Origin of the sequence: Rhodanobacter sp. A1T4 (genome assembly GCF_014207185.1) — a bacterium.
In the GTDB taxonomy this organism is placed as follows: domain Bacteria; phylum Pseudomonadota; class Gammaproteobacteria; order Xanthomonadales; family Rhodanobacteraceae; genus Rhodanobacter.
In genome coordinates this window covers 56,783-114,453 of record NZ_JACHCP010000007.1, presented here as the reverse complement: position 1 = coordinate 114,453, position 57,671 = coordinate 56,783, and the positions used below count along the sequence as shown (strand labels likewise).

Sequence of the window (57,671 nt, the reverse complement as noted above, 5' to 3'; positions counted from 1 at the left end):
TCGATTTCGCCTACAGTCTGGACACGGTGGGACGCTATTACGTGCGTTACATTCAGCTGATGCAACATTGGCACCGCGTACTGCCGACGGGCACGGTACTGGACGTCCGCTACGAGGATATGGTGACGGATACCGAGGGCCAGGCGCGACGTTTGCTTGACCACCTCGGCCTGCCGTGGGACGAGCGCTGCCTCGACTTCCACCGGAACAAGCGCGTCGTCAAAACCGCCAGCATCGCCCAGGTACGCAAACCGATCTACCGATCATCCATAGCGCGCTGGAAACACTTCGAGACGCATCTGAGCCCGCTGCTGGATATCGTTAAAGACTATCGGTGATCTGATTTTCGCCTTCCGGCGGTAGCCGCTTTGCCAGGTTCACTAAAAGAAGAGCCCAGCCTTGCGACTGGGCTCTTCACGTTGGATTACCGTAACAGCCACTTGTTCCAGCGGCTGTTCGGCTTGCTTGGTTTACTGCACGGTCAGGGTGACGTCGTCGAGCGTGAAGTCGGTGTTACCCGAAGACGAAGTCTCCTTGCCGGTGAACTTGATGGTGACCGTCTGACCGATGTACGCGGCCAGATTGGCGGTCTCCACCGCATAACCGGTGTTGGTATTGAGGCTGGTGAAGGTCGACAGGGTCTTCAGCACCGTGCCGGACGAATTCAGCACCTGCACGGTCAAGGTATCGGCCGCTGTACTCTTGGTCGAGTCGATATGCAGGTAGTACTGCAAGGTCGCCGTCGTCTTGCCGCTTGGAATCGCTACCGACTGCGACGCCGTGTCGGTGTGCGAAGCACCATATCCATCAAGCCATGCGAACCAGGTCCCCGCATGCGAGGTCTCGCCGCTACCGCAGTAGCTGGACGACGAGCTGCTGGTGCTGCACAACACACCCGAACTCAAGGTCCATGGCGAGGCAGTACCGGTTTCGAAGCCAGTGTTGACGAGGATCTGGGTCGGGGTGCCGCCGCCACTGCTGCTGACTGTCACCGATGCCGTCTTGGAGCTGGTAGTACCGCTGACGCTGTCGGTCACGGTCTCAGTCACACTGTAGGTGCCGGCGGCCGCATAGGTGTGGCTCGGGCTGGCGACAGCCGAGGTGCTACCGTCACCGAAGGTCCACGCGTGCGTGCTGATGGTACCGCCCGAATCGGTGGACGAATCAGTGAACGTAGCAGTCAAGCCACTGGTGGTGTCGCTGAAGTTGGCTACTGGCGTGCCGCCAGTGCTGCCGCCACCACCGCTGATGTTGCTCGAAAGGGAACTGACGATGATGCTGCCGAAGCCGGTGGTGTAGTCCCAGCCCACTGCTGCCGTCTCACCATCGTTGTTGCCCGAGGTGATGTCGTGGAAGTCCGCCGCATAGTTGGCAGCTGCTGCCTTGTAGACCAGCGGAGCGGCAAAGCCAAGGGCACCGCCATTCGCGCCCTGGATACGTGCCCATGCGCCGACGAACAGCGGTGAGGCCAGGCTGGTGCCGCCGATCTGCTGGTTTGCCTGGCCGTCCACGATGACTAGCGCACCGGAATCCGGGCTGGCGTCATAGGCGATGTCAGGCACGCCGCGGAACTTGGACGTACCGTTCTGACCCACGCCCACCTGCCAGCTGGGAATCGGCTCGAACGTGCTGGGGCTGCCGCCGGTTGCACCTTCACTCTCGCTGAGATTGTTCCATACCGTCTCGCTGTCCCAGGTGGTGCCGGTGGTATACACCTCGGTACCGCCCGCCGAGATCACGTATTGCGAACTGGCTGGCCAGCTTGGGGTTATGCCGCTGGTGCACTCGTTGGCGCCGGAATCGCCGGCTGACACCGAGAAGGTCTGGCCTTGCGCCACAGCTTGTTCGAAGACCGTATCTTCCGCCGTGGTCGTACCCGCTGATTTGGCGTCGGTTTCGCATTCGCCCAGCGAGACGTTGATCACGACAGCCTTGTCGTCGGTCACGGCCAGGTTGTAGTCGGTGGTGAGTGCCGCGTCGGAAAGGCTTGCTGCATCGTAGAGGATCAGGCTTTTCACGCCACCGGTCATCGCGAGGATGTCCTGGGTGTCCAGATCCCATTCGCCGTCACCGCTTGCCGAGACGCTACCGGTGTTGCCTGTACCCTCGATCGATGGCACGAGAGACGGCAGACCGTTGGTGCTCTCAAAGGACTTGACGTCGCTGAGCACGTCGCTCATCTGGCCCGAAACGATGTTACCGACCGTGACCGTCGATGCGGTAGGGAGGCTGCTGGCACCGTAGATCTTGGGAAAATCGAGTGGGTTGTGACCGGCGGCCGTTCCAGTAGCCAACGGGTGTGCAGCGTTCGTGTGGGCCCTGACGGCGAACGTATGCGACAGATGTACATTATCCAGACCGAGTACGGTCTGCACGGTGTCCTGCAGCGCAGCGGGAATCATCACGGCGCTTGTATTGTGATAAGCGTTGCGGCCGTCGTGGGTACGTACACTCTCGAACGTGGTGTTGAACGTAGCGCGCACAGTGTCCGAGGTCGCGTCGCCTTCAACCAGCAAACGGTTCGGGGCGATGGTGACGTTCTTGTAGCCAGCCTTGGTCAAGTAATCGGCCACGGCCTGCGCCTGCGCCTGGGTCGGCGAGTACTGCGCGGCGAATTGCGCCGGACTCATCGAACGCTGCGCGACCGGTGTACCCGGCTGTTCGGCTTTGGCCACAAAGCTGTCCAATTGATCCTTATTGCGCAGCTTGAGCGAAACCACGATGTGCATTGGCTGCGAGACGGCCAGCGGTCCGGTCGATACGTCACCGTTACGCAGCGCGTTGACTTGTTGGGTTGCCAGCGCGACAAACGCGTTACTGACATTGCTTGCGGGGGTGGCACAGACAGACGCAGTGGCGGCCAGGGCAATGGATGCGACCAGCAGCTTGAGACGGAAATGATTTTGCATTGGAACTCCCGAAGTGTTTTAAGAGGCAAAACGAGCCCGCACGGGGCACGAAGACCTCATGAAATAAATGCCGTGGACAGACACGGCATGGCTGACTTTCTTGGATTGCCTTGCAATCCTGTTGCGTTCCGTACGCCCTCTTTGAATATCTCTACAAGGATCAACACGCACGCTTTGACAGGGCGACGTCAAAATCAAAAAAGAAACGTCGTAACAGGACCGTCTACCAAACTCCCGATTGGCGAACTCTGTGACGTTATGGCGAAGTCTGGAGTATCGTCAATAGGACTTTTTGAAGTATTGGGTGATTGCAATCACACAACGGTCGGATCGTTTTATTTTTATTCCGTCTGAAAAGGTTTTCGCAGGAAATTAAGCTATCTCTGATTTTCTGGCTGACTACTTTTCCTTGATCTCATTCTCGACACACCCAAGAAAATTTGATTGATAAATCATTAAAAACAATAATTTATATTAAATTTCTAGTCGGCGATCAGCGAAAATTCTTCAAGAGAGCGCAGATTTTCGGACGGGAATAGCAATAACTTGCATATTTCGCAAGTAGATGCGTTTAGATCGATATTATTCATATCGCTTCAGATATCACGGTTGGCGGCTGAATATACGAAGATCTTCGTGGATAATAAAAAGACAATGCTGATTATCTATAGCGTCTTAATTATCCAGGGTGATGAATAACAATCAATTTAGTGTCTACGATGAGTTCATCTGAATAATTAATTGGCATGAGTTAATACCAAAAATTTTGGTCCTTACGTGAAAGCAACGCGATGCTTTGCCGGGGTCTGCAGCAATAAGCGCTGAAGCGGCGGTTTCGATCTGTGGAAGCAACGTGCAACCATGCACGAATGACTAAAGCCGCTGTTCCTCAAGTGACAATCATTGGTGGTGGCCCCGCTGGCCTGATGGCGGCCGAGGCCGCGTGCGCTGCCGGCTTCGCCATTGATCTCTACGACGCTATGGGTTCGGTGGGTCGCAAATTTCTCTTGGCAGGGAAGGGCGGCCTCAACCTGACCCACGTCGAGCCCTTTGCTGACTTTGTCGATCGTTTTGGCACGCGCAAGACAGAGATCACTCGCTGGCTGGACGCATTCAATGCGCAGGCCTTGCGCAACTGGGCGAGCGGTTTGGGCGTGGATACGTTCGTCGGTAGTTCGGGGCGCGTATTTCCTGCAGATCTCAAGGCAGCTCCGCTCTTGCGCCGATGGTTGCGCCGGTTGCGCGAATCCGGTGTCGTGTTTCACATGCATCATCGTTGGCTAGGCTGGCAGGACGATGGCGCACTACGCTTCGCCACCGCACAAGGCGAGCACATCGTCAAAGCGAATACGGTGATATTCGCGCTGGGCGGTGCCAGCTGGCCACAGCTCGGCTCCGACGGTGCGTGGGTAGATTCGATGTCGCAACTAGGTGTCGGAATTGCTCCGCTGCAGCCGGCAAACGGCGGCTTTGAAATTCCCTGGAGTGAGCATCTGATCAGCCGATTCGCCGGCGCGCCACTCAAGCCTGTCGTCGCGCACTGGACTGATCGTCAGGGCACCTCGCATGCGCGGCAGGGCGAATTCGTGCTTACCGAGTACGGTATCGAGGGCAGCCTGATTTACGCGATCGGCGCCGAGCTCCGCGAGCAGATTACCGAACGCGGAGAAGCCGTGCTCATGCTGGATCTGGTGCCGGGCTACGCGCAGGCCCTACTAGCTGAGCGTCTTGCGGCGCCGCGCGGCAAGCACAGCATCGGCGACTGGTTGCGCCGCCGGGCCGGGTTGGATCCTTACAAGAGCGCATTGGTATTCGAATTGACCGCCAAGGCAACGTTGGCCGATCCGGTCGCTTTGGCCGCGCAACTCAAGGCGCTTCCACTTCACCTGCGCAAACCGCGCCCGATGGCCGAGACCATCAGCACGGCCGGCGGCATACGGCTTGAGTCGCTGGATGATGCACTGATGCTTCGTGCGCGGCCCGGCGTGTTCTTTGCTGGCGAAATGCTGGATTGGGAGGCGCCAACGGGCGGCTATCTGCTGACCGCCTGCTTCGCCAGTGGGCTGATCGCCGGTCGCGGAGCCGCCGAATGGATTAAAAGTGGCCGGCCTGGAACGCCGTAATCTGCAGTGCATTCAAGGCGCGGGCTGCTTCACGAGCTTGATCTCGAACAGCTTCGGCCAGCGCTTGCCAGTGACGAAAAGCCGATCGTGTTTCGCGTCGTAGGCGATACCGTTGAGCACATCGTTGACCGGTTCGGGTAGTTGGCTGATATCAAGCAGGCTGGCCAGGTCGAGCCAGCCGGTAACATGGCCGGTTGCCGGATCGATCAGCGCGATCTTGCTGGTGAGCCAGATGTTGGCGTAGATGGTGCCCTTCACCCATTCCAGTTCGTTGAGGTTGGTTACCGGCACGCCGTCGGCGGTCACGGCAATGCTGCCGGTCTGCGCAAGGGTGTCTGGATTGAGGATGCGCAGGATGGACGAGCCGTCGCTCATGTAGAGCTGCTTGCTGTCGCGCGTGAGTGCCCAGCCCTCGCCAGGGTAGGCAAAGGTGCGCTCCAATTTGAACGTGTTGAGGTCATGGACGAAGCCGATCTGGCTTTTCCAGGTCAGCTGCATCAGCTTGCCCTTCCAGTCCACGATGCCCTCGCCGAAATACTGCGGCGGCACGTCGTAACGTTGCAGTACCTTGCCGGTCTGCAGCTCGACCTTGCGCACGGTGGATTCGCCGGCTTCACCGGTGGCCTCGTAAAGAAACCCATCCTTGTAGAACAGGCCCTCGGTATAGGCAGAAATATCGTGTGGATAAACGTGCATGACCTTGTAGCCATAAACCGGTATCGCTGCCCCGGCTTGTGTGCAGCAGGCGAGCATGGCGAAGGCGAGAAGGTAAGTCAGCCGTCGAATCATCGGAATCATTCCGTCGTTTGGTTGGGTGATGATGGTTGGGTGATGGGTATGCCCGCGCTCAAGCCAGCGGGCGCACGCGGAAATTGCGGCCTTTGATCTTGCCGGCGCGCAACCGGTCCAGTGCCTTGGTCGCCAGCGAGCGGCTGATCGCCACGTAGGCGCGGGTGGCGTAGACGTCGATCTTGCCGATGTCTTTCGCGGCAAGGCCCGCGTCGCCGGTGAGTGCGCCGAGGATGTCGCCAGGACGCAGCTTGTCCTGCCTGCCGGCATCGATCACCAGGGTTTTCATCGGTGCCAGATGCAGGGTCTTGCTGCGCTGTGGCGAGACTTTCAGTGGCTTCCACGGTAGCGGCATGCCGTTCAACTCTTCGATATTGTTCGCCTTGGGCCGCTCGCGCGACGCACATAGCGTAATAGCCAGGCCGGATTGCCCGGCGCGGCCAGTGCGGCCGATGCGATGCGTGTGCGTTTCCGGATCGTGTGCGATGTCGTAGCTGATCACCAAAGGCAGCGCCGCGATGTCCAGTCCGCGTGCGGCGACGTCGGTAGCCACCAGCACACTGCAGCTGTGATTGACGAAGCGCACCAGCACTTCGTCGCGGTCGCGTTGTTCCATGTCGCCGTGCAGGGCCAGCGCGGAGAAGCCGCGGCGATCGAGCTCCTGCGCCACGGCGTCGACTTCGCGGCGCATATTGCAGAACACCAGCGCCTGATTGCCCGAAACCTCCGCGGCACGCTCGCCGCTGAGCAGTTGTGCCAACGCGTCCATCTTCTGTGCCGGCTCGACTTCGTGGAAGCGTTGCTCGATCGCGGGCTTCTCATCAGCCGGCGCATCCACGGTCACCTCGACGGGATCGTTCTGCAGCCGCTGGCTGACGGCGCGGATCTCCTGTGGATACGTGGCGGAGAACAGCAGCGTTTGGTGATGCTTGGCGATGCGTCCGACAATGTCGTCGATGGCATCGCTGAAACCCATGTCGAGCATGCGATCGGCCTCGTCCAGCACCAGCACCTTGATGCCGCCGCCGTGCAGGCTGCCCCGCTTGAGGTGCTCCTGCACGCGGCCGGGCGTACCGACCACGATGTGCGGATCGTGGGTGAGCGAGGCCAGCTGCGGGCCCAGCGGCATGCCACCGCACAGGGTCAGCAGCTTCACGTTGGCGATATTGGCGGCCAGCTTGCGGATCGCCTTGCTCACCTGGTCGGCCAGCTCACGCGTCGGGCACAGCACCAGCACCTGCAGCCGGATCGTGTCGGCGTCAAGCGTCTGCAGCAGGCTGAGGCCGAACGCGGCGGTCTTGCCACTGCCGGTTTGTGCCTGCGCGATCACGTCGCGGCCTTCGAGCATCGGCGGCAGGCTCTGCGTCTGCACCGGGGTCATGCTGGTGTATCCCAGTGTCTCAATGCTGGCGAGCAGGGCGGGTTTGAGGGCAAGTGTGCTGAAGGTGGTCATGCGCGCATGATCGCATGACCGCCGCTGCGGCAATCGGCAGCTTGCATCCGTACGCTGGCTCGCCGACCCTGTAGGGCTACTGACATGCGACGAAACCCATGGATATCGTGTTCATCGAAGACCTGCGCATCGATACCGTCATCGGTATCTACGACTGGGAGCGCCGCGTGCGCCAGACGCTGTCATTCGATATCGAGATGGCGTTCGACAACACGCGCCCGGCGGCCAGTGACAATATCGCCGACACGTTGAATTACAAGGAAGTTTCCAAGCGTCTGATCGGTTACGTCGGCGAATCGAGCTTCGGCCTGGTCGAGACGCTGGCCGAACGCTGTGCGGCGATCGTCCGCGAGGAATTCGGCGTCAGCTGGGTGCGCCTGAAACTGTCCAAACCCGGTGCTGTGCGCGGCGCCAAAGCCGTTGGCGTGCGTATCGAACGCGGAGCCAGGCCGGTCTGATGGCGCGGGTCTATCTCAGCCTGGGCTCCAACATGGAGCCGCAGCATTATCTGCGCGCAGCGGTGAATGAACTGCGTCAGCGCTTCGGTAGCTTAACGGTGTCCCCGGCGTATCGAAACAAGGCAGTGGGTTTCAACGGGCCGGAGTTCGTCAATCTGGCGGTGGCGCTGGATACCGATCTGTCACCCACCGATTTGAACGAATGGCTGCATGCGCTGGAAGATCGTCATGGCCGCCGCCGCGACGTGCCGCGCTACGCCGATCGCACGCTTGATCTGGATATCGTCTTCTACGATGACCTGGTCATTGAGGGGCCTGGCCACCTGCAGATACCGCGTAACGAGCTGCAGTTCGCCTTCGTGCTGCGCCCGATCGCGGATATCGCGCCGGATTTTCGGCATCCGGTCAGCGGCCAGCGCATGGCCGATTTGTGGGAAGCGTTTCCAGCCGAGCGCGAGCCGATGAGCGTGGATTCCCTTATGGATATGACGGTGGGTTGAGCAAATCGCTGGATTACCTGGCGGTAAGAAGATCCGTTGTTACTTGCAGAGCCGGGTGCTTGAGGATCTTTTTCGCTCCATTCTTCCGTCACTGTTGACGCATCATGGTGAGGCGCAGCTGCTCGTTCATATTGATAGCATGCGTCCGCCATCCACGTGGATAACCTGCCCGGTCACATAGTGCGCATCGCGTAGCAGCCACAGAGCCGCATTCGCCACATCCTCTGGCGTGCCTGTGCGCTTGAGCGGAGTGCGGGCGAGCAGCGTCTGCTGTTCCTCATCGCTTTTGCCCTCGGCGGGCCACATCACCGCCCCCGGCGCAATACCGTTGACGCGGATATCAGGCCCCAATTCCAGAGCCAGTGAGCGCGTCATCGCCGATAGCGACGCTTTGGCCATGCAATACAAGGTATATCCCGCCAACGGGCGTTCCGCGTAGATGTCCAGCAGGTTGACGATGCCACCTTTCGCTGCCCGCAGCGCCGGTATCGCGGCCTGAGTGAGGAAGAACGGTGCCTGCGCATTGGAGGCGAACAGCTCGTTCCATTGCGCCGGCGTAGCGTTGTCGAGCGGCGTGGCATAAAACGCGGAGGCATTGTTGACCAGCGCATCGAGCCGGCCAAAATGCGCCAGCAGTTTTTCGATCAGCGTTGGCAGCGAGCTAAGATCCGCCAGTTCAGCCGGCAGCAACAGCGTGCTGCCGGCTCGCTGTTGTTCCAGCTCTTTGGCCAGTGCCTGCGCCTCGTTGCTGGAATGGCGATAGTGCAAAGCCAGGTCGTAGCCCGCTGCGTGCAGCATTCGCGCTATCACTGCGCCTAAACGCCGGCTGGAGCCGGTGATCAATGCGACGGGTCGAGGATGTGCTGTCGTCATCTGTTGAACGCCACGCTGGCTGGAAAGGTTCTGGCGCTCATTCTGACGTCGGCTTGCGCGACTTGCCCGCGGCTTTTTTGCTGGCGACCTTGCTGACTTTGTCGGCAGCTTTCGCGATCTTGCGAGCGGCGCCAGCCAGCGCCTTGTCCGTCGCTTTCCTGGCCACCTTTTTTACGGCCTTTTTAACGGCAGTCTTCGCTGCGCTGGTCACGGTCCCAGTCTTCGCCTCGGGCTTCAGCGCAACCGCGTCGATAGCCACGGCAGCGGCGACTTCCGCCTCGTCGGCGATCTCGATGTCGCCGCTGAACAGCGCGATGGCCGTGCTGGCGACTTGCCCGGTGTCGTAATACGCATAGGCGCCAACGCCGAGCGCGCCTACCACCGGCAGCCAGCGCGAAATCCCTTCGCCGATCGTGCGTTGAGTTAGTTTGACGCCGATTTGTTTGGCGACGCGTTGCACGAGGCTGTGCGACATGCGGCGAAATACCAGTCGATCGCCCATGCGCACGACGAGATCACGAAATGCCTGTGCGGCCGTATGCCGGAACAGGCACCACAGCATCTGTTCGCGGCCGAGCGAGGCATGGCGTCCGTAGGCAGCGGCAATATCACTGACCATCTGACCCTGGATTTTCCAGATCAGCGTCAGCTCCGGCAGCAGCGTCAGCCAGCCCAGCGGGCCGGGCGGCAGTGCCAGCGAACCGGCGGTGAGCGCCGCCCGCTGTGCCGCACGATTGCCGATGCGACGCGCCTCCGCTTCGGGATTCGTACTGCTGTCGACCTTGCTGTTTGGTACCCGACTGACGAAGTCGAGGATGGCCTGCGTCACCTTGTTGTGTTCCACCGGTGCGATGACGGCGGGGACGTTTTTGCTGCTCTTGGTCATGCATGGCTCCCGAGCGACTGATTTATCAGCTTACGCAATGAATGCGTCGGCCGATCTGCGGATATGCAACACCAGTCTAGGCAAATGAAGTGAAGCTCGACTCAATGGCCAGCATGCACCATCCGCATGGGGTGCATCAGTGTCGAATGCGTGCTGATGAATTTCTCGAGGGCATGACTTATGGGGCATACGTCGTGCACGGGCAAGTAGTAATGTTATAACATTACATGCACGCTGCTTTCCCACATCCCCGATGGACGTCCTGATGAAACTCTCCCTGCTTGCTCTGAGCCTTGCCGTTGCCCTGGGCACCGTGCCCGTCCATGCAACCGATACCGCTTCCGCAACGACAGATGCCGCCACTAGCGACACCACGGCATCGGACGGTACGGCAGCCGACCGCGTGACCCGCAATAAGCAGCTGAAAGACGCGAAAAATCTGGGCACCATCGACGTGACGGCCGCACTGGATCAGGCGCGCAATTCGCTGTCGCCGGATACCGGCAGCAGCCAATATGTGATCGACCAGAAGACGATCCAGGCGTTGCCGCTGGGTGATTCCACGCCGATGAACCAAGTGCTGCTGCAGGCACCCGGCGTGGTTCAGGATTCCTATGGTCAGCTGCATGTTCGTGGTGACCACGCCAACCTGCAATACCGCATCAATGGCGTGATGATTCCCGAGTCGATCTCCGGTTTTGGCCAGACTCTGGACACACAGACCGTTCAGAGCGTGAAGCTGCTCGATGGTGCGTTGCCGGCGCAGTACGGCGAACGCACTGCCGCCGTCGTGGATATCACGACCAAGAGCGGTAGCGATCTCGGCAACGGCGGCAGTGTGGGTATCACCGGTGGTTCCTATGGCACGGTCAATCCCAACGCGTCGCTGTGGGGCAATAGCGGCAACTGGAGCTATTTCTTCACCGGCAACTATCTCAAGAACAACGTCGGCATCGAAAACCCGACGGCGAGCAAAACACCGATTCACGATCACACCAACCAGGTGAAGGCGTTTGGCGATGTCACCTATCTGATCAATAACGATACGCGTCTGAGCTTCCTGTTCGGCGTCTCCAACAACCGCTTCCAGATTCCCAACAACCCGGGCCAGACGCCGCAGTTCGGCTATCTGGATACGGTCAATTTCAACTCCGCCAACTTGAACGAACAGCAGGACGAACAGACCCGCTTCGGCGTGCTGGCGTTGCAGGGCAAGTTGGGCGATACCGCCTATCAGATCTCAGCGGGTGTGCGTTACAGCGGTCTGCAATATTATCCGGATGACATTGGCGATCTGATGTTCAATGGCGTTGCCGGACAGATCAACCAGGGCGATCATGCGAAGACGCTGCAGGCCGATTTCGCCATGCCGTGGGGCGATAACCACACGCTGCGCTACGGCCTCTACGGTGAGTTCGACCAGGCCTATACCAATACCAATTCGCTGGTGTTTCCGGCCAATCCGGATGGCTCACAGGCCAGCACGGTACCGTTCAACATCTTCACCGGCAGCAACATCACCGCCAAAACCTGGGCGGCCTATGTGCAGGATGAATGGAGTATCGGCGACAACTGGACGCTGAACTACGGTCTGCGCGGCGACCAATACGAGGCGTTCCGCACCGAGAGCCAATTGAGCCCGCGCCTGGGTATGGTCTGGCAGGCCACCGGCAGCACCACCGTGCATGCCGGCTACTCCCGTTATTTCACGCCGCCGCAAACCGAGCTGATCTCGTCCTCGAATATTGATGCATTTGCCAACACCACCAATGCGGTCAAGAACTACGGCAATAACACTCCGCTGGCGGAGCGCTCAGACTACTTCGATCTAGGTGTCTCGCAGACCATCGGTTCAGCCTGGACCGTGGGTCTGGATGCATACGACCGCAAGGTCAAACGGCTGCAGGACGAAGGCCAGTTCGGTACCGCGCTGATCTATTCCACCTTCAACTACGCGCAGGGTCGCGTGCGTGGCACCGAATTCAGCCTCACGTACAACCAGGGGCCGGTGTCGGCGTACTTCAACTTCGCCTACAACCGTGCGATGGGCAAGGACGTGATCACCAGCCAGTACAATTTCTCACCGGTCGATCTGGCCTATATCGCCGATAACTACATCCATCTCGATCACGACCAGAAAGAGACGTCCTCTGGTGGTATCAGTTACGCCATCAGCGATACCACCAAGGTGGGTGCCGACTACCTCTTCGGCAGTGGCTTGCGTGAGGACGGCCTCACGCCGAACGGTCTCTCGCTGCCGTACTACTTTCAGCTAAACGCCAATGTGTCGCACGATTTCAACTTCGCCGGTTTTGGCAAACTGCATACGCAGCTGGCACTGATCAATGCGCTGGATCGCACGTATGAATTGCGCAGTGGTACCGGCGTTGGCGTGGGCGCACCGCAGTACGGTCCGCGTCGTGGTCTGTTCCTGAACCTGCAGAAGAATTTCTGAGCGAGTTCACGGTTCGGGTTTTTCATCCGTCAGGGATGACGAACCCGAATCGATGGTTGTTTGGGAACGGCTGACACGGGTGCATCGGCTATCCTTGCGCCTGGCCAACGACACAACTCCGCATGCATACCCGACTTCCCGAGCCCAACGCGGACGAACGCGCGCATTCCGATCAGTTGCTGCTTCGGCTGCGTGAAGAGATTGCAGCGCACGGTCCGATGCCGTTCTCGCAATACATGCATCGCTGCCTGTATACGCCGGGGCTCGGCTACTACAGCGCGGGCAAGGCCAAGTTCGGTGCAGCGGGTGATTTTGTCACGGCGCCGGAGCTGGGCGGGCTATTTGCACGCTGCGTGGTGAATGCTGTGCAGCCGCTCCTCGCTGCGCTGGGCGACGAGGCCGATTTCCTGGAGCTGGGCGGGGGCAGTGGCGTATTCGCCGAGGTGGCGCTGAAGGGATTGGCGGCGAGTGGAACCATGCCGCGTTATTACCTGATACTCGAACCCAGTGCCGATCTGCGTGAGCGTCAGCGCCTCCATCTCGCCGCTAGTCTCCCAGCCGAACTCAACGCGCGCGTGCAGTGGCTCGATGGGCCACCCGAAGCCGACTGGCGCGGCGTGCTGTTCGCCAATGAGGTGATCGACGCACTGCCGACCACGCGATTCACGGTGCAGGGTGGTGAAATCTACGAGGAGCACATCACGCTTGATGGTAACGGCCATCTGCAACGTACCGACCGTCCGGCGGATGCGCTGGTCTCCGGCGCCGTGCGCCACGTCGAGCGTGATCTGGGCACGACGTTTGCCGATGGTTATCGCTCGGAATTATTGCCGCAGCTGCCGTACTGGATTCAGGCGATTGCCGGTTCGCTCACCGCTGGCGTGATGCTTTTCATCGACTACGGCTACGTGCGCCGCGAGTTCTATCTGCCCGAGCGCGACGATGGCACGCTGATGGCTCACTATCGCCATCGCGCGCACAACGATCCGTTGCATTTGCCCGGCCTCAACGACCTCACCGCCTCGGTCGATTTTACCGCGCTGGCCGAGGCCGGCAAAAGCGCGGGTTTTGATCTGGCCGTCTATCTGCCGCAGGCGCAGTTCCTGATCGGTGCCGGTCTGCAGGATGTCTTCCAGTCCATGCAGGCCGAGGTCATGGATGAGCACGGCGGCTATCAACTGGCGCAGCAGGTAAAGCGACTCATGCTGCCGGATCAGATGGGCGAACGCTTTCAGGCGATGCTGTTCGCCCGTGGCATCGACGCACTATCGCTGCCCGATGACTTGCTCACTGCCGATCAGCGCGGGCGACTCTAGGCTGCGGTTTCATCTCAGTACGCGTGTTGTTCAGTACGCCTGTTGTCGCCAGACATCGGCGACCATCATCCAGGGATGAAAGACAAAACGCAGCGTATGATTGCCGGCCGGAACGCAGACGGCGCGGAACATGTCGTTGACGCAATGGATAGGCAGAGGCGCACCGTCGGCATCTGCCACCCACCCGGGGAATCCAGTTCACTTGTCGCAGGGTACTTCGTAGCGTTTACGTGCCGGGCGAAACCTTGCCGGCGCTGGTCGCTGGTGCTGGCGCATCAGTCGGTTTGGCGGGCACGGGCGGCGGAACCGGCAGCGGCGTTACCGGTGTCGAATCCGATGGACGATGCACCAGCTGGCCGCGGCGGAACTGTTCGCTGGCCACCTGGTAATACGACACCGCTTGGTCAATCAGCGTCTGGTTCTGCGGGTTGATCGGCGTGGCGTCACCGGTGGCGTAGTCCGGCTTGAACTGCTCCAGCTTGCGCTGCGGCTCCAGCACGGTGAGCGCATCGTCACGCAGATAGCCGAGTTTTTCGTAGGTACCCGGTAGCGCGTGGCCCTGTTTCGGCGGCAACTGGAACACGTCCTGGCCGAAGAAGCGTGTGCGGTAGCTGAAGTTGAGCATGCCCAGCAGGGTCGGCGGAATATCCAGCTGGCCCATCACCTGTTCCACGCGCTGCGGCGGGAAATTTTTCGGTGAATAGATCCACAGTGGGATGTGATAGTGGTTGATCGGCAGCGTGGTCTTGCCGGCGCTGGAGGCGCAGTGGTCGGCGGTGATCACGAACACGGTGTTGTCGAAGTACGGCTTGCTTCGCGCGCGCTCGATGAAGTCCTTGATCGACCAGTCGGTGTACGCCACCGAACCTGGGCGGGACGGTGCGATCTGCTTCACCCGGCCGGCCGGGTAGGTGTAAGGCCGGTGGTTGGAGGTGGTCATGATGTGCAGGAAAAACGGCTTGCCATCGTTGTGGATGTCGTCCATCTGCTGCAGCGCCAGCGTATAGAGATCTTCATCCGACACGCCCCACACGTTCTGGCTGTGGATCGGCGCATCCTTCGGAATGTCACCGCGGTCGACCGTGCGGTAGCCGTTGTGGCTGAAGAAATAATTCATGTTGTCGAAGTAGCCATAGCCACCGTAGACAAAGTCCGACTGATAACCGCGATCGTTGAAGATGTCGGCCAGCGAGAAGAGATTCTCGTTGTGGTGCTCGCGGATCAACGAATCGCCGGGCGTCGGCGGCACCGATAGCGCCAGCGCTTCCAGCCCGCGCACGGTGCGCGTGCCATTGGCGTAGAGGTTATCGAAGAAAACACTTTGGCCAACCAACGAATCCAGGTATGGCGTGAGGTTTTCCTTGTTCCCGAAGGTGCCCAGGTAATCGCCGGACAGGCTCTCCACGCTGATCAGCACCACGTTGAGATGCTTCTCCGCGCCAATATGGCTGATGGCGCGGGTGAGGTCCTGCGGATCGTCACTGAGGTAGGTGGCGTCCGGCGTCTTCAACTGCTCACGCAGGATGCTGAAGGCCTTGTCATCGGGCAGGGTGCGATAGAACTTGGCGTAATCCAGGTGCGAGCTACGAAACGCTGCAAAGAACTGGTAGATGCCATTGCCGGCCAGCTCGTTGACGTAGCTGTTGGCGGTGCGGTCCTTCATGCTGCCGTTGACCGCGAACAGTGACACGACGGTAAGCACCAGCCACAGCAGCGCCACACTGCCGCGCTGCCAGAAGCGGCTGCCATCGTCGCGGGTGCGCAGGCCACGGCGGCTCAGCGCAAACACCACCAGTGTGCCGATCACCAGCAGCCCGAGCCAGGTGAAGATCGGATATGACTCGCGGATATTGCCGATCACTTCGGTGGTGTAGACCAGATAATCCACCGCGATGAAATTGAAGCGGACGCTGAACTCGTTCCAGAACACCAGCTCGCACGCTGCCACGAAAAACAGCCCGTAGAGCAGGACCAGGCCCATCAGGTACATCGCCCACTGGCCGCTGCGTGCTGAGTAAGCGAGCGCCGGCATCGGCAGGAAAAACAGGAACAGAATCACCAGCGGCCACGACTCGTGCACGTGCACGTGCCAGCACAGGAACACCAGACCTAGGCAGGCGGCATACAGCAGCGCCATGCCGAGCAGATACAGCAGCCACTGCCCCAAACCGGAAATTCGCGCGCGCCGGGCCGGCACCAGCCACAGGAACAGCACCATCGGCCACGCCACGTAGATAAACGTGATCAGGTCATAGCCCAGGCCGACGCCGAAGCTGTAAAGCAGGTTGAGTGGGCTGTGCGAGACATCTGCGCCCGACATCACCAGCAACGCCACACGCGTCACCAGCGCAATCGCGATAAAGGTGATCGCCAGCCAAAGCAGGGGGCGGAAACGCTGCCGCATGGGTGAGACCGTGGTTAAAACTCGCGACACGGGCAACTCCGGGAAAGGATATCAGGGGATATGTCGGTCAACGCTCGATTAACGGCGCTATCTATCCGGACTTTATACAACGTGAGGGCTTTACGAATGTTTAGTTTTCACTAGTGCGATCGCCTCGACGCGAGCGGCATTCATCGCTTCGCCGATGGCCGGGCCGACAAGTCCCTGTTCGACAAACGCCGCGGCATCGACGGATGCGGCGGCAGCACGTGCTTCGCGCAGGTAATCGGCTTGCGGATAGGCATCACTTTCATGGCCTAGCCTGCCGCGTTTGTCCGCTTCGCAGGCCGCAAGAAAAAGCTCCAGCCGCACAGGACGACGCAGTGCATCCAGCGCGCTCAGCAGCTTCAGCACCGTGGCCGGCTTCAGCTCGAACGCACGATGCGCGTTCAAATGCTCGCGGCAGACCTGCTCGGCCAGCGCCGCGTGTTCGGTGGGTACCTTCAAGCGTTCGGCCAGCGCTCGCAGTGGCGCTACACCGCGATGCTCATGGCCGACATGTCGCGGCAGCTCATCCACCGGCGTCAACGCCTTGCCGAGATCGTGCACCAGCGCGCAGAAGCCGACGATGTCGTTACCTGGTGCAAGCCGCGCTGCGGCATCCAGCACCATTTCCAGATGCACGCCGGTATCGATTTCGGGATGGAACTCAGCGCGCTGCGGCACGCCATATAGCGCGTCGATTTCAGGAAACAGCACGGCCAGCGCGCCACAATCGCGCAGCACGCGCACGAAGGCGGAGGGCTGCGGTTCGGTCAGTGCCTTGCGCGTTTCCGCCCATACACGCTCCGGCACCAGATGATCCACCTCGCCATCGCGCACCATCCGCTGCATCAGTGCCATCGTCTCGTCAGCCACGGTGAAACCCAGCGGTGCGAAGCGCGCGGCAAAGCGCGCCACGCGCAGCACGCGTACCGGGTCTTCGACAAAAGCATCGGAAACATGCCGCAGCACGCGTGCCTCGATATCGCGCACGCCGTGGTATGGATCGGTGAGCGTGCCGTGCTCGTCCTGCGCAATGGCATTGATGGTCAGGTCGCGGCGGGCCAGATCCTGCTCCAGGGTCACCGTCGCATCGGCTTGGAACACGAAGCCATGATAACCACGGCCGGTCTTGCGCTCGGTCCGCGCCAGCGCATATTCCTCACCGCTGCGCGGGTGCAGGAACACCGGAAAATCCTTGCCCACCGGTTTGTAACCCAGCGCCAGCAATTCATCCGGCATTGCTCCAACGACGACGTGATCGCGATCGACCACCGGCCGTCCGAGCAGGTCGTCACGGACTGCGCCACCCACTAGATAGATTTGCATGAAAGATTATTTGCCACGCGTGTGTGTCTTGTCCGAAGAGACAGAAGTAGGTTGGGATGAGCGCCAGCGAATCCCAACATCCCGGCCGGTACAACGTTGGGATTCGCTGGCGCTCATCCCAACCTACACGGCTATCTAAAGCTTCGTAGGTAATGGCCCCAGGGCGCAAATGATTCGTAGCTTGATGAATCGAATGCCGAGTTTGGCCGTTTCGTTTGATTGAAGCAGTCTTGAGCAGCGCTGCATGCATTTATCCGAGATGCTCGTGAATGATTTTGCTGAATCTACCGCCGTGCTGCACGCGCCTCATTCAACCGGTTTTGCAGTGGCGAGCCATGAATCAGCCGCGGCAGCCATGGCGTGAACGGTTGCGGCACGATGCCTAATGCCGCATAGCCGTCGGTCTTGCCGACGGAGTCGGTGCGCAGCGAGAGGAAGTTGTCGAGCGAGAAGGGCTTGCCGGGCAGGAGGCCAGCGACCTGGGCCTGCAGGCGGCCGAGGCTGTCGGGTAGCGCGATGATGGTGCGCTTGAGGCCGGCCGCGTCGCTGATCTTGCGCACGATCTCGGCCAACGTGAGTACCTCGGGGCCGTAGAGTTCGAAGCTGCTGCGTTTACCCAGCTTGTCGCTGGCCACGCAGCGAGCGATGGCTTCGGCCACATCACCGACATAGGTCGGCGCCATCCGCGATTTGGCCCGCGCCAGCGGAAATACGGGCAGCTTTTTCAGCAGCGCGGCGAAGCGGCTGACCAACCCATCGCCGGGGCCGAAGATTACGCTGGGCTGGTAGATCGTCCATTCGAGCGACGAGGCCTTGACCAGCGACTCGGCTTCGCCGCGCGTCTTCAGGTATTGCGACAGCCCCTGGCCCGCCTTCAGCGAACTCATCTGATGCAGGCGTTTGACGCCGCTGGCATGGCAAGCGGCGATCACGCGTTTGGTCAGCTCCACATGTGCGCGCTGGAAGCTGTGCGGGCCACTGGCGTTGAGGATGCCGATGAGATTGATCACCGCGTCGGCGTCGGCGAATTCCTTGCGCAATACGTCGTCGCTATAGACATCGGCGCTGCGGATGGTGACCTGCGGCAGGACACCGAGCGCGCGGTTCTGTTCGCGGTTGCGACTGAGCATCACGATGTGATGGCCGTCGGCGGCCAGCCGCGGCACGAGATGACTGCCTACAAATCCGGTGCCGCCAAGGATGACGATTTTCTGTGCGGCCATGGTAATCAATCCTGCTTCGTACAACGGCTGGTGAGTATGGCGCTTCAGGGTGACGAGCCGGGCGTCGATGATGACGTCGCTGGTGTGATGGCAGGCATCGGGGTTGGAATGCTTTCCGGCTTGTTGACCACCGCGCTGGCAGGGCAGTCGATCGTGCGCTTCACGGTCATGGCGTTCGGCAGTTCGTAGGTTTGCCCAATCGGGCGCATGCGTGTGGTCAGGGGCACCGCCTTGCCGTTGAGGCGCCAGTCGTAGATCACGCTGAAAGCCATCACGCGTGCTACGTATTCGCGTGTTTCCTTGTACGGCATGCTGGCGACAAACAGATCCGGCGCCAACGTGCCGCGGGCGGCCAGCCACTGGTCGACCTTGTTGGGTCCGGCGTTGTAAGCGGCACTGCCAAGCCATGGTGAACCGTTGTAACGGCTGGCGAGCTGAGCGAGATAGCGAGTACCCAGTGTGATGTTGACCGCGGGGTCGTACAGCGTGTCGCCACCATCCCAGTTGAGCCCGTTGCTGCGCGCCACGAGAGCGGCAGTGGCGGGCACCAGTTGCATCAGGCCGCGGGCGTCGGCGCCCGAGTGCGCGTCGATCATCCATGCGCTTTCAGCGCGCAGGATGCCGTAGGCCCACGCGGGCTCGATCCCGGCCTGTTGGGCCTGTGTGACCACACCATCCTGATTGGCCAGTGGGAAGCGCAGATCGTACATACGCAGTGCGTCGCCGCTGGTCAGCGTGAATACGGCGCGGTCGTACCAGCCGCGTTGGTTGGCAAGATCGGCAGCCAGTCGCTGCGTGGTCTGGTCGTCGCCCTGCAGCGCGCGGTTCCATTCGCGTCTGGCAAGCTTCGGCAAGTTGACGGCGTAAAGTTCGAACGCGCGTAGCAATCCTGGTCGGTTCAGCAGCTCCTGCTCGCGTTGCGGATCGTCGGCCAGCTGCAGCGGGCAGATCGCATAGGGCTGATCGAGCTTGTCGGCGGCCAGAAAGCCGAAGAAGGTTGCTTCCTTGGCGAGCGTGGCGAAAACTGGCTGCGCCTCGTCACTGCGATTGAGCGCGGTCAGCGCGCGCGCGCGGAAGTAGCGCCACTCGCCGTCCAGTTTCTGAGTGTCGCTCATGGCCGCAATCGCGGCGAGCACCGCGCTCCAGTCCTGCTCGGCCAGCGCAATGCGCGCGCGCCATTCGCGCGTGCTGTCGCTCTGCGCGGCGGCGGGTAGGTCGATCAGGCGCGTCAGCGCGTTCTCGTCGAAATCAGTGGCGTGGAACAGCGCCAGCGTACGGAGGATCTGATCTCGCTGCGATTCGCTGAAGGCGAAATGAGTTTGCAGGTTCTGCCACGCGGTGTCGGCGCTATCGGACTGGCGCCGGGCCAGCCGCGTGAGCGCCAGCGTAGCCGCCTGCCGCGCGCGCGCGGTATCGGGCCAGCTGGCGGCGGCGGCGGCGGCGGACGATGGGTCACGCAAGGCCAATGCCAGCTGTTTCGCGGTGGCTTTGTCTTCCGACGGCAGCCAGCCGGCGAGCTTGCTGATAGTGTTTGCCTGGCCGGCGTCAGCCGCACGGTCGATGCGCGACCACAGTCGTGTACTGGTCAGCAGGCCCTGGTCGCGCGCGGCACTGAATACCGGATCGCAGGCATCGGGCAGGCTGGCCTTGCTCCACAGGTCAGAGAGATCCCGATTGAAATCCAGCGTCGTGCCGCGAGACAGTTTCGCTTGCAGCGCATCGCAGCTCAGTGCATCGCCGAGGTCCGGCTGATAGAGCACGAGGAAACCGTTCCAGTCCTGCCGGCGCGCCAGTTCTAGCAGAAAATCGCGGCGTAGATCGATTGCGGGAATCCAGTCCGGATACTGTTTGATATATGACTGTACCGTAGCGAGGTCGGTCTGCTTGAGGTCGTGCTCAAGTGCGGCAGCCTGCAGATACGGATACAACGGGTAATCGCGCAGGCCGCTGGCCTGCGAACGCCAGCCATCGCCACCTTGCTGCTGGGCGGTGGCATAAGCCTGTTTGAATGCGGCTCGCTGCGCGTCGATCGACTCGTCAGCGTGGACCACGGGTGCGGCAAAGAAGCCGGCGAGGGTCAGCAACAAACCCGGGAGCAAAGCACGCCGTAGCGTTGTGGAGACGAACATGGCAACTCCTGCGATCGTTCGGCCGCCAGTGTAGTGGATGGCCTAACGGTGCATGACGGCGTGGTTCATGAATGTCCATCCACCGAGGTGACGTCGTCAACGGAGGGTTGGCATCGGCCTGCTAAACTGACCCGCTTACGACTTGAACACAAGCAGGATCGGCATGCTTCCAGCGCCATCGCCAACGCATCGCCGACACGCAATCACCTGGCTGTTGCTGGGGCTGTTGGCAATTTCAGGCGCTTGGTGGTGGTGGGCGATAGGTCGGCCGGTCGCGCTGCCTGATGCACCATCGGCACGCATTGCCTGCGTCTCGTATGCGCCGTTTCGTCTGGCGGGTGAATCGCCGCTCGATCCGCATGCTTTCATCAGCCCGCAGCGTATCGATGCCGACCTTCGGGCGTTGTCGCAGCGTTTCGACTGCGTGCGCACGTATTCGCAGGGGCAGGGCCTTAGCGCCGTGCCTGAGATTGCCAAGCGCTATGGTTTGAAGGTGCTGATGGGCATCTGGCTGAGCAGGGATCCCAAGCTGAACGAGCAACAGATCCAGCTTGGCATTCAAGCTGCTCAGGCCAATCCGCAGGTGCTGCGCGGAGTGATTGTCGGCAACGAAGTGCTGTTGCGCGGTGAATTGTCCTCAACGCAAATAGCTGGCTATCTGCGGGAGGTGAAGACGGCGGTGAGCGTGCCGGTGACCTATGCGGACGTGTGGGAATTTTGGCTGCGGCATCCCGAACTGGCCACGTCGGTGGACTACCTCACCATCCACATTTTGCCTTACTGGGAGGATCGGCCGGTGTCCCCGGAGCGCGCAGTACAGCATGTCGCCGACGTCTACGCGAAGGTGCAGCACGCGTTTCCCGGGCGCCGCGTGATGATCGGTGAGACCGGCTGGCCCAGCGAAGGGCGGCCGCGTCAGGCGGCCGATGCCAGCCTGGTCAACGAAGCGCGCTATCTGCGCGAATTTCTGCGCTACGCGGCGACTGTGCAGATGCCATACAACGTCATCGAGGCGTTCGACCAGCCGTGGAAGCGCGCGCAGGAAGGCACCGCTGGCGGTTACTGGGGCATCTTCGACGTACACGCCAAACCAAAGTTTGCGATGCAGGGTCCGCTTGTCGAAGAGCCGCATTGGGCGTTCGGCTGGCTGGCCGGCGTGGCCGGTGCCCTGGTGTTTGCCATCGTCGGCTGCTGGCGCCGATGCTGGAGCGGTATGCGCGGTTGGCTCGCGCTGTTGCTGCTGGGATTCGCCAGCGGCTGCGCGCTAGCCTGGCAGTCGCGGCAGATGTGGTTCGCCTGCCGTGATGTATGGGAGTGGACGCTGTCGATCACAGCCTGTGTGCTGGCGCTGTTGACGGCGCTGGCGTTGGCTCGCTGGGTTGCCGCGCGTTTGGCGGGTATCACTGAGCTGGCCTGGCCATCCGTATGGCTGCGGTTTGGATGGCTATTTGGTTTGGCGTATTTCGGGTTGCTGATGGTGTTTGATGGCCGCTACCGTGATTTTCCGCTAGGCCTGTTCGAGCTACCGTGTATCGGCTACGCGCTGGTGGCGTTGCTGTCCGGCCGATACGAGGTCCGAATGCCGCTGATCGAGGAACGTTTCCTTGCGGCCTGTCTGCCTGCGCTTGCTGCCATGGTGGTGTTGCAGGAAGCGGGGCTGACACCGGTGGCATGGGTGTGGCTTTTGCTCAACGCCGCAATGGGTGCGCCGGTGCTACTCAGCTGGCGACAGGCGCGGCAAGAGCTGCGCCTGAATCCGCAGCAAGCGTAGGCAGCCAATCAGCAACGCCAGCGCGCCGGCTTCAAAGCAGTACATTTCCAGCGCGAACGCACCCAGTGCCGCGGCCAGCCAAGCCGCCCACGGATGTTTCCAGATCAGTGACAGCGCGGCGGCGATCAGTGCGGCGATGCCATAGCCGTTGCCCAGAAAACCCAGCACCACCCATTGCCGTACGTTGCACCATGCCGGGCCTTTGCCGCTCTCGCACAGCTGCACGATGGCGCTGGGTTCGACCAAGCCATAGCGCAGCACCGCCGCGAGCAGTCCGACGGCGATCAGCAGCAGCCAGGGCAATGCTTTTCGCGACCACCCTATCGGGTTCGATTCAGATGTCATGCGTCAAAGCTCATGCGGGTTCTTTCGTGGGTTCGTTGATCGCTGGTCTTGTCAGGCGCTCATTCATCGATGTCGTCCGAGCGCTACATTGCCGACGTGTGACGGTAGTCGAATTTCTGCGGCCAGCGGTAAATGATCGGAGAACGCCTGTGGGAGTGTCCATGTCTTGTCCAGTTGGATCGCTGCCGAGGTGAGGATGTGATCCAGTGCCCGGCGTGGTTTCCAGCTGGGAAACGTGGGTGTCGACTGCGCCGGCGGCTGCAGGCTGCATTTGGAAAACAGGTAATGCATTTCCGCGCTGTGTGGCTCGGTATTCAGATCGCCCATCAGCACCGCATGCGGGAAATCCTGCAGCAGCTCAGCGATGAAGCCGAGCTGTTTTGCCCGCGCCGGTGCGCTCAGCGAGAGATGCGCCACCATCACGGCCAACGCGCTGTCACCTTCGCCGAATTGTGCCAACAGCGCACCGCGGCCGGGGATGCGGCTGGGCAGCGGATAGTCCAGCACCGAATTTGGTTCCATTCGGCTGATCAGGCCATTGGCCGAGTGTGCCAGTCGCGCCATCGGACGGTTTGGCTGATGGCTCCAGAACGGCATGCCGGACGTTTCGGCGAGGTAACGGGTCTGGTTGAGAAAGCCCGAACGCAGGCTGCCGGCGTCGGCTTCCTGCAGGCCAATCACGTCGAACTGCGGGAGCACTTCGGCGAGCCGGTCGAGGTTGTCCATCTTGTTACGCCCAGGCAGCACTGCGGTGAGGCTGCGCGTGACGTATTCGCTGTAGCGCTGGACGCTGGCGCCAGCCAGGATATTGCAGCTGAGCAGGCGCAGGCGGCGCTCGGCAGGTGCGGCTTGAGGATGGGCGGCGCGGTTCATCGCAACACACTACACGGGGAAGAGAGACAGGCGGTTAGCGCAAGCGAAACAGGCGCTCGAGTGAGTCGGTAGAGTCACCAGCTCACTTGAGCAGCATAGCGTGAGCCATGCGATGTGAACGCCGCGCCAGCCTCCCGACCCTCTTCGACGATTGAAGCGGCGAGATTTTACTTGCCGCTCAATTCGCGCTTGGCCAGCCACAGCGCTATGGCGGCCAGCTGTTCCTGATCCGTTGCGCCGGTTACACGGTACTTGCCGTCGATCACCAGGGTCGGCGTGCCGTCCACCTGCCATTTCTGGATCAGGGCCAGGTCGCCCTTCAATTTTGCCGTGACCTCGTCGGAGGTCGCGATCCGCATGAAGTCGGCACGATTGACGCCTTGGCGAGCGTAGAAGTCAGCCAGCTCATCCATGGAGTTGATCGGGTAATTCTGGCCAAACTTGTCTGCAAAGAGTTGCAGATGGGTGCGATCGACGATACCCAGTTGCTTGGCAGCGTAATAGGCTCGCGCAAAAGGCAGCCACTCGGCACTGAATGGCGCGGGCATCAGCTTGAACACCACGCCGGGCGGCAACTCCTTGCGCAGCTTTTCGGCAATCGGTGCGAAATGCGCGCAGTGGATGCAGCCGTAGGAAAACACCTCGACCACTTCCACCTTGCCCTCGGCGCTGTAGCGCTGAGCCGGGCCGGGCAAGGTCACGTACTCGCTGCCCTCGGTGTATGGCGCAGCCGTTGAGCTGGATTGCGCGCTGCAAGCGCTGGTCAGCAGCAGACCGCCAAGCAGGGTGAGCAGACGCAAACGGGCATATCGCTTCAGCATGAGGCTTCTCTTTGGGGATAGCTGTGAAAACTAATGTATCAGGCTGATTCGAACGTCAACATGGAAAAGGACTTACTTGCCGGCGGTTTCCTTGGATACCAGCCATTGCACCAGTTCAATCGTCTGTGGCAGGCCACCGGCGTCTTTTGGCGTCAGCCGGTATTTGCCGTTAACCACGATGGTCGGTGTGCTGTCTACGCCCAGAGCCTTGAGCTCATCATCCGCACGCTTCATTTGGGTATTGATGCTGAAAGAGTTGGCGACGCCAACGAACTGCTTTGGATCGACGCCGTACTTGGCGTAGAACTTGGCGACATCGTCGATAGTCGGCCATGCTTCATGCGGTTTCGGCTTGCCCGCCTGCAGGTCATAAGTAGACAGCTCGCCGGTTTTCCAGGAGGCGTCGAACATTGCATCGTAGGTTTTATCGGCCACGCCGAGCGCCTGCGCGGCATAGAACGCGCGCTGGAACAGCGGCCAGTTTTCGTCCGGACGGAACGAAGCTGGCAGGTAAACCACGACTGCATTCGACGGCAGGCTTTTGACCAGCTCATCCATGGTGGTGTGGAAAGAATTGCAGGCTGGGCAGGCGTATGAGAACACTTCGGTCACTTCGACCTTGCCGGGATGGCTGGTCGGCTGTGCAGGATCGATCAGGAAATAATTTTTGCCTTCGACCCACTTGCCGTCGTCCACGAACGGTGCAGCCGGCTTGGCCGGCCGGGCATCCGCGGTTGCAGGTGTCGATGCGCTGGCAGCGGGTGCGGCGCTGGCGGCAGCAGCTGGTGCGGTGCTTGCCGGCGCCGGAGTCGTGCTGGCAGTTGCCGTGGTGGCAGCCGTGCTCGATGCCGCCGGTGTAGAAGAGCTGGCGGCGCTGTTGTCGCTGTCGTGGCTGCAGGCGGCGAGCGCGAGCAGGGCGACACACAGGATCGGTAAACGCTTCAACATGGGAAACCTCGGAGCGGAGGGGGGGCGCGAAGCCGGGTGAGGCCGTGAACCAGATGGGGTGTGAGACCGTCGGCGCCGACGCGAGTTCAGCGCTGTTATCGATCAGGGCGTGGCGAGGGCTGGCGTCGGCTCGGCGCTGTGCAGGCCCTCGACATAGCTGGCCAGGGCGGCGATGTCGTTGGCGTCGAGCTTTTGTGCAATCGACGGCATGATCTGCGAATGCGTGTCGTCGCCCCATACGGTACCGTCGTGCCATGCCTTCAGCGTGGCCTGGATGTACTGCGCATGCTGAGCAGTGAGCTGCGGATACATCGCGCCCGGATTGCCGCGACCGTCAATGCTGTGGCAGGCCATGCAGGCGGGAATGCCGCGCGTCGGGTCACCCTCGCGGAACAGCGTCTGGCCATGATCGACCAGTGCCTGATCGGCGACGCCGGGTAGCGAGGTTTTGCTGGCAAAATAGGCACCGACGTTCTGCATGTCCTGCGGCGACAGCGGTGTGGCCATGCCCAGCATGATCGGATTCTGTCGCTTGCCGGCCTTGAAGCTGGCCAGTTGATGGGCAATGTAGGCCTCGCTCTGGCCGGCCAACTTGGGATACTGCGGATCGCTGGAGTTGCCGTCGATGCCATGACAGGCGCCGCAAACAGCGGCCTTGGCCTGGCCTGCGGTCGCATCACCGGGTTTGATCGCAACGGCCACGGCAGGCTCGGTTGCGCTGCTGGCGGTGGGAGGTGTCGTTGCTGCGGTCGACGCGGCTGCGCTGGATGCGACAGCTGGCTTTGCTGCCGTGCTGGCCGCCGCTGGTGCGGACGCCGCGGAAGCAGAAACCGCCGATTTTGGCGCGGTGGTCTGAGCCATCACCGCGCTGGCGGATAGCGCAAATGCAAGAGCGGTGGCGGACCCGAGAACAGCGTTCCGAAAACCGGCGGACCGAAAACTCATACACTTGACTCCCGAGAAACTTGCGAACACCGCCGTGACTTGCCGCCATTCGGCTTGCAATAGGCAGTAACCCAAGAATTATCCCTGTGCCACCGTCCCTTGGTCAAACCATTCCCATGTCTAATCCCCTGCAAGGCGCGCAGTTCGTGCTCGCCGCTCATCGCATCAGTCAATTGCCCGCCGATCAAGGCGCCGAAGTGGCGTTCGCCGGCCGCTCCAACGCCGGCAAATCCAGCGCGCTGAATGCGCTGACCAATCACAAGGGGCTGGCCCGCACGTCCAAGACGCCTGGCCGCACCCAGCAGATGGTGGCCTTCAGCCTGCCCCCACCGACGCAGGTCAAAGGCCAGCCGCCGCTGGATATCCGGCTGATCGATCTGCCCGGCTACGGCTACGCCAAGGTGCCGCTGGAGATGCGCGAGCACTGGAAACTGGAGATCGATGCGTATCTGCATCAACGTCAGAGCCTGCGCGGGCTGGTGCTGATCGTCGACATCCGTCATCCATTGAAAGAGTTTGACCGACAGATGCTGGAGTTTTGTCTGGCGACGCAACTGTCGTGCCATCTGTTGCTGACCAAGGCCGATAAGCTGTCGCGCAATCAGGCCACGCAGGCGCTGGCGACCTTGCGCAGGCAGTTCGTCACCGAAGGGCTGCACGCGACGGCGCAGATCTTTTCCTCGTCAGCCGGTACTGGGGTGGATGAGGCGCGCGAAGCGGTGATGGCGCTGCTGCGGCAGCCGCGGATTCTTGGCGAACGATCGCACTGAGGCAAAACGGGCGCGTCAGCGCAATTTGGTCAGCGCTGACGCGTCGCGAAGACTCAACGCAAGCGGATCAGTGCGGCAAGGTTTCCAGAAACGCTGCGCACAGCGCTTCCATACCCACACGATCTTCGTCATCGAAGCGGTTGATCATCGGGCTGTCGACGTCCCACACGCCGAGCAGCGTGCCGTCGGCTTTTACCAGCGGCACCACGATTTCCGACTGCGAAGCAGCATCGCAGGCGATATGCCCATCGAATGCGTGTACGTCACGCACCAGCTGCGTCTGTCGATGCCGCGCGGCCGTGCCGCAGACTCCGCGGCCGAGCGCGATGCGAATGCACGCCGGCTTGCCCTGAAACGGACCGACCACCAGTTCGTTGCCGTCGAACAGATAAAAACCGGCCCAGTTCACCTCGGGCAGGCTGTTGAAAATCAGTGCGCTGAAGTTGGCCGCGTTGGCGATCATGTCGGGCTCGCCCAGCATGAGCCCGCGGGCCTGATTGACCAGCTCGTCATAGTGTTCGCGCTTGCTGGCATAGTTTGTCGTGATGGACTCGAACATGATGGGTCTGCCGGCAAAGTACGTATTATGCCCCGTGCCATCTATTGGAGTAGGGCTTAATGAAGCTTGTCGAGCAACGTGAAGGCATCGAGGCGGGTCGACTCGGCATGTTTGCCAGCGGACGTTCGCCTTTATGCTGACCGGCCGCTTGTCGCATTTTTTCAAGCGGGGCTGCCAAGGCAGGGTGGCAACGTGAATCAGGCAGCTGTTTTCATTGCGGGTACCGATACCGGCATCGGCAAGACGCACGCTGCCTGCGCGCTGCTCCATGCGCTGCGTGCTGCGGGCTACAACACCTGCGGCATGAAGCCGGTGGCCAGCGGCTGCACGCCAACGCCGCAGGGGTTGTGCAACGACGACGCGCTGGCGCTGCAGGCAGCGAGCAGCTCTTTGTTGCCTTACGAATGGATCAATCCGATCGCCTTGAGCGAGCCACTGGCACCGCATTTGGCCGCTGCGCATGAGGGGGTCGAGATTTCGTTGGCGCCGTTGCGCCACGCATTCGATCAGCTGATTGGCAGCCATCAGCGCGTGGTGGTTGAAGGCGTCGGCGGCTGGCTGGTGCCGCTAGCGGTGGGCTTGTCGGCGGCGGATATAGCCAAGGAATGGAAGCTGCCGGTGATTCTCGTGGTTGGTCTGCGGCTAGGATGTATCAATCATGCGTTGCTCAGTGCACGGGTCATTGAAGCCGATGGCTGCCAGCTGCTGGGCTGGATCGGCAACGTGATCGATCCGGACATGCTGGCGCTGGACGAGAATCTGGCAACCCTGCGCGAGCTGATGCCTGCGCCGTGCCTCGGAGTGTTGCCGCACGGCGTGGTGCCAAAGCAGGCCGCCATATATCTGCAGACCGCCGTGGCTACCTTGGGTTGAGCTTCACATCGTGCGTGCTTCGATAGCGCATTGACCACTCAAATATGCACCTATTGCCGGAGGCACCATGGCCCGCAGTCATTACTACCTTTCCATTGCTGATCTGACCAAGGCGCGCGGTAGCGACCCACGCTTTTCCTACGAGGGCGCAGGCCCGGGCGACTTCGCCACTGCGATGCAGCAGGCGTTGCGGGATGCCTCCCTCTTCGAACGTTGGCGCGCGGCGCAGCCCGATCCCGATGCGGTCGACAGTAGCTTGGCCGCGACTGATCCGCAGGCGGAGGTGACGGCCAGGGTCAGTGACCTGCATATCGAGGTCGAGCTGCTCACGACCTTGCCGATGAGCGTTGTGCGGCAGCGGCTGAATCTGTTGATCGGCAGCGCTTGGCAACTGCGCGATATGCGTGCAGCCTGAGAACCAACGGATTCATGGTCAAGTCGCCCCAGTTGAACCGGTGGCAGGATCTCATCGGATGAATCGGTCATTCGATCCCTTGGTCCGTGTTGGTCCAGACTGCAATCCACTCGGTAGCCCGGTGCCCCTGACTTTCGGCCCTTGGAAGAATCGGGCGAGAATGGTTAGAGTCAGTGGCTGTTTATTGCTCACCCGTCCTTCGGACGCGTTATCTTGCACAATTCCTGGGGAACTCCGATGCTCCGTCTGCGTATGATCGTTATCGCCACATCCATCGCTCTGGGTGCCTGTTCGCAGCCGTCCGACGATACCGCCAAGCAGCCCGCCACCGCGGCAACGGTGGCGCACGCCAGCACCACGGTGCCTGCGCCTGCCGCCAGCACCAATAATCCGTTTTTTGCGGCAAGTACGCTGCCGTTCCAGGCGCCGCCGTTCGACAAGATCACCGAGGCGGATTACCAGCCGGCGATCGAGGAAGGCATGAAGCAGCATCTGGCGGAGATCGAGAAGATCGCCGACAACCCGGACGCGCCCACCTTCGACAATACCTACGTGGCGATGGAGAAATCCGGTGCCCTGTTGACTCGCGCGATGATGGCGTTCGAAGGCGTGGCCCAGGCCAACACCAGCGATACGCTGCAGAAGGTGGAGGAAGAGGAAGCACCAAAGCTGGCCGCCCATCGCGACGCTATTACGCTCAACAGCAAGCTGTTTGCGCGGGTCCAGGCGGTGTACGACCAGCGCGACACGCTCAAGCTCGATCCGGAATCGCTGCGCCTGGTCGAAGTGACCTACAAGAACTTCGTCCGTGGTGGCGCCAAGCTGTCCGACGCCGACAAAGCCAAGCTGAAGGACCTCAACAAGGAGGAGTCCACCCTCAGCACCCAGTTCAGCAACAAGCTGCTCGCCGCGACCAAGGCCGGTGCGCTGGTGGTGGACGACAAGGCCAAGCTTGACGGTTTGTCCGATGCCGATATCGCAGCAGCGGCCGGCGCCGCGAAAGAGCGCAAGGTCGATGGCAAGTGGGTTGTAGTGCTGCAGAACACCACTCAGCAGCCTGCGCTGCAGGACATCAACGATCGCGCCACGCGTGAGGCCTTGTTCAACGCTTCGTGGAATCGCGCTGAAAAAGGCGATGCCAACGACACTCGCGACATGATTGAGCGCATCGCGCAGATCCGCGCCGAGCAGGCCAAGTTGCTGGGCTACGCCAACTATGCCGCCTGGACACTGGACGACCAGATGGCCAAGACGCCGGATACCGCGATCAAGTTCATGCAGAACCTAGTGCCGGCTGCCACGGCCCGTGCCGAGCGCGAGTCGAAAGACATCCAGGCGGTGATCGACCAGCAGAAGGGCGGCTTCAAGGTCGCTGCATGGGACTGGGAGCATTACTCCGAACAGGTGCGTAAGGCCAAGTACGACCTCGACGAAGCGCAGATCAAGCCTTACTTCGAACTGGACAACGTGTTGCAGAACGGCGTGTTCTACGCCGCCAACCAGCTTTACGGCCTGACCTTCAAGGAGCGCAAGGACATTCCGGTGTACCAGCCTGACGTGCGCGTGTTCGAGGTGTTTGACAAGGACGGCACCTCGATGGCGCTGTTCTATTGCGACTACTTCAAGCGCGACAACAAGAACGGCGGCGCTTGGATGAGCAATTTTGTCAACGAGTCCACGCTGCTTGGCACCAAGCCGGTGATCTACAACGTGGCCAACTTCACCAAGCCGGCCGCGGGCCAGCCGGCGCTGCTGTCGTTCGATGACGTGGTCACCATGTTCCACGAGTTTGGCCACGGTCTGCACGGCATGTTCGCCAACACCAAGTACCCGTCGTTGTCCGGTGCCAACACCGCGCGTGACTTCGTCGAATTTCCGTCGCAGTTCAACGAGCACTGGGCGTCCGATCCGAAGGTGTTCGCCAATTACGCGAAGAACTACAAGACCGGCGAGCCGATGCCGCAGGCACTGGTCGACAAGATGAAGAAGGCCGGTACCTTCAACAAGGGCTATGACATGACCGAGCTGGTCTCGGCTGCGCTGCTCGATATGGGCTGGCATACGCTGGGTGCCGACGCACCGAAGCAGGACGCCGACAAGTTCGAGGCTGAAACGCTGAAGAACGACAAGATCGATCTGAGCTACGTGCCGCCGCGTTATCGTTCGAGCTACTTTGCGCATATCTGGGGTGGCGGCTACGCGGCCGGTTACTACGCCTATCTGTGGACCGAGATGCTGGCGGACGATGGCTTCGAGTGGTTCAAGGAGCACGGCGGTCTGACCCGCGAGAACGGTGATCGCTTCCGCGCGATGGTGCTCTCGCGCGGCAACACCGAAGACCTCGGCACGATGTACAAGGACTGGCGCGGTAAGGAGCCGAGCATCGAGCCGATGCTGATCGATCGTGGCCTGAAGGACGCACCGAAAAAGTAAGGCCGCGTCTCGACAAGCTGTACAAAAATGATCAGGCCCGCCACGTGCGGGCCTGATCATTTTTACTGAAAGCAACCGTTAGCTGCGGATGTCGTACGAAATTGCGAATCATCCGGCACAGCCGGTGTGCGCATGGAATAATCGGGCTTCATCGACTGGAGCCGCCGACGCGTGGACAGCTTTCAATTTCTGAAGACCGCGGTGGTGTTTTTGCTGGCGACGGTCATCGCCGTGCCATTGACCAAACGCTTCCGGCTCGGCTCTGTGCTGGGCTACATGATTGCCGGCATGGTGATTGGCCCGCAGCTGCTGGGGCTGATCAGCGATACCGAAGGCGTCGCATCGATCTCCGAGTTCGGCGTGGTGCTGATGCTGTTCGTGATCGGTCTGGAGCTGTCACCCCAGCGGCTGTGGGTGATGCGGCGCTCGGTGTTTGGTACTGGCTTGCTGCAGGTGTTGAGTGCGGCCATGGCGATCGGTGCGGTCGGCTATTTTCTGTTCGGCCTCAGCGGGCGGGCGGCGGCGATTGTCGGCGGTAGCCTGGCGCTGTCGTCTACCGCATTTGGTCTGCAGATACTGGCCGAGCGCAAGGAGGCCGGTTCGGCGTACGGGCGGCAGGCGTTCTCGATCCTGCTGTTCCAGGATCTGGCAGCGATCCCGCTGATTGCGGCAGTGCCGCTGCTTGCCACTACGTCGGCTTCGCACGGCGTCGATATTTATAGCGTGCTGCGCACGATTGGCGTGATTGTGGCCGTGGTCGTCGGTGGTCGCTATCTGCTGCGGCCAGTATTCCGATTTGTTGCGAAAGCCGATTCGGTGGAGGTCTCCACAGCTACTGCGCTATTGGTGGTGATGGGTACCGCGTTGATCATGGAACTGGCGCATGTATCGGCCACGCTGGGTGCATTCCTTGCCGGCGTGCTGTTGGCCGATTCGGAATACCGGCACGAGATGGAATCGCATATCGAGCCGTTCAAAGGGCTGCTGCTCGGTTTGTTTTTTATCAGCGTCGGTATGTCGATGGATATGTCGCTGCTGCTGGTGCAGCCGCTGCTGGTGGCGGAGCTGGTTATCGGCCTTTTGCTATTGAAAGGCCTTTTGCTGTGGCCGCTGGCGCGATTGCCAGGCGGGCTCAACCGCTCCGACAGTTTGCGCCTGATCATGTTGCTGGCCAGCGGCGGCGAGTTTGCGTTCGTGGTGCTGAAGCAGGCCGCCGAGAAGCAGCTGATCGGTGGCGGCCAGCGCGACGCACTGGTGCTGGCGATCACGTTGTCGATGGCCTTGACGCCGCTGCTGGTGGTACTCGCCGCGAGGGTGCTCAACGTCAAGCCGAAAAAGCCGACACGCGAGTACGACACGATCGATACCGATACACCGCGGGTGATCATCGCGGGCTTCGGCCGCATGGGACAGATTATCGGCCGCGTGCTGCGTGCGCAGGGCATTCCGTTCGTGGCGCTGGAGCATTCGGTGGAGCAGGTGGATGCCTCGCGTCGTTTCGGCAGCATCAACCTGTTCTTCGGTGACCCGACCCGACCGGAGCTGCTGCGAGCGGCACAGGCCGACAAGGCTGAAGTCTTCGTGCTTGCCACGGACGATCCGGAAACCAGCCTGCGCACGGCGAGGCTGGTGAAACGACAGTACCCTCATCTCAAAATCATCGCCCGGGCACGCAATCGTCAGCATGTGTTCCGCCTGATGGACATGGGCATCGACGAGCCGGTGCGCGAGACATTCCATTCCAGCCTCAAGATGACCCGCAAGACGCTGGAGGCACTGGGTCTCTCGCATGAGCTTGCCGTCGATCGGGTCGAGCGTTTCCGGCGCTACGACGAGGATGTGCTGAAGAAGCAGGCGTTGGTCTACGATGACGAGACCAAGCTGATCCAGAGCACGCGCGATGCCATGGCCGATTTGCAACAGCTGTTTGAAGCGGACGCCGAGCCGGGCGCCGAGCGCGAACGTCAGCGCGACAAGGACAAACCGCTCAGCGCCGAGGATTGAGTCGGCCCCAAAGACGCAGGCGCTTTCTGTTCGCCGGAGGAGCGTTGTTCGAAAGGAATTGCTCAGGGAGGGGCGTCATCATGTGACAAGCTCCCAAGGGGAATCCATGCGCATACCGTCAACCGCATACCTAGTCCGGCGTTGCTTGGAGTCATGCCCATGACTGCAAGAAATCCTTCGCGTCGCGAAGGGGCGACAAACGCCGCATCGATAACGTCGACAGCTGTCACCGCGGCCCCGATAACTCCCGTAGTCATTCGGCTTGGCCGTCTGGGCGATACGATCCTGTTGCAGCCGCTGCTGCGCAAACTGCAGCAGCGCTATGGCAAGCCCTGCCGTGTACTGGCCTTGGGCGACTGGCCGCAGGTGCTTTTTTCTGCGCAGCCAGAGGTGGACGGGTTTATTCCGCTGCGCAGCCAGTACGGCTCGCTGTTGTTCAGTCCGCCGCGGTGGCGCGTCGCTATGGCATTGCGGCGGCTGCGCCACTCACCTTTCTACATCTGCGAACCGGAGCCACGTGCAGGGACCAAGGTGCGTCCGATGCTGGCGCTGGCCGGCGTACCGGCGGAGAACTGCCAGTTTATCCAGCCGATGACGATGCTCCAGGACGAACACTGGATCGACTGGCTGCTGCGTTTTGGCGATCAAACGCCAGATGCTTTTCGCGTCAGTCATCCCTGGACTGCTTCAATCGCATCAACGGAAATAGCTCCTCAGCTGCAGGTAACCGAAGCCGAGCGCGACGATCGAGACGCCTGGCTGCGCGTGCAAGGTATGCTGGGTCGGCCGCTGGTGCTGTTGCAGCCGGCAAACAAACGCACGATACGCTGGAATGGCGTGCGGCATGCCGACGATGACGATAAATCCTGGCCGGCCGAACGCTGGGGCGCACTGGCCCGTGCCATCAGCTACCGCTTGCCGCAGGCCCAGATCCTCTTTTGCGGGTCGGCCGCCGAAGCCGGTTATATCGAATCGCTGCTCAGCGCGACCGAAACCGGTTCGTTGCGAATCGACACCGCCGTGCTTCCGCTAGGTCGGCTGAAAGCGCTGCTTGAAATCGCCCACAGCATGGTTTCGGTAGATACCGGTCCTGCCCACCTGGCCGCGGCCATGGGCTGCCCGCTCGTGGTGCTGTTTGGCGGGCGATTCCCATGCATGTGGGCGCCGCGCAGCGGACACGGTAGCGCGGTCACGGTGATTGGCGGAATGCCCGAGGTTCGCCGGATCGACGAAATCGATACCGTGCAGGTGATATCCGCCTGGCGCACCTTGCCGTCGCGCTGCGCCGCGGAGGTAACTCCAGATTTGTCCGCCGAGTGATTCGTCGGCTGATTGATGGATGATCAGTCCGCTGGTTGTGCCGGCTGACGCAGCGTCTGCCGCACACTGGGAATCGCGCCGACGCGCGGTGCCAGTTCGTGAGCAATGTCGATATAGCCCACCTGTCGCGCCACATCTGCCGCGGTGCGTCCGAACGCGTCGGCGGCAAGACGATCGGCGCCGCGTGACAGCAGTACGCGGGCCGGCGGCAGCAGTGCGTGCATCGCGCAGGCATGCAACGCGGTAACACCGCGCTGGTCGGCATGCTCGACTTTGGCGCCGGCATCCAGCAGCAGCGGCACCAGCGCGCCAATATGCGTGGCATCGCAATCGCTACCGGGTCGCAGCTGCGCGCCGAGCAGCAACAGCAACGGCGTCTTGCCCTCGCTGTCGGCTTGATTGATGTCGGCGCCGCGCTTGAGCAGTCCGTCGAACAGCCGGCGCGCACGCAGGCTGTCATTGTGTTCAAAGCCGAACTGCGCGGCGGCGTGCAGGGCGCTGCGACCACCGGCATCCACCGCGTTGACGTCCGCGCCACCATCGAGCAAAGCCTCGACGATTTCCGGATGACCCATGGCGGCGGCCACCATAAGAGCAGTCGTGTCGTTGGGCAGGCGCTGATCGATCGCGACCTTGTGCTCCAACAGCAAGCCAACCAGCGCTTCGCGCCGTGCGGCGACCGCCGCGGCCAGCGGTGTCACGCCGCTGCGTGCGGCAAGGGACGAGTTCGCGCCGGCATCGAGCAGCGCTGCGGCGATTTCGCGATGGCCCGCACCGCAGGCGCGCAGTAGCGCAGTCGCGCCCTGGTCGTCCTGGGTGTCGACGGCGAAACCGAGTTCCAGCAGTCGCTGCACCGTGGGGAGTGCACCGACGGCAGCAGCGGCCGGTAGATCGTCAGCACGCAGCGACCGGTTGGGTCGCGACCAATCGTGCCAGTCCAGCCAGCGCTCCACGGCCGGGTGCTCCAATGCCAACCCCAGCGGAGTTTCACCATTGGCGTCAGCGGCTTCGGGATTGGCGCCGTGGGCGATCAGCGCGCGCACCAGCGGCAGTGCCTCAGCGCCGTGCTCCAGTGCGGCAAACAGCGGTGTGCGGCCGTCGCGGTCGCGCGTGTTGGGGTCGCAACCGCGCGCCAGCAATGCCTGCAGCAAGCTCAGCTGACCGTTGATCGCAGCGAGATGCAGCGGCGTGCGGTCGCGTGCGTCGGCACCGAACGGATCGGCGCCGCGTTCGAGTAGATTGAGTGGTAGCGCCGCACATTGTGCCGAGCCGTTGAGGCGCGAGAGGGCTTGTGCCAACAGCCCCGCACCGGCTGGACTGGCACCGGCCTGCAGCAGATCATCCAGCGCTTCGGTCGATGTCGGCAGCTGCTGCAGCAAGGCGTCGAACAGGCGACGGCCCAGTGGCGGCAGCGCCGGTGCATCGGCTTGCGCGCTATCGGCATCATCCGGCAACTGCGGCTGCAGTCGCGCTTCGGCATCGAGGCCGTGCTCGAGCAACCAGCGTCGCGCAGCACTTAGGCCAGGCGTGGCCAGATCCAGATACAGCTGCGCCAGCTGTCCCTGCGGCCATTCGCGTACGCGCTCGGCAAAGCTTGAAACGATCGCCCAATGAGCGAAGCGCAGCGCATCGAGCAGATGCGCCGGCGTATCGGCACCTTCGGTCAACACGTCGCGACTGTGGCTGGCTGGGAGCGGCGTGTCGGGGTCGAGCAGGGCGACCAGATCCCAGCGGCCGGCGGCGGCGGCATGGTCGAGCGCGCTGCGGCCATCGCCACCTGGTGTCTTGGGTTCGGCACCCAGGGCAAGCAGGGCGCTGATGGTTTCGCCGCGCGCATGCGGTGACTGGCAGGCAAGTGTGAGCGCATCGCGGCCGTGGTGATCGCGCGCCCGTGCATCGGGCTGCGCTTCAGCCAGTAGCTGCACGATGCCGCTCGCACCAGCGCGAGCAGCTTCCATTAACGCGGTGCTGCCACGATGGTCGGCCAGGGTAACGTCGGCACCCGCCGCGCACAGCACCCGGGCGATCTGTTCGTGGCCTTCGGCAGCGGCGGTCAGCAGTGCGCTGCGATGACGGGCATCGACGGCGTTGACCGCGGTGCGATGCTTGAGCAGCAGTTTGACGCCGGTGACGTCGTCATCCGCGATACCCGCAGCGGCAATCAGGGCAGGCTCGCCGTTGGCCGGTGCGGGCTTGGCGCCGTGTTCCAGCAAAAATTTCGCCAGCGGCCAGTTGGCGGCGCGGCAGGCAATCGCGAGCGGGCTGACGCCCGACCGCGTGAGCGCGTTGATCGGCGCGGAGGCATCGAGCAGCATGGCTGCCACGCCAGCGTCGGCGCTGAGCACCGCGCCGTGCAGGGGTGTGCTGCCCTCGGCGTCGGCAGCCAGCGGATTGGCGCCGTTGGCGAGCAGGGTCATCACCGCCTCGGCACGGCCGTGCCAGCTATCGCGGGTGGCGGCGAGCAGAGGGGTGATGCCGCCGCTGTCACGGTTCACGTCGGCGCCCTTGGCGATCAGTGCGCGCAGCAGGCGGATGTCTGGCAGCAGCGAGGCGAGCATCAGCACCGGGCGCTGGTCGCGGTCATCGGCAACGGGTGCGGTATTGGGATCGGCGCCGGCTTCGACCAAGGCAAGCGCACGGTCTATATCGCCATCGCGTGTGGCGATCAGTAACGCCTTGGCCTGCTCGGGTGTGCCGGCAGTGCGTTCCTGCTCGTTCAGCACCACGACGACCGGCGGCTTTGCCGGAATCGACTTGATCGCCGTCGGGACGACCGCCACAGGTTGCTTGACGTTCTTTGCACACAGCAGCGCACGAAGCGTGCGGTTGGCGATGATCAGGCTACCCAGCGGCAGCAGCACCACGCCATAAATGGCCAGCGCGGCGATGCGTGGCTCGGATGGCAGCACACCATACAAGCCAGTCAGTGCGACTGCGCCGAAGGCCATCACCAGCAGGGCCAGCGACGCGGGTAGAAAATGGCTGAAGAAACGCTCCTCGTGCGACAGATGCCGACCGAAAGCCAGGCTGCGCAGGGTGGCCGTGAAAATCCAGGAACTGTCGCGCTGTGCAGGGTAGGCATCGTCCCAGACGAAGACCAGACCGAACGCCGGCCACAGTCGCCAAAGCGCAGCGAGCGCAATCACCAGCGCGGCCGCCAGAACAAGAGCGGCGCCGAGGCTGGGTGTATGGCTCAGCTGCAGCATCGGCCACGCCACCAGTAAAAACACCAGCACGGTATAGCCAGTGAACATCACCAGATGTGCGGCGCCGCGCCGCAAAACCGTGCGGCCAAAATGCGGTTCGGGATCGAAACCGATCGCGTGACAGATCGCGGCCATCGTCAGTGCATTTGCCAGCAGCAGCGGAATCAACGTCAGCGGGTGGGTGACAAAGCCTGCCGCCGTGATGGCCAACAAGCCTGGAATGAACCAGGCGAGGGATTGCACGAGAGGAGGACGGCGTCGTGATTTGGGCTGGGTCATATCGACAGTATAGAAATCGTTGCGACTTCAGACGGTAACCTGGTGTTAACGCCCGTACTATTTTTCAGTGATTTCTTCCGCGTCGACGATGGCATTTCCGAGATCGCGCCTTCAATCATCGCGATCGTCCCGCGAGGCGGCTTCCCTGTACGAAGGATGATTGGCGACGGCCAGTGTCTGTTGCGGCGGCAGCTGCAGATGCCAGCCCTGCGTGCGCAGATGGTCGAGCACCTGCTCAGTGTCCTCGACCGGCAGCTTGCGTTGCTCGTCCAACTGCACTTCGACCACGAAGCGCAACTCGCCCAATAGCAAGAGGAGCGATTCGGACAGTACATCGAAGCCGTCGCGGCGAGCCAGCCAGAGATAGCTGTCGGTTTTGCGCAGGCTGGCGTAGACGAAACATTGCATGGCCGTACTCCCGTGGTTATGCAAACACCGGTCGTGCTGCTCAAGACGATCACGAGGGTAACAGTGCCAGCCGTCGGTTGCTCGAACCGATTTACAGATAACGTTGGAAAGCGGCAACCGCAAGAACCATCGCCGTATCATTCCCCCTGCCGTGCCCGCCGTAAACACGCTTGCCTGGGAGTTTGCCCGGATTCGAGCTCGCCCCGATGCGCCAGTCAGCCGCGTTTGATCAGCATGTTTACCATGCGATGAAAAAACGCTCCATACGGTGGTCCGAGCATGCCGGCGCCGTTGAGCCTTGCCTGCCGGAACACGGGTTTCATGTGCGAGAACGTGCGGAATCCGGCTTCACCGTGATAGCCGCCCATGCCCGAAGGGCCGACGCCGCCGAACGGCAGGCCATGCTGGGCGATGTGATACAGCGTGTCGTTGACGCTGACACCGCCGGCCACGGTGCGGGCCAGCACCGAATCGATCAGCGCGCCGTCTTCCTCGAACAGGTACAGCGCCAGCGGATGCGGATGTGCGGCGACATAGGCGACCGCCTCATCCATCGTGTCATACGGCACCAGCGGCAACAGTGGGCCGAAGATTTCGTCGCGCATGATGTCCATGCTGTCGCCGACATCGCTGAGCAACTGCGGCGGCAGCAGGCGGCGCGATGCGTCATCCGCCGCGTCGCCCAACAGATGCACTTTCGCGCCGGCAGCGACGGCCTTGTCGCGCAGGCCGATCAGGCGCGCGTACTGGCGATCGGAAATGACGCTGGCGTATTGCTTGCTCTGCGCGAGCTGCGGATACATCTTCGTTACCGTGCGTTTGGCGACATCGATGAATTCAGCCATGCGCGCGCGCGGCAGCAGCACGTAGTCGGGCGCGATGCAGGTCTGTCCGGCGTTCACGAGTTTGCCGAACAGGATGCGCTCCACCGCATTGTCGAAGCGCGCGCCGGGGCCGATGATCGCCGGTGACTTGCCGCCGAGCTCCAGCGTCACCGGTGTCAGGTTGGCGGCGGCGGCCCGCATCACGTGATGGCCGACAGCGGTGGAGCCGGTAAACAGCAGATGGTCGAACGGCAGCGATGAAAATGCCTGTGCCACCTCGGCGTCACCGGTGACGACGGTCACTTCATTCGGCTGGAAATACTTGGCGATCTGTTCGGCGAACAGTGCCGAAAAACTCGGCGTGAACTCGCTCATCTTCACCATCGCGCGGTTGCCTGCGACCAGTGCGTCGACCAGCGGGCCGATGGCCAGATAGAGCGGATAGTTCCACGGCACGATGATGCCGATCACGCCCAGCGGTTGGGGGATCAATACATTGCGTGCCGGCAGAAACGTCAGGCCCGGCAACGAGCGCTGCGGACGCATCCAGCCACGCCCTTTCTTTAATGCGTGACGGACGCTGGACAGGCTCGGGAAAAATTCCAGCAGATCAGTTTCTTCGGTTGGCCGCTGGCCGAAGTCGGCGCTGATCGCGGCGGCAAATGTGTGGCGCTGCTCGTTGAGCATGGTCTCCAGCGCATGCAGCCGTTTGGCGCGGGCCGGCCATTCGGGCGTCGGGTCCTTGGCATGCGCGGCACGCAACTGCTGCAGGCGTTCGGCAAGGCTTGCGTCGGGGAGACTCATCGGTATTCTCGATAGGCAGAAGACCTGTATCTGTAGCACACCGCTGGTGTTGTTGCGGTTGCACAGCAGCATTTGTCCGAATTTGTCCGAGTCTCAAAAAAGGCGCCGAACTTCGAGTTCGGCGCCTTTTCCAGATCAACCGTCGAACTTACTCGCCAATGGTCAGCAGTGACGCATTGCCGCCGGCAGCGGTGGTGTTGACGGTGAGCGTGCGCTCGTTGGCGAAGCGCAGCAGGTAGTGTGGACCGCCGGCCTTGGGGCCGGTGCCGGATAGGCCTTCACCACCGAACGGCTGCACGCCGACGACCGCGCCGATCTGGTTACGGTTGACGTAGCAGTTGCCGACACGGGCGTGGCTGCTGATGTAGTCGATGGTGTCGTCGATACGACTGTGTATGCCCAGCGTCAGGCCATAGCCGGTGGCGTTGATCTGCGCGACGACCTTGTCCAGTTCGCTGCCCTTCCAGCGGATCAGATGCAGGATCGGGCCGAACACCTCGCGCTGCAGGACGCCAAGTGAGGCGATCTCGTAGGCGCGTGGGGCGAAGAACGTGCCGTGGTCGGTGACGGATGTATCCATCGCTACTTCGCCGATCTTCCTCGCTTCACGATCCATCCGCGCGGCATGATCGACCAGCAGCTTGCGTGCATCTTCATCGATCACCGGGCCGACGTCGGTGCTGAGCTGGCCGGGGTCGCCGACCTTCAATTCGCCCATCGCGCCGGCGAGCATGGCGATCACCTTGTCGGCGATGTCTTCCTGCACGAACAGGATGCGCGCGGCCGAGCAGCGCTGGCCGGCGGACTGGAAGGCTGAGGCGATCACGTCCTTGACGATCTGCTCGGGCAGGGCGGAGGAGTCGGCGATCATCGCGTTCTGGCCACCGGTTTCGGCGATCAGCGTGGCGATGGGTGCGTTGCGTGCGGCCAGCGAGCGATTGATCGCCCAAGCGGTGTCGGTGCTGCCGGTGAAGGCGACACCGGCAATGCGGGGGTCTTTCGTCAGCGCCGCACCGACCGTGGCGCCGTCACCCGGCAAGTACTGCAGCACGTCGACCGGTACGCCGGCGGCGTGCAGCAACTGCACGGCCAGATGGCCAATCAGGGTGGTCTGTTCGGCCGGCTTGGCGATCACCGCGTTACCCGCGGCCAGTGCAGCACTGACCTGGCCGAGGAAGATCGCCAGCGGGAAATTCCACGGACTAATGCAGACGAACACGCCGCGGCCGTGCAGGAACAGTTGATTACTTTCACCGGTCGGCCCGGGCAATTGCTCGGGTTGACCGAACAGCCGGCGCGCCATGGTGGCGTAGTAGCGCAGGAAGTCGGAGGCCTCGCGAATTTCCGCGATCGCATCGGGCAGGCTCTTGCCCGCTTCGCGCACGCACAGTGCGACGAACTCGCCGCGGCGCGCCTCAAGCTGGTCGGCGGCGTGTTCGAGAATCGCGGCGCGGCTGGCGGCGGGTAGGCGATCCCAACCTGGTTGTGCGGCGACGGCGCTGGTGATCGCCTGGTCGACCGTGGCGCTGTCGGCGGCGACATAGCTGCCGACGATCTGACGGCGATCGGTCGGATTCGTCACCGATACGGTCGGGCCGCTGCTGCTGGCGTTGGGCACCAGCGGACCGGCTTTCCACGGGCCGGCGTTGGTGTTCACCGCGTCGGCGAGGGTTTTCAGTTCGTTGTCGTTGGCAAAGTTGACGCCCATGGAATTCTTCCTGGATACATTGGTTGAATGCTGCGCAAGCGCCGCATTCTCACCATAGAGATTCACCGGCAGCGGGATGCGCGGGTGAGGGATCGAAGCAAAGCGGCGCACGGTTTCGCACGGATCGGCCACCAACTCGCGTACCGGCACGCTCTCATCGACCACGCGGTTGACGAAGCTGGTGTTGGCACCGTTCTCGAGCAGGCGGCGCACCAGATACGGCAGCAGATCCTCGTGCGTGCCGACCGGCGCATACACGCGGCACGGCACATTCAAGTTCTTCGGACCGATCACTTCGGCATACAGATCCGTGCCCATGCCGTGCAGGCGCTGGTTTTCGTAAGGCCGGCCCTGTGCGATGTGATGCACGGCGGCGATGGTGTGGGCGTTGTGAGTGGCGAACTGTGGATAGATCAGATCGCTGCCGGCGCCGAACAGGCGTCGTGCACAGGCGAGGTAGGACACGTCGGTGTTCGGTTTGCGCGTAAACACCGGATAGCCGGGCAGGCCGTTTTCCTGCGCGCGCTTGATCTCGGCGTCCCAGTAGGCCCCCTTGACGAGGCGCACGTACCAGCGACGTTTTGCCGCACGCGCGGTTTCGATCAGCCAGTCGATCACGAACGGCGTGCGTTTGGCATACGCCTGCACCACGATGCCGAGACCGTTCCAGCCAGCCAGCGACGGATGCGCGAAGACGTCGCCGATGATGTCCAGAGACAGCTCGAGGCGGTCGGCTTCCTCGGCGTCGACCGACAGCGCTATGCCGTACTTCATTGCCAGTTGCGACAGTTCCAGCAGCTTCTCGGTGAGCTCGCGACGCGCGCGTTCGCGCTTGGCCACTTCGTAGCGTGGATGCAGCGCAGACAGCTTGACCGAAATCGACGGCGCATCGGTATGGTTGGCGAAGGGGCCACGCGCGCCGATGGCTGCTATGGCATCGCGATAATCCTGCTGGTAGCGCTCGGCGGTGGCCGCGGTCAGCGCCGACTCGCCGAGCATGTCGTAGGAATAGCGGTAGACCGCATGTTCCTTCTTGGCGCTGCGATCCAGCGCCTCGTTGATGGTGCGGCCCATCACGAACTGGTGGCCCATGATGCGCATGGCCTGGCGCACGGCCAAACGGATAGCCGGTTCGCCGGCACGACCGACCAGCCGGCGCAGCGCGCTGGTGACGTCGTGGCGGGTTTCCTCGGCCAGGTTCACCAGATGACCGGTGAGCATCAGTCCCCAGGTCGAGGCGTTGACGAACACCGACTCGCTCTGGCCGAGGTGTTTCTTCCAGTTGGCGTCGCCGAGCTTGTCGCGGATCAGTTTGTCGGCGGTGGCCTTGTCCGGAATGCGCAGCAGCGCTTCGGCCACGCACATCAGCAGCACGCCTTCCTCGCTGGACAGGTCGTACTGACGCATAAAGGACTCGACCACGCTCTGGTCCTTGGCGCGCAGGCGTACCCGGCTGACCAGGTCAGCGGCGACGTCGATGACCTTCTCGCGCTCGACCGGCGGCAGACTGGCCTGGGCGAGCAGGTCGTTGACCGCTTCGGTTTCGTCGCGCAGCCAGGCGGCGGTGATGCGCGCGCGCGCAGGCGTGGGATCGCCGGGGAGTTCGGAGCTGAGAATAGGTTGGGTCACGGGCTTGTCAGAAAATCCGCGGAGGCGGAGGGGAGCGCGGGATTGTACGCTGGCGCCCGCTTTTTGCGTGCGTCATCCGGGCGCATTCCGATGCAACTCTGCATTGGCCAACGGCACACGGGGCAACTTTCGATGGGGTTCTGGACTACGCCGTCGATGAGTGGACAGGCCGCTTTTCCTCATTGATGTCACATTTCCAGATCGCGGCATTCTTGCCCGCTGCCGCGCCGGGGCCTATCATCCCGATGTTCCTGGCACGCTGGATCCTTATGATCGTGCTTCGACCGGTCGCCGACGATCTGCTGTGTGTGACGATGTGGCTCAAGCCCAATCGTGCGCTCAGCCGTCGAGGCCTGCGTCGACTGATCGTGGTACTGGCGGTACTGGCGCTGACAACAGCGGGACTGGGCGCGTGGCAGGGCAATGTGTTTGCACCGCTGTTCGCCTTGGTGGAATCCGTGGCTGTCTCGTGTGCGTTGAGCGTGGCCTGGCGGGCCGGCGATCGCAGTGAGCGCATCACCCTCGACGCATCGTCGCTGGAGGTGCAGCTGCTGCCGAGTCGGCGCTGCACGCAATTCCAGTCGTACTGGGTGCGTGTGCTGCTGAAGCCGGGCAACGGTCGTCAGCGCCTGCTGTTGTCATCGCACGGGCGTGAAATGGAGATCGGCGTTTTTCTGGGTGAGCAGGAACGCGTCGAGCTGTCAAAGAAACTCAGGGTGCTGCTGGCCACGATCAACGACCAGCGGCGCAAGTAGGTTCACAAGAGTCTGTTTTCATAATCCAAACACGTCGCGCCGGAAGCTGTTTGCCCGCGGGGCAAGGAAGAAAGAGGGAATGTATGTCGATACATGACCGAGTGATGACGCCGCCCAGTGGGCAAACAGACCCGGCCCTGCGGGTTGCCCTGCAGCGGCCGTCATGCGGCAGCCCGCGGCTTACTCATGCAACCAGCATGGGCTGCGCCACGGTCTACCACCTGCCAGCCGCTGCAGGGCAACGCGACGTATTTGGATTATGAAGACAGACTCTAAGGTGCAACACATGACATCTGGCAGCATCAGGCGATCATTTACCGCAGCGGCGGCCATTGCATCAACACTGTTTGGCGGGGCAGCCAGCGCGGACCCATCGCCGTATCAGTTGAACATGGAGCGTGGCGCATCGACCTGGTCGCAGGTTCCCTACGAACTGAACAACTGGTCGTTCGGCGTATGTGTCGTGATCGGCATCCTGGTGTTCGGCGCGATGTTCATCGCAATGTTCCGCTTCCGCAAATCGCGCGGTGCAGTCGCTGAAAAGTGGTCGCACAACACGCGTCTGGAAATCATCTGGACAACGGTTCCGGTGATCATCCTGATCACACTGGCCTACTTCGCCACCGGCGGTATCACCTCCTGGGCCGACACTACCGGTTCGCAGATGACGGTCAAGGTGACCGGCTATCAGTGGAAGTGGCGCTACGATTATGTGGAATATTTGGGCAAGCCGATCAGCAAGGTCGGCTTCATGTCCAAGCTCGATACGCAGAGTGACCAGACGCGCCAGCTGGGCTCGGGCATGGACCCGTATGCGGTCAAGGTGGGCAACGAAAATACCTATCTGCTGGACGTGGACAAGCCGCTGGTCGTGCCGGTCGATACCAAGATCCGCTTCGTCATCACCGGTGCCGACGTGATCCACTCATGGTGGGTGCCGGCGCTGGGCTGGAAGCTCGATGCGATTCCCGGCATCGTCAACGCCGCCTGGACCAATATCAAGGAGCCTGGCACCTATCGCGGCCAGTGCGCCGAGTTGTGCGGCCAGGATCATGGCTTCATGCCGATCGTGGTGGTCGCCAAATCCAAGCCGGATTTTGCGAAGTGGCTGGCCGACCAGCAGGCGAAGTCGGCACCGCCGGCTGCGGCGCCCGCTCCGGCCGCTGCCTCGACGGCGGCGGCACCGAAAACCGCACAGATTGCCCCGGTGCAGTCCGTGAGCAAATCGGCTGCCGCCAAGCAAGGCTGAGTTGCGCTCTTACAAACGCTTTCGCACACGTCACTCACGTCGTCGCATCCCTATCAGGTTTAGAGGTCAAGGCCATGTCCCACGCAGCCACCCATGATCACCACGATGATCACCACGGCGCGCCGAAGAATTTCTTCCAGCGCTGGTGCATGTCCACCAACCACAAAGACATCGGCACGCTCTATCTGGTTTTTGCGCTGCTGATGTTTTTCATCGGCGGCAGTTTCGCGATGGTGATCCGCGCCGAGCTGTTCAAACCGGGCCTGCAGCTGGTGCAGCCGTACTTTTTCAACCAGATGACCACGCTGCACGCGCTGGTGATGATTTTCGGCGCGATCATGCCGGCCTTCGTCGGTCTTGGTAACTGGATGATCCCGTTGATGGTCGGCGCGCCGGACATGGCGCTGCCGCGCATGAACAACCTGTCGTTCTGGATCCTGCCGTTCGCCTTTGCTCTGTTGCTGTCCACCTTGTTTCTGCCCGGTGGTGGCCCGGCCGGTGGCTGGACCATGTACCCGCCATTGTCGCTGCAGAGCGATTCGCTGGCCTATGTGGTGTTTGCCGTCCACCTGATGGGTATCAGCTCGATCATGGGCGCGATCAACATCATTGCGACCATCCTCAACATGCGTGCGCCCGGCATGGAGTTGCTGAAGATGCCGGTGTTCGTGTGGAGCTGGCTGATCACCGCGTTCCTGCTGATCGCGGTGATGCCGGTGCTGGCAGGCGCGGTGACGATGCTGCTGACCGACAAGTATTTCGGCACCAACTTCTTCAATCCGGGCGGCGGCGGCGACCCCGTCTTGTATCAACATATTTTCTGGTTCTTCGGTCACCCCGAGGTCTACATCATGATTCTGCCGGCGTTCGGCATTATCTCCGAGGTGATCCCGACCTTCGCCCGCAAGCCGATCTTTGGCTACAAGGCGATGGTGTTCGCGATTGCGTCGATCGCCTTCCTGTCGTTCATCGTGTGGGCGCACCACATGTTTGCGGTCGGCCTGCCGATGGGTGCCGAGATCTTCTTCATGTACGCCACGATGCTGATCGCGGTGCCGACCGGCGTGAAGGTGTTCAACTGGGTCAGCACCATGTGGGGCGGCTCGATGACCTTCGAGACGCCGATGCTGTTCGCGGTGGCGTTCGTGATCCTGTTCACCATCGGCGGCTTCTCCGGCCTGATGCTGGCGCTGGTTCCGGCCGACTTCCAGTATCACGATACTTACTTCGTGGTGGCGCATTTCCATTACGTGCTGGTGACTGGCGCGCTGTTTGCGATCATCTCGGCGACGTATTACTGGCTGCCGAAGTGGAGCGGCCGGATGTACAGCGAGTTCTGGGGCAAGATGCATTTCTGGAACAGCGTGATCTGGGTCAACGTGCTGTTCTTCCCGCAGCACTTCCTGGGTCTGGCCGGCATGCCGCGTCGCATTCCGGATTACAACGTGGCGTTCGCCAACTTCAACATGATCAGTTCGATCGGCGGCTTTCTGTTCGGCGCCTCGCAGCTGATTTTCCTCGGCGTGCTGATCCACGGTGTGTTCTTCTCCAAGAAAAAGGCTACCGACCGCGTCTGGGAAGGCGCCAAGGGCCTGGAGTGGACCGTGCCGTCGCCCGCGCCGTTCCACACCTTCGACGTGCCGCCGGTGATTCATGACGACGAGCTGGCGCACGGTCACGTGAATGACTGATCATCACCACATGACGCAGCCGCTGACAAATCACGAGATGGATGGACGTCGTAAAGGTGTGAGACGCACCGTGACGATTCTGGTGTCGGTGGTGGTCGCGTTTTTTCTGCTGTCGTTTGTACAGATCGTGATGATGAAATAGTCGTACCGCAGCAATCACAGTTTATTCTTCAGTTTGCAGTTCCCCGCGGCGCATCGCGGGGTAGAGTCATCAAGAGAAGTCCACGGGGTTTGCACGATGGATCAGTCGCACGAAGCGTATTTTGTTCCGAGCAAAAGCTACTGGCCGTTCGTGGCCGCGGTGGTCATGTTCACCACGGTGTTCGGTGCGGCGCACTGGCTGAACGCGGAGCCGGGTGATTCCGGTTTCGGCAAGACCGTGCTCACGGTCGGCGTGATCGGCGTGCTGGCGATGTTTTTCGGCTGGTTCCGCTCGGTGATCAACGAGTCGCTGGCCGGCAGCTACAACAGCCAGGTCGATACGTCGTTCCGCATGGGCATGATGTGGTTCATCTTCTCCGAAGTGATGTTTTTCGGTGCGTTCTTCGGCGCACTGTTCTACATTCGCATGTTCTCGATTCCGTGGCTCGGTGGTGAAGGGCACGGCGTATTGACCCACGAGTTTCTGTGGAGTGATTACGCGGCCTCATGGGGTGCCAACGCCGGTAACGGTCCGCAACATATCGGCGGTGCGTTCCGCACCGTGCCGGCCTGGGGTCTGCCGCTGCTCAACACGTTGATCCTGCTCAGCTCCAGCGTCACCGTGACCATCGCGCATCACGCGCTGCGTGCAGGGCATCGCGGCAAGATCCTGGCGTTCCTCGGGTTGACCGTTCTGCTCGGCGCCCTGTTCCTGAATTTTCAGGCCCACGAATACATCGAGGCCTACCGCGAGCTCAATCTGACCATGCACAGCGGCGTGTATGGGTCGACGTTCTTCCTGCTTACCGGTTTCCACGGTCTGCATGTGACGCTGGGCACCATCATGCTGGCAGTGATCTGGTTCCGCGTGCTGAAAGGCCATTTCAACAAGGATCATCATTTCGGTTTCGAAGCCGTAGCCTGGTACTGGCATTTCGTCGACGTGGTCTGGCTTGGCCTGTTCATGTTTGTCTATATTCTCTAGCGCCATTCGTATGGATTCTAAAAAGCCCGTCGCCCGACGGGCTTTTTTCTATCTGCAGGTCTGGGTGCCATGAACAAATTCCCGGCGTTTCGACTTGATCGTTCGATGGCCGTTATAGCGCAGTGCCATCGCCAGGCCGAGGCAACACTGCCAAACTAGAAGGCGGCCAAGGACTTATCGCATGCAGCCTCTGGAAAACACCAAGATTGCCATCGTCGGACTGGGTTATGTCGGGTTGCCGCTGGCCGTGGAGTTCGGCAAGCGCTATGACACCTTCGGGTTTGATATCAATACCGCCCGGGTCGGCGAGTTGTGTTCCGGCAAGGATTCAACACTGGAAGTGGATGCCGAAGAGATGGCCTCCGCCACGCGTTTGCATTTCAGCTCGACGCTCGATGACATACGTTGCTGCAACGTTTATATCGTTACCGTGCCAACGCCCATCGATGCAGCCAAACGCCCCGACCTGACACCACTGATCAAGGCCAGCGAGTCGCTGGGAACAGTGATCAAGTCGGGCGACATCGTGGTGTACGAGTCCACCGTGTATCCGGGTTGTACCGAAGAAGTGTGCATTCCGATTCTGGAAAGAATCTCGGGCCTGATCTACAACCGCGATTTTTTTGCCGGCTATAGCCCCGAGCGGATCAATCCGGGCGACAAGCAGCATCGCGTCACCAGCATTCTCAAGGTGACTTCCGGTTCCACCGCCGAGGTCGCCGATTTCGTTGATCGACTGTACGGCTCCATCATCACCGCCGGCACGCACAAGGCCAGTTCGCTGAAGGTGGCCGAGGCGGCCAAGGTGATCGAGAACACCCAGCGCGATCTGAACATCGCGCTGGTGAACGATCTGGCCAAGTTGTTCAACAAGCTCGGCATCGACACGCTGGAAGTGCTGCAGGCAGCGGGTACGAAATGGAATTTTCTCCCTTTCAGGCCCGGTCTGGTCGGTGGCCACTGCATCAGCGTGGATCCGTACTATCTTACCCACAAGGCACAGGAGGTCGGGCATTACTCCGATGTCATTCTGGCCGGTCGTCGTACCAACGACAGCATGGGCCAATACATCGCCGGCGAAGTCATCCGCCTGATGGTATGCAAAGGCATCAACCCGGTGCGTGCGCGCATCCTGATCCTCGGGCTGGCCTTCAAGGAGAACTGCCCGGACCTGCGCAACACCCGCGTGGTCGACATCATGGAGGCGCTGGCCGGTTACAACGCGCAGGTGGATGTGTTCGATCCATGGGTCGATGCCGCGGCCGCCAGACACGAATACGGCATCGACCTGATCGGCACGCCGCAGGCGGACCAGTATGATGCGGTGATCGTCGCGGTCGGGCATCACCAGTTTACGGAACTAGGCGCCGATGGCATTCGTCACTTCGGCAAATCGTCGTCGGTGCTGTACGACGTCAAATATGTGTTGTCACGTGATGCGGTGGATGGCCGGCTTTGATTGGCTATGCAAACAGTTGTTGAGATATTGGGTGACGGCGCGGCGGCAGATGTGCGGTAGTCAACCCGGCGCGATGGGTCATCGTGTCGATTAATGGAATGGATGAGAGTGGCATGAAGATTCTTGTTACGGGCACCGCCGGATTCATCGGCTCGCACGTTGCGATGCGACTGCTTGAGCGCGGTGACCACGTCATCGGCATCGATAACCTCAGTGATTACTACGACGTCAATCTGAAAAAGGCGCGGCTGGCGCGCTTCGCGGATCATCCGAACTACACCCATGTGGCGGCTGATCTGGCCGACCGCGATGCCATCGAATCGACGTTCGCTACGCACAAGCCACAGCGCGTGATCAACCTGGCAGCGCAGGCTGGCGTGCGCTACGCCGCCCAGAATCCGCATATCTATGTGTCGACCAATGTCACCGGTTTTCTGCACATCATCGAAGGCTGCCGCCATCACGACGTCGAGCACCTGGTGTTTGCCTCCACCAGTTCGGTATATGGCGCCAATACGCTGATGCCGTTCTCCGAGCATCAATCCACCGAGCATCCGCTGACGCTGTATGCGGCATCGAAAAAGGCCAACGAGATGATGGCGCACAGTTATGCGCATCTCTACGGCATGGCTTGCACGGGCCTGCGCTTTTTTACCGTCTATGGCCCGTGGGGGCGGCCGGACATGGCGTTGTTCCTGTTTACTAAATCGATCCTGGCCGGCGAGCCGATCAAGGTGTTCAACCATGGTCATCACAAGCGCAGCTTTACCTACGTCGATGACATCGTCGAGGGCGTGATTCGCACGTTGGATAAGGTGGCAGTCGGTAATCCGCTGTGGGACGGCAATCAGCCGGATCCGGCGACAAGCCTCGCGCCCTATCGCCTATTCAACATCGGCAACGAGCAGCCGGTGGAGTTGTTGCGCTATATCGAAGTGCTTGAGCAGTGCATTGGGCGCAAGGCGCAGATGGAGCTGCTGCCGCTGCAGGCAGGCGATGTGCCTGATACCGAAGCCGATGTCTCGGCTCTGGCCGCCGCGGTGGATTACACGCCGCGCGTGTCGGTCGAAGAGGGCGTAGCCAACTTCGTTCGCTGGTACCGGGACTATTACCGGATCGACTGACCGCAAAACAATCCCTCAGCGCAACCCCGCCATGCGGCGCGATTTGTCGCGGTACCGACGCGATGATCGGTACGGCCGGGTACAATCACCCAGTTACGGTCATTGACCCACATCGTGCGGGTGCAGCCATCCCATCCAGATGCCAAACACAACCATGGCGATCAGCAGCAGCGACAGGCCGATGCGCCGCGTCAATGCCCATACGGTGCGCTTGTCGTTGTCCTTGTCGGTCATCATGAAATACAGCGCCTGACCGAGGCTGAAGATCACCACCAGCAGCACGATCACCAGCGCGGATTTGTAGATGGTTTCCAAGTGATTGATCCGATCCAAGTCGACTCGCCGAGTATAGCGGCCGCTGCCAGGTACTTCGCATGAGCGGATTTCGCCGTCCGTCGTGGTGGGCGTTGTTGCTGACGGTGGTCGGCGCGTTGCTGTTCATACGTCTGGGTGTCTGGCAACTGCATCGCGCCGACTTCAAGGAAGCGCTTCTGCGTCGGTATGCCGCATCGGCTACGGCACCATTGCAGGACTTTGCCAAAGTCGCCGATGCGCCGCCAGACGACGGCTTTCCGCGCGTGCAAATCAGTGGTCGCTACCTGGTCGATCGCATCTATCTGCTGGATAACCCCAATCACGACGAACGCGGTGGCGTGGAAGTTTTCGTGCCGCTTGCACTGCGCAATACGCCAAAGCTGTTGCTGGTGGACATGGGTTTTTTACCAGGCAACGGCACCGGCCAGGAGCCACAGTTACCGGCACTGCCGACCACCGACGTAACGTTGCAAGGCCTGTACGTGCCGCCGCCGCCGATCGGTTTCGAGATGGGCGGCAACGCGCTGGCGCAACAGACGCGCTGGCCGAAGAAAGGCATTTTTCTGGATCCTGCCGAAGTCGCCCACGATCTCGACCGCTCGCTGTATCCGCGCATGCTGGCGCTCGATCCAGACCCGGCGTCGATCTATGTGCGCGTGCACACGCTGGATTTTTCCTCTATGCCGCCAGCGCGACATCGCGCGTATGCTTTCCAGTGGTTCACGTTTGCACTGGCGGCCGTGGTGCTTCTGCTCGTGCTGCATCGCAAGCGCGGACCGCGTCGGCCCTGATACTCATATCGCCTGATACTCGACCCGACTCATTATTCCCCACCTGATTATTTCCGCGAATTCATGCCAACCCACACAAACAACCCTGCTGCCGTACGCAAGAGCCGATTCTTTCTGGTGCTGATCGCGCTGGTGTTTGCCGCGCCGATCCTCGTTGCCGGCCTGCTGACGTTTACCGGCTGGCAGCCGACCGGCAAAGGCAATGGTCAACGGATCATGCCGCAGCGGAATCTTGTCGATGAGCATCTGCGCGTGCAGTTGGTCAACGGGCAAGTCTATGCGTGGCGCGATAGCGAGCCGCGCATGACGCTGGTGGCGCTGCCCGGTCCGGACTGCGCGGTACAGTGCCTGGATGATCTGACAGCCATGGCCAAGGCACGCGTCATGCTCAACAACAACCAGTCGCGCCTGCGCCTGCTGTATGTCGGCCAGCCGCCGGTGGGCGAGGGTCTGGTGGCGATTCAAAACTACTGGCAGCTCGGCACCGACGTCGATGGCAAGCTGGCCAGCTATCGCCCGACCACGCCGGACAGCGTCAGCGCCGTCTTGGTGGAGTCCAACGGTACCGCGCTGTCCCTGTATCCTGCCGGCTCCGATCCGGCAGGTCTGGCGCGGGATCTGCAGAAGGTTATCCACTGATGTTCACTTCCGCGATGTCTCCCCGCACAGTTAAAGCTCTGCGCGCGCTGACCTTGCTTGCCGCCGTGTTCGCCTTCGGGCTGGTGATGTTCGGCGCGTTCGTGCGGCTGTCCAACGCGGGCCTGTCGTGCCCGGACTGGCCGACCTGCTACGGCAAGGCGACCTGGCCCGAACACGCGCACGATATTGCCGCGGCCAACCTGGCTTATCCGGATCGACCGTTCGAAACGGACAAAGCCTGGCGCGAGCAGGTGCATCGCGTGCTGGCGGGCACGCTGGGCATGCTCGTTTTGGCTATCGCGCTAATCGCCAGTTGGCGCAAAGCCGCAGCGCGCTATGCGGTGATTGCGGCCGCCGTGTTCGCGGCGGCCGGCGTGGTCATGTATCAGCGCGGTGATTTCGCGCTGTCGTCGCTGTTGTCGGCACTGGCGATTGCGCTGCCGATCATCGCGGCGGTCGCACTCAGGCGCTCGGGTGAGTGGAAGGTCAGTGTGCTGGTGCTGGCGGTGATCATCTTCCAGGCCATGCTCGGCATGTGGACGGTGACTTTGCTGTTGAAGCCGGTGGTAGTGATGGGCCATCTGCTTGGCGGCATCACTACGTTTGCGCTGTTGGCCTACGCTGCACTGCGCTTTGCTGGCGTGAGTGCACTGGACAACCAGATGGCCAATCTGCGTCGGCTGGTGGTGGTCGGCATCGTGCTGCTGTTCTGCCAGATCGCGCTGGGCGGCTGGACTTCGGCCAACTACGCTGCGCTCGCGTGTGGCTATGGTGCCGGCGCGTTCCCGCAGTGCGGCGGTCAGTGGATGCCAGTGACGGATTTCCGCCAGGGCTTCGTGCTGTGGCGTGGCGTTGGGGTCAATTACGAGGGCGGCGTGCTGGACATGGCGGCGCGCAGCGCGATCCAGATGATGCATCGGTTCGGTGCGCTGGTGGTGTTCTGCTATCTCGCCTGGTTGTCGTTCAAGCTGGCACGCCGCCGGTTGCGCCTGTTTGCGATCGCGATTGCGTTGGCGCTGGTATGCCAGGTGCTGTTGGGCATCAGCAACGTGGTGTTCGGTCTGCCGCTGCCGGTGGCGACGGCGCACAATGGCATGGCTGCGCTGTTGTTGTTTGCGCTGCTGGCGACGCTGGCGCGTACACAGCTGCGGCGTGATGCATTGCCTATTCTTTTGCCGGAACGACACTGAAATGGATCACATCGGAATGGATGGCATCCGCGAATATCTGCAGCTAACCAAGCCACGCGTCGTCGCGCTTCTGGTTTTCTGCGCGGTGATCGGTATGTTCCTTGCGGTGCCCGGCATCCCACCGTGGCGCGCGCTGGTGTTCGGTACCATCGGTATCTGGATGGCGTCAGGTTCGGCGGCGGCCTTCAATCATCTGATCGACGAGCGCATCGACAAACTGATGGCGCGCACGGCGCGGCGGCCACTGGCCACCGGCAAACTCACCCCGCGGCAGGTGCTGATTTTTGCGGTCTCGCTGGGCATCGTGTCGATGCTGGTGCTGGCGCTACTCGTCAATCCGCTGACCGCGCTACTGACCTTCGGTGGACTGATCGGCTATGCGCTGGTCTACACGGCATACCTGAAACGCGCGACGCCGCAGAACATCGTCATCGGCGGCCTTGCTGGCGCCATTCCGCCGGTGCTGGGTTGGACTGCCGTCACCGACTCGCTGCATCCGTTCGCACTGCAACTGTGCCTGATCATCTTCGTATGGACGCCGCCGCACTTCTGGGCGCTGGCAATCTTTCGTCGCGACGATTACGCGCGCGCGCAGGTGCCGATGCTGCCGGTCACCCATGGCGTGGTCTACACGCGCTGGCACGTTTTCTACTACACCATACTGCTGGTCATCGTGACGCTATTGCCGGCACTGACCGGCATGAGCGGTCTGATTTATCTGGGCGGCGCGGCGGTCCTGGGTGCAGGCTTTCTTTATTACGCCGTACGCCTGCTGAATCCACCGGACGAATTTTTCGCGATGAAGGTGTTCAATTATTCCATCGTGTACTTGATGGCGCTGTTCGCTTTCTTGCTCGCTGATCACTGGTTGATCGGACCCATCGCGCATGCCGATACGATTTTGCGTCCGGTGGTCTAGGCCGTCCAGATTTCCTTGAACACGCGGTCGAAGTTCAGGCCGAGCACCTTTTCGGTTGCGCGCTCGCTGTAACCGCGCTTCAGCAGGGCACTGGCGACGCGTTCCAGTTTGCGCGGCGTGTTGAGGTCGGGAATGTAGGGTGGCCGGTTTTCGCCCGGCGCGCCGACTCCCGCTTTCTTGCGGTCTTCTTCTTCCTTCGCCATGTCCTTCAGGTCGCTATCGCTGACTTCGAAGAAGGCAGAATCGGTTCCGATACCGACATGGTCCTCGCCGCAGACATTGAGCGCATGGATCATGTGCTGCATAAAGTCGTCGAGCATGGGTTGCCGGGTGTCGACCGTCAGAAACGGCATCATGTAGATGCCCATCACGCCGCCCTTGTCGGCGAGTGCCTTCATCTCGCGGTCTTCCTTGTTGCGCGGGTGCGCGAATACGCTGCGGCAACCGGCATGCGTGAAGATCGGCGGCTTGGTCGAGATGGCGATGCCATCGGCGGTGGTTCGCGTGTTTGCATGACTGAGGTCGAGCGCCACGCCTTGCGCATTCATGGTGGCGATCGCTTTGCGCCCCAGTTCAGTGACACCGTCGGTGTCGCCATCCAGGCAACCGCAACCGAACGGCGATTTGTGGTTGTAGGACAGCTGCATGATCAGTACACCGAGCTGGCGGAATAGCTCGATGCGCTCGATCTTGTCTTCCAGCATGGTTGCCGCTTCGAACGAAAAGATCACCGCCACTTTGTGCTCGCGCTTGGCCCGCTCCAGGTCGTCGTGGCGAATCACCTTGATGAATACCTCGGGGTGTTGTTCGATCAGGGCTTGCGCGGCAGCGATATCGGTCACGGTGTATTCGAACGTTCCGCGGTCGCCGCCTAGCGTGCTCTTCAGCGCGCTGATGCCGGAGTTCTGGATCTGCCCAAGCAGCTTTGCGAGGTCCTTTTCGTAGAGCAGGCCGCCGATCGAGGCAAGGGTGTTGCAATCGAGCACGAACGCTTGGCGATACAGAGCGGCGCCATCGGTATCCGCAGCTGCCAGGAGATGGTTGGCAGAAGCCTTGGTTTTGCCGGAAGCAGCGGGCTGCGGCTTTGCGGAAAGCGGTGGCAGTACCGCGGCAAGTAACGCACTGCCGGAAAGAGCCAATACTTGGCGGCGTGTCCAGAGTTCGCTCATGGAATTTCCTCGCGTAAGGTGGTGAATACTGTTCTTGTCGACCAACGACGCAGCGGTACTTTTCAATTTATCAGTGATAAATTAGCATTCCGGAATACCGAGTACAAGCATGCGAAAAACTATTCAGACCGCAGGCCGCAAAGCCGCGCGCAAGCCGGACGAGGCGGCTTCCGTCGGCAGTCGCGCCGGACTCGACCGCGACCGTCTCGTCGATGCGGCTATCGATCTGTTGCAGGAAAAAGGCCTGGATGCGTTGAGCACACGCCAGCTCGCCGAACGCCTTGGAGTCAAGTCACCCGCGCTGTACTGGCATATCCGCGACAAGAGTGAATTGCTTGGCTTGGTTGCCGATGCGATTTGCGCACGCATGGCGTTGCCGGCGAGCAATCGTTCGTTCCGTGAGCGGCTGGAGGACATCGCCTGGGAATATCGCCGCGTGCTGGTGGCGCATCGCGATGCGCCACGACTGTTTGCGGAGTTGGCGCCGACCGGAGCGCACCGGATGAAACTCTACGATGCCGCGGTCGGTGCGTTTCTTGACGCGGGTTTCGCTCCGCCGGAGGCCATCGCGATGGCGACGTTCTATCGCAACTACCTGCTCGGCATGGTTGCCGAAGAAGCGCGTCAATCGTGGTCGACGCACTCCAACGCGTTGCGCCCCACAGTCGTACTGGGCTCCGAGCTGGCCCGGCTTGGCGACGAATCGCCGGATTACCCGAATCTGCGCGGCGCGGCCGAGCTGCTGGCGAAGATCGAGCCCGAGGCGCTTTTCCGCATCGGCCTGAAGGTTCTGCTGGATGGCATGGAATGCCGCAAAGCTGAGTTTGCACAGCCCGGGAAAGCGAAACGTGTGGGTGGGAAACACCCCGGTGCGAAGCGCTGAACTTGGCCGATGTCCTGCACTTGAACGCGAAGCTCACAGACGGTGGAAATTTGGTGCGCGCTGGTTGACACCTCCGTGTTGCAGCACGACAATAGCAAAGTCGATAGGCGCAATGCGCCCACCGGCACCCTGCCCAAACTAATCAAGGCATATGGACGTTTACCCTAGTCGCAACGTCGACATCCGCGAGCATCGGGTGCCGGCAATGCATCACAAGCTGATTACCTGCGGCGACCGCCTGCGGTCGGCTGGCGCTTTCCTCGACTAGGAAACTCCGGCCCACCTCCTTTGGCGCCGTTGGCGTCGTATACGAGGAGATGGGCGATGAACTTCTTTCGCACCGCTGGCTTTTTGCGCGCTCTGCGCACCTTTCTGCTGTCCGGTCGTCGTGACCAGGCACGTGTCGCGCGCGTCATCACCGTGCCTGCACCGCTGAGCCGTCCGGTGACCAACGCGGTGGTTATCGACATGCCGCGTCGCGCGGACCTGTCGGCAGCCCGCGCCGCTGCTGCAGCTCGCGTCAAGCGTGGCCCGCTGCAAACTCACCGCAACAAAGTT

General features: G+C 61.6%; 49 protein-coding genes (2 of these 49 running past the window's edge). 27 read left to right on the top strand and 22 right to left on the bottom strand.

The window, feature by feature from the left end:
- Positions 1-338, top strand: the 3' end of a protein-coding gene (locus HDE80_RS15420; RefSeq protein ID WP_184672356.1) for a tetratricopeptide repeat-containing sulfotransferase family protein. Its footprint begins 1,711 nt before the window's first position; the window shows 338 of its 2,049 coding nt (coding positions 1,712-2,049); the start codon falls outside the window, past its left edge; its stop codon occupies positions 336-338.
- 132 nt (positions 339-470) lie between these two features.
- On the opposite strand, the gene HDE80_RS15415 is transcribed toward HDE80_RS15420, so the two are convergent.
- Positions 471-2,909: a protease pro-enzyme activation domain-containing protein gene (locus tag HDE80_RS15415; protein WP_184672354.1), complete on the bottom strand. Its 2,439-nt coding sequence runs from the start codon at positions 2,907-2,909 to the stop codon at positions 471-473.
- 869 nt (positions 2,910-3,778) lie between these two features.
- On the opposite strand from HDE80_RS15415, the gene HDE80_RS15410 reads away from it, so the two are divergent.
- A complete protein-coding gene (locus tag HDE80_RS15410) occupies positions 3,779-5,032 on the top strand; it encodes a TIGR03862 family flavoprotein (RefSeq protein ID WP_184672352.1) in 1,254 nt (417 codons plus the stop codon).
- Positions 5,033-5,044: 12 nt separating this feature from the next.
- Here the strand turns inward: HDE80_RS15410 and HDE80_RS15405 are convergent, their stop codons facing one another.
- Together HDE80_RS15405 and dbpA are read right to left on the bottom strand one after the other, a co-directional pair.
- Positions 5,045-5,821, bottom strand: coding sequence for a glutaminyl-peptide cyclotransferase (locus HDE80_RS15405; protein ID WP_184672350.1), 777 nt, complete (start codon positions 5,819-5,821; stop codon positions 5,045-5,047).
- A 58-nt stretch (positions 5,822-5,879) separates the two neighbouring features.
- Positions 5,880-7,274 carry an ATP-dependent RNA helicase DbpA gene (dbpA, locus tag HDE80_RS15400; RefSeq protein WP_184672348.1) on the bottom strand — a complete coding sequence of 465 codons (1,395 nt, stop codon included), beginning with the start codon at positions 7,272-7,274 and terminating at the stop codon, positions 5,880-5,882.
- A gap of 98 nt (positions 7,275-7,372) precedes the next feature.
- Between dbpA and folB the strand changes: the two genes are divergently transcribed.
- Positions 7,373-7,732, top strand: coding sequence for a dihydroneopterin aldolase (gene folB, locus HDE80_RS15395; RefSeq protein ID WP_184672346.1), 360 nt, complete (start codon positions 7,373-7,375; stop codon positions 7,730-7,732).
- The gene (gene folK, locus HDE80_RS15390; RefSeq protein WP_184672344.1) at positions 7,732-8,232 is read left to right on the top strand and encodes a 2-amino-4-hydroxy-6-hydroxymethyldihydropteridine diphosphokinase; all 501 of its coding nucleotides are present in this window, start codon (positions 7,732-7,734) and stop codon (positions 8,230-8,232) included. The genes folB and folK overlap by 1 nt, the downstream gene beginning before the upstream one ends.
- A 126-nt stretch (positions 8,233-8,358) precedes the next feature.
- On the opposite strand, the gene HDE80_RS15385 is transcribed toward folK, so the two are convergent.
- Entirely contained in the window at positions 8,359-9,105 is a 747-nt protein-coding gene (locus tag HDE80_RS15385) for a pteridine reductase (RefSeq protein ID WP_184672342.1), read from the bottom strand.
- A 37-nt stretch (positions 9,106-9,142) separates the two neighbouring features.
- A complete protein-coding gene (locus HDE80_RS15380) occupies positions 9,143-9,991 on the bottom strand; it encodes a hypothetical protein (RefSeq protein WP_184672340.1) in 849 nt (282 codons plus the stop codon).
- A gap of 265 nt (positions 9,992-10,256) precedes the next feature.
- Between HDE80_RS15380 and HDE80_RS15375 the strand changes: the two genes are divergently transcribed.
- Together HDE80_RS15375 and HDE80_RS15370 are read left to right on the top strand one after the other, a co-directional pair.
- On the top strand, positions 10,257-12,446 hold the full coding sequence (locus HDE80_RS15375) for a TonB-dependent receptor (protein WP_184602687.1): 2,190 nt from the start codon (positions 10,257-10,259) through the stop codon (positions 12,444-12,446).
- Between the two features lie 122 nt (positions 12,447-12,568).
- Positions 12,569-13,762: an SAM-dependent methyltransferase gene (locus HDE80_RS15370; protein WP_184672338.1), complete on the top strand. Its 1,194-nt coding sequence runs from the start codon at positions 12,569-12,571 to the stop codon at positions 13,760-13,762.
- Between the two features lie 30 nt (positions 13,763-13,792).
- Here the strand turns inward: HDE80_RS15370 and HDE80_RS15365 are convergent, their stop codons facing one another.
- The 5 genes from HDE80_RS15365 to HDE80_RS15345 all read right to left on the bottom strand — a co-directional run bounded on the left by HDE80_RS15365 (position 13,793) and on the right by HDE80_RS15345 (position 20,868).
- A complete protein-coding gene (locus HDE80_RS15365; RefSeq protein ID WP_184672337.1) occupies positions 13,793-13,942 on the bottom strand; it encodes a hypothetical protein in 150 nt (49 codons plus the stop codon).
- A gap of 46 nt (positions 13,943-13,988) precedes the next feature.
- Positions 13,989-16,166 (bottom strand): LTA synthase family protein, encoded by a 2,178-nt coding sequence (locus tag HDE80_RS15360; protein ID WP_184672613.1) that lies wholly within the window; start codon positions 16,164-16,166, stop codon positions 13,989-13,991.
- 120 nt (positions 16,167-16,286) lie between these two features.
- On the bottom strand, positions 16,287-17,516 hold the full coding sequence (locus tag HDE80_RS15355; protein ID WP_184672335.1) for a multifunctional CCA addition/repair protein: 1,230 nt from the start codon (positions 17,514-17,516) through the stop codon (positions 16,287-16,289).
- Between the two features lie 284 nt (positions 17,517-17,800).
- Complete coding sequence (locus HDE80_RS15350; protein ID WP_184672333.1) at positions 17,801-18,739, bottom strand: complex I NDUFA9 subunit family protein; 939 nt, start codon at positions 18,737-18,739, stop codon at positions 17,801-17,803.
- 44 nt (positions 18,740-18,783) lie between these two features.
- Positions 18,784-20,868 carry a transglycosylase SLT domain-containing protein gene (locus tag HDE80_RS15345; RefSeq protein ID WP_184672331.1) on the bottom strand — a complete coding sequence of 695 codons (2,085 nt, stop codon included), beginning with the start codon at positions 20,866-20,868 and terminating at the stop codon, positions 18,784-18,786.
- Positions 20,869-21,031: 163 nt separating this feature from the next.
- On the opposite strand from HDE80_RS15345, the gene HDE80_RS15340 reads away from it, so the two are divergent.
- On the top strand, positions 21,032-22,639 hold the full coding sequence (locus tag HDE80_RS15340) for a glycoside hydrolase family 17 (protein WP_184672329.1): 1,608 nt from the start codon (positions 21,032-21,034) through the stop codon (positions 22,637-22,639).
- Here the strand turns inward: HDE80_RS15340 and HDE80_RS15335 are convergent.
- The 5 genes from HDE80_RS15335 to HDE80_RS15315 form a co-directional block, all read right to left on the bottom strand.
- Complete coding sequence (locus HDE80_RS15335; protein ID WP_184672327.1) at positions 22,583-22,984, bottom strand: hypothetical protein; 402 nt, start codon at positions 22,982-22,984, stop codon at positions 22,583-22,585. The genes HDE80_RS15340 and HDE80_RS15335 overlap by 57 nt on opposite strands.
- Before the next feature lie 63 nt (positions 22,985-23,047).
- Entirely contained in the window at positions 23,048-23,857 is an 810-nt protein-coding gene (locus tag HDE80_RS15330) for an endonuclease/exonuclease/phosphatase family protein (protein ID WP_184672325.1), read from the bottom strand.
- Between the two features lie 167 nt (positions 23,858-24,024).
- Positions 24,025-24,678 (bottom strand): thiol:disulfide interchange protein DsbA/DsbL, encoded by a 654-nt coding sequence (locus HDE80_RS15325; RefSeq protein ID WP_184672323.1) that lies wholly within the window; start codon positions 24,676-24,678, stop codon positions 24,025-24,027.
- 72 nt (positions 24,679-24,750) lie between these two features.
- Positions 24,751-25,626 (bottom strand): thiol:disulfide interchange protein DsbA/DsbL, encoded by an 876-nt coding sequence (locus HDE80_RS15320; RefSeq protein WP_184672321.1) that lies wholly within the window; start codon positions 25,624-25,626, stop codon positions 24,751-24,753.
- Positions 25,627-25,728: 102 nt separating this feature from the next.
- Positions 25,729-26,328 carry a c-type cytochrome gene (locus HDE80_RS15315; RefSeq protein WP_345776463.1) on the bottom strand — a complete coding sequence of 200 codons (600 nt, stop codon included), beginning with the start codon at positions 26,326-26,328 and terminating at the stop codon, positions 25,729-25,731.
- Here HDE80_RS15315 and HDE80_RS22385 point away from each other — a divergent pair.
- A complete protein-coding gene (locus HDE80_RS22385; RefSeq protein ID WP_345776462.1) occupies positions 26,312-26,482 on the top strand; it encodes a hypothetical protein in 171 nt (56 codons plus the stop codon). The genes HDE80_RS15315 and HDE80_RS22385 overlap by 17 nt on opposite strands.
- Before the next feature lie 205 nt (positions 26,483-26,687).
- Complete coding sequence (yihA, locus tag HDE80_RS15310) at positions 26,688-27,341, top strand: ribosome biogenesis GTP-binding protein YihA/YsxC (protein ID WP_184672317.1); 654 nt, start codon at positions 26,688-26,690, stop codon at positions 27,339-27,341.
- Between the two features lie 67 nt (positions 27,342-27,408).
- On the opposite strand, the gene HDE80_RS15305 is transcribed toward yihA, so the two are convergent.
- Entirely contained in the window at positions 27,409-27,900 is a 492-nt protein-coding gene (locus HDE80_RS15305) for a GAF domain-containing protein (protein ID WP_184672315.1), read from the bottom strand.
- A 192-nt stretch (positions 27,901-28,092) separates the two neighbouring features.
- Between HDE80_RS15305 and bioD the strand changes: the two genes are divergently transcribed.
- The 5 genes from bioD to HDE80_RS15280 all read left to right on the top strand — a co-directional run bounded on the left by bioD (position 28,093) and on the right by HDE80_RS15280 (position 34,945).
- On the top strand, positions 28,093-28,773 hold the full coding sequence (gene bioD / locus HDE80_RS15300; protein WP_184672313.1) for a dethiobiotin synthase: 681 nt from the start codon (positions 28,093-28,095) through the stop codon (positions 28,771-28,773).
- 67 nt (positions 28,774-28,840) lie between these two features.
- Positions 28,841-29,188, top strand: coding sequence for a hypothetical protein (locus HDE80_RS15295; RefSeq protein WP_184602673.1), 348 nt, complete (start codon positions 28,841-28,843; stop codon positions 29,186-29,188).
- A gap of 237 nt (positions 29,189-29,425) precedes the next feature.
- A complete protein-coding gene (gene dcp, locus HDE80_RS15290; RefSeq protein WP_184672311.1) occupies positions 29,426-31,621 on the top strand; it encodes a peptidyl-dipeptidase Dcp in 2,196 nt (731 codons plus the stop codon).
- Between the two features lie 171 nt (positions 31,622-31,792).
- On the top strand, positions 31,793-33,625 hold the full coding sequence (locus HDE80_RS15285; RefSeq protein WP_184672309.1) for a monovalent cation:proton antiporter-2 (CPA2) family protein: 1,833 nt from the start codon (positions 31,793-31,795) through the stop codon (positions 33,623-33,625).
- A gap of 159 nt (positions 33,626-33,784) precedes the next feature.
- The gene (locus HDE80_RS15280) at positions 33,785-34,945 is read left to right on the top strand and encodes a glycosyltransferase family 9 protein (protein WP_184672307.1); all 1,161 of its coding nucleotides are present in this window, start codon (positions 33,785-33,787) and stop codon (positions 34,943-34,945) included.
- A gap of 23 nt (positions 34,946-34,968) precedes the next feature.
- On the opposite strand, the gene HDE80_RS15275 is transcribed toward HDE80_RS15280, so the two are convergent.
- From HDE80_RS15275 to putA, 4 genes are all read right to left on the bottom strand, one after another.
- Entirely contained in the window at positions 34,969-38,430 is a 3,462-nt protein-coding gene (locus HDE80_RS15275; protein WP_184672305.1) for an ankyrin repeat domain-containing protein, read from the bottom strand.
- Between the two features lie 111 nt (positions 38,431-38,541).
- A complete protein-coding gene (locus HDE80_RS15270; protein WP_184602668.1) occupies positions 38,542-38,838 on the bottom strand; it encodes a YcgL domain-containing protein in 297 nt (98 codons plus the stop codon).
- A gap of 215 nt (positions 38,839-39,053) precedes the next feature.
- Positions 39,054-40,466 carry a coniferyl aldehyde dehydrogenase gene (locus tag HDE80_RS15265; RefSeq protein ID WP_184672303.1) on the bottom strand — a complete coding sequence of 471 codons (1,413 nt, stop codon included), beginning with the start codon at positions 40,464-40,466 and terminating at the stop codon, positions 39,054-39,056.
- A gap of 148 nt (positions 40,467-40,614) precedes the next feature.
- Positions 40,615-43,803 (bottom strand): bifunctional proline dehydrogenase/L-glutamate gamma-semialdehyde dehydrogenase PutA, encoded by a 3,189-nt coding sequence (putA, locus tag HDE80_RS15260; protein WP_184672301.1) that lies wholly within the window; start codon positions 43,801-43,803, stop codon positions 40,615-40,617.
- A 314-nt stretch (positions 43,804-44,117) separates the two neighbouring features.
- Between putA and HDE80_RS15255 the strand changes: the two genes are divergently transcribed.
- From HDE80_RS15255 to HDE80_RS15225, 7 genes are all read left to right on the top strand, one after another.
- On the top strand, positions 44,118-44,558 hold the full coding sequence (locus tag HDE80_RS15255) for a DUF2244 domain-containing protein (RefSeq protein WP_184603046.1): 441 nt from the start codon (positions 44,118-44,120) through the stop codon (positions 44,556-44,558).
- Positions 44,559-44,844: 286 nt separating this feature from the next.
- The gene (gene coxB, locus HDE80_RS15250) at positions 44,845-45,807 is read left to right on the top strand and encodes a cytochrome c oxidase subunit II (protein WP_184602665.1); all 963 of its coding nucleotides are present in this window, start codon (positions 44,845-44,847) and stop codon (positions 45,805-45,807) included.
- A gap of 74 nt (positions 45,808-45,881) precedes the next feature.
- A complete protein-coding gene (gene ctaD / locus HDE80_RS15245; protein ID WP_184602664.1) occupies positions 45,882-47,498 on the top strand; it encodes a cytochrome c oxidase subunit I in 1,617 nt (538 codons plus the stop codon).
- Positions 47,491-47,640 (top strand): hypothetical protein, encoded by a 150-nt coding sequence (locus HDE80_RS15240; RefSeq protein WP_184603088.1) that lies wholly within the window; start codon positions 47,491-47,493, stop codon positions 47,638-47,640. Before ctaD ends, HDE80_RS15240 begins: the two co-directional genes overlap by 8 nt.
- Before the next feature lie 96 nt (positions 47,641-47,736).
- Positions 47,737-48,624 (top strand): cytochrome c oxidase subunit 3, encoded by an 888-nt coding sequence (locus tag HDE80_RS15235; RefSeq protein WP_184672299.1) that lies wholly within the window; start codon positions 47,737-47,739, stop codon positions 48,622-48,624.
- Between the two features lie 181 nt (positions 48,625-48,805).
- Positions 48,806-50,083, top strand: a complete 1,278-nt coding sequence (tviB, locus tag HDE80_RS15230; RefSeq protein ID WP_184672297.1) for a Vi polysaccharide biosynthesis UDP-N-acetylglucosamine C-6 dehydrogenase TviB — start codon at positions 48,806-48,808, stop codon at positions 50,081-50,083.
- 113 nt (positions 50,084-50,196) lie between these two features.
- Positions 50,197-51,207: an NAD-dependent epimerase gene (locus HDE80_RS15225; protein WP_184672294.1), complete on the top strand. Its 1,011-nt coding sequence runs from the start codon at positions 50,197-50,199 to the stop codon at positions 51,205-51,207.
- Between the two features lie 99 nt (positions 51,208-51,306).
- Here the strand turns inward: HDE80_RS15225 and HDE80_RS15220 are convergent, their stop codons facing one another.
- A complete protein-coding gene (locus tag HDE80_RS15220; protein ID WP_184602660.1) occupies positions 51,307-51,522 on the bottom strand; it encodes a twin transmembrane helix small protein in 216 nt (71 codons plus the stop codon).
- A 59-nt stretch (positions 51,523-51,581) separates the two neighbouring features.
- On the opposite strand from HDE80_RS15220, the gene HDE80_RS15215 reads away from it, so the two are divergent.
- The 4 genes from HDE80_RS15215 to cyoE all read left to right on the top strand — a co-directional run bounded on the left by HDE80_RS15215 (position 51,582) and on the right by cyoE (position 55,061).
- The gene (locus HDE80_RS15215; protein ID WP_184672292.1) at positions 51,582-52,313 is read left to right on the top strand and encodes an SURF1 family protein; all 732 of its coding nucleotides are present in this window, start codon (positions 51,582-51,584) and stop codon (positions 52,311-52,313) included.
- A 63-nt stretch (positions 52,314-52,376) separates the two neighbouring features.
- On the top strand, positions 52,377-52,952 hold the full coding sequence (locus tag HDE80_RS15210) for a hypothetical protein (RefSeq protein ID WP_184672290.1): 576 nt from the start codon (positions 52,377-52,379) through the stop codon (positions 52,950-52,952).
- 14 nt (positions 52,953-52,966) lie between these two features.
- A complete protein-coding gene (locus HDE80_RS15205) occupies positions 52,967-54,142 on the top strand; it encodes a COX15/CtaA family protein (protein WP_184672611.1) in 1,176 nt (391 codons plus the stop codon).
- Between the two features lie 16 nt (positions 54,143-54,158).
- Positions 54,159-55,061: a heme o synthase gene (gene cyoE, locus HDE80_RS15200; RefSeq protein WP_184672609.1), complete on the top strand. Its 903-nt coding sequence runs from the start codon at positions 54,159-54,161 to the stop codon at positions 55,059-55,061.
- Here the strand turns inward: cyoE and HDE80_RS15195 are convergent.
- Positions 55,058-56,230, bottom strand: a complete 1,173-nt coding sequence (locus HDE80_RS15195) for a membrane dipeptidase (protein WP_184672287.1) — start codon at positions 56,228-56,230, stop codon at positions 55,058-55,060. The two genes, cyoE and HDE80_RS15195, sit on opposite strands and share 4 nt — an antisense overlap.
- A gap of 109 nt (positions 56,231-56,339) precedes the next feature.
- On the opposite strand from HDE80_RS15195, the gene HDE80_RS15190 reads away from it, so the two are divergent.
- Both HDE80_RS15190 and HDE80_RS15185 read left to right on the top strand, forming a co-directional pair.
- Positions 56,340-57,113, top strand: a complete 774-nt coding sequence (locus HDE80_RS15190; RefSeq protein WP_184672285.1) for a TetR/AcrR family transcriptional regulator C-terminal domain-containing protein — start codon at positions 56,340-56,342, stop codon at positions 57,111-57,113.
- Between the two features lie 324 nt (positions 57,114-57,437).
- On the top strand, positions 57,438-57,671 hold the 5' portion of the coding sequence (locus HDE80_RS15185) for a hypothetical protein (protein ID WP_184672283.1). It continues 21 nt past the right edge of the window; 234 of the gene's 255 nt are visible here — the first part of the coding sequence; its start codon is at positions 57,438-57,440; its stop codon lies off the right edge, out of view.

Coding starts and splice junctions, on each gene's coding strand:
- HDE80_RS15415 (WP_184672354.1), bottom strand. CDS start 2,909: ATGCAAAATCATTTCCGTCTCAAGCTGCTGGTCGCATCCATTGCCCTG.
- HDE80_RS15410 (WP_184672352.1), top strand. CDS start 3,779: ATGACTAAAGCCGCTGTTCCTCAAGTGACAATCATTGGTGGTGGCCCC.
- HDE80_RS15405 (WP_184672350.1), bottom strand. CDS start 5,821: ATGATTCGACGGCTGACTTACCTTCTCGCCTTCGCCATGCTCGCCTGC.
- dbpA (WP_184672348.1), bottom strand. CDS start 7,274: ATGACCACCTTCAGCACACTTGCCCTCAAACCCGCCCTGCTCGCCAGC.
- folB (WP_184672346.1), top strand. CDS start 7,373: ATGGATATCGTGTTCATCGAAGACCTGCGCATCGATACCGTCATCGGT.
- folK (WP_184672344.1), top strand. CDS start 7,732: ATGGCGCGGGTCTATCTCAGCCTGGGCTCCAACATGGAGCCGCAGCAT.
- HDE80_RS15385 (WP_184672342.1), bottom strand. CDS start 9,105: ATGACGACAGCACATCCTCGACCCGTCGCATTGATCACCGGCTCCAGC.
- HDE80_RS15380 (WP_184672340.1), bottom strand. CDS start 9,991: ATGACCAAGAGCAGCAAAAACGTCCCCGCCGTCATCGCACCGGTGGAA.
- HDE80_RS15375 (WP_184602687.1), top strand. CDS start 10,257: ATGAAACTCTCCCTGCTTGCTCTGAGCCTTGCCGTTGCCCTGGGCACC.
- HDE80_RS15370 (WP_184672338.1), top strand. CDS start 12,569: ATGCATACCCGACTTCCCGAGCCCAACGCGGACGAACGCGCGCATTCC.
- HDE80_RS15360 (WP_184672613.1), bottom strand. CDS start 16,166: ATGCGGCAGCGTTTCCGCCCCCTGCTTTGGCTGGCGATCACCTTTATC.
- HDE80_RS15355 (WP_184672335.1), bottom strand. CDS start 17,516: ATGCAAATCTATCTAGTGGGTGGCGCAGTCCGTGACGACCTGCTCGGA.
- HDE80_RS15350 (WP_184672333.1), bottom strand. CDS start 18,739: ATGGCCGCACAGAAAATCGTCATCCTTGGCGGCACCGGATTTGTAGGC.
- HDE80_RS15345 (WP_184672331.1), bottom strand. CDS start 20,868: ATGTTCGTCTCCACAACGCTACGGCGTGCTTTGCTCCCGGGTTTGTTG.
- HDE80_RS15340 (WP_184672329.1), top strand. CDS start 21,032: ATGCTTCCAGCGCCATCGCCAACGCATCGCCGACACGCAATCACCTGG.
- HDE80_RS15335 (WP_184672327.1), bottom strand. CDS start 22,984: ATGACATCTGAATCGAACCCGATAGGGTGGTCGCGAAAAGCATTGCCC.
- HDE80_RS15330 (WP_184672325.1), bottom strand. CDS start 23,857: ATGAACCGCGCCGCCCATCCTCAAGCCGCACCTGCCGAGCGCCGCCTG.
- HDE80_RS15325 (WP_184672323.1), bottom strand. CDS start 24,678: ATGCTGAAGCGATATGCCCGTTTGCGTCTGCTCACCCTGCTTGGCGGT.
- HDE80_RS15320 (WP_184672321.1), bottom strand. CDS start 25,626: ATGTTGAAGCGTTTACCGATCCTGTGTGTCGCCCTGCTCGCGCTCGCC.
- yihA (WP_184672317.1), top strand. CDS start 26,688: ATGTCTAATCCCCTGCAAGGCGCGCAGTTCGTGCTCGCCGCTCATCGC.
- HDE80_RS15305 (WP_184672315.1), bottom strand. CDS start 27,900: ATGTTCGAGTCCATCACGACAAACTATGCCAGCAAGCGCGAACACTAT.
- HDE80_RS15295 (WP_184602673.1), top strand. CDS start 28,841: ATGGCCCGCAGTCATTACTACCTTTCCATTGCTGATCTGACCAAGGCG.
- dcp (WP_184672311.1), top strand. CDS start 29,426: ATGCTCCGTCTGCGTATGATCGTTATCGCCACATCCATCGCTCTGGGT.
- HDE80_RS15280 (WP_184672307.1), top strand. CDS start 33,785: ATGACTGCAAGAAATCCTTCGCGTCGCGAAGGGGCGACAAACGCCGCA.
- HDE80_RS15275 (WP_184672305.1), bottom strand. CDS start 38,430: ATGACCCAGCCCAAATCACGACGCCGTCCTCCTCTCGTGCAATCCCTC.
- HDE80_RS15270 (WP_184602668.1), bottom strand. CDS start 38,838: ATGCAATGTTTCGTCTACGCCAGCCTGCGCAAAACCGACAGCTATCTC.
- HDE80_RS15265 (WP_184672303.1), bottom strand. CDS start 40,466: ATGAGTCTCCCCGACGCAAGCCTTGCCGAACGCCTGCAGCAGTTGCGT.
- HDE80_RS15255 (WP_184603046.1), top strand. CDS start 44,118: ATGTGGCTCAAGCCCAATCGTGCGCTCAGCCGTCGAGGCCTGCGTCGA.
- coxB (WP_184602665.1), top strand. CDS start 44,845: ATGACATCTGGCAGCATCAGGCGATCATTTACCGCAGCGGCGGCCATT.
- ctaD (WP_184602664.1), top strand. CDS start 45,882: ATGTCCCACGCAGCCACCCATGATCACCACGATGATCACCACGGCGCG.
- HDE80_RS15240 (WP_184603088.1), top strand. CDS start 47,491: ATGACTGATCATCACCACATGACGCAGCCGCTGACAAATCACGAGATG.
- HDE80_RS15235 (WP_184672299.1), top strand. CDS start 47,737: ATGGATCAGTCGCACGAAGCGTATTTTGTTCCGAGCAAAAGCTACTGG.
- tviB (WP_184672297.1), top strand. CDS start 48,806: ATGCAGCCTCTGGAAAACACCAAGATTGCCATCGTCGGACTGGGTTAT.
- HDE80_RS15225 (WP_184672294.1), top strand. CDS start 50,197: ATGAAGATTCTTGTTACGGGCACCGCCGGATTCATCGGCTCGCACGTT.
- HDE80_RS15215 (WP_184672292.1), top strand. CDS start 51,582: ATGAGCGGATTTCGCCGTCCGTCGTGGTGGGCGTTGTTGCTGACGGTG.
- HDE80_RS15210 (WP_184672290.1), top strand. CDS start 52,377: ATGCCAACCCACACAAACAACCCTGCTGCCGTACGCAAGAGCCGATTC.
- HDE80_RS15205 (WP_184672611.1), top strand. CDS start 52,967: ATGTCTCCCCGCACAGTTAAAGCTCTGCGCGCGCTGACCTTGCTTGCC.
- cyoE (WP_184672609.1), top strand. CDS start 54,159: ATGGATGGCATCCGCGAATATCTGCAGCTAACCAAGCCACGCGTCGTC.
- HDE80_RS15195 (WP_184672287.1), bottom strand. CDS start 56,230: ATGAGCGAACTCTGGACACGCCGCCAAGTATTGGCTCTTTCCGGCAGT.
- HDE80_RS15190 (WP_184672285.1), top strand. CDS start 56,340: ATGCGAAAAACTATTCAGACCGCAGGCCGCAAAGCCGCGCGCAAGCCG.